At 61.8% G+C, this 57,671-nt stretch carries 42 protein-coding genes and 9 pseudogenes (2 of these 51 cut by a window edge); 32 read left to right on the forward strand and 19 right to left on the reverse strand.

The annotated features are described in order from the left end of the window. The 3 genes from AB8841_RS01220 to AB8841_RS01230 form a co-directional block, all read right to left on the reverse strand. Positions 1–928: the 5' portion of an ABC transporter ATP-binding protein gene (locus AB8841_RS01220; RefSeq protein WP_370434066.1), read on the reverse strand. Its footprint begins 149 nt before the window's first position; the window shows 928 of its 1,077 coding nt (coding positions 1–928); its start codon is at positions 926–928; its stop codon lies beyond the left edge, outside the window. A 257-nt stretch (positions 929–1,185) separates the two neighbouring features. Then, a complete protein-coding gene (locus AB8841_RS01225; protein WP_370434067.1) occupies positions 1,186–2,253 on the reverse strand; it encodes an ABC transporter substrate-binding protein in 1,068 nt (355 codons plus the stop codon). 58 nt (positions 2,254–2,311) lie between these two features. Then, positions 2,312–3,085, reverse strand: coding sequence for an enoyl-CoA hydratase/isomerase family protein (locus tag AB8841_RS01230; protein WP_370434068.1), 774 nt, complete (start codon positions 3,083–3,085; stop codon positions 2,312–2,314). A gap of 44 nt (positions 3,086–3,129) precedes the next feature. Between AB8841_RS01230 and AB8841_RS01235 the strand changes: the two genes are divergently transcribed. The 11 genes from AB8841_RS01235 to AB8841_RS01285 all read left to right on the forward strand — a co-directional run bounded on the left by AB8841_RS01235 (position 3,130) and on the right by AB8841_RS01285 (position 20,134). After that, a complete protein-coding gene (locus AB8841_RS01235; protein ID WP_370434069.1) occupies positions 3,130–4,026 on the forward strand; it encodes an IclR family transcriptional regulator in 897 nt (298 codons plus the stop codon). A gap of 133 nt (positions 4,027–4,159) precedes the next feature. Beyond that, entirely contained in the window at positions 4,160–4,489 is a 330-nt protein-coding gene (locus tag AB8841_RS01240) for a (2Fe-2S)-binding protein (protein ID WP_370434070.1), read from the forward strand. Further along, positions 4,482–5,849 carry an FAD-dependent oxidoreductase gene (locus AB8841_RS01245; RefSeq protein WP_370434071.1) on the forward strand — a complete coding sequence of 456 codons (1,368 nt, stop codon included), beginning with the start codon at positions 4,482–4,484 and terminating at the stop codon, positions 5,847–5,849. Before AB8841_RS01240 ends, AB8841_RS01245 begins: the two co-directional genes overlap by 8 nt. Then, positions 5,846–7,027, forward strand: a complete 1,182-nt coding sequence (locus tag AB8841_RS01250) for an NAD(P)/FAD-dependent oxidoreductase (RefSeq protein ID WP_370434072.1) — start codon at positions 5,846–5,848, stop codon at positions 7,025–7,027. Before AB8841_RS01245 ends, AB8841_RS01250 begins: the two co-directional genes overlap by 4 nt. A 5-nt stretch (positions 7,028–7,032) precedes the next feature. Next, positions 7,033–7,998, forward strand: a complete 966-nt coding sequence (locus AB8841_RS01255) for an ornithine cyclodeaminase family protein (protein ID WP_370434073.1) — start codon at positions 7,033–7,035, stop codon at positions 7,996–7,998. Between the two features lie 12 nt (positions 7,999–8,010). Next, on the forward strand, positions 8,011–9,243 hold the full coding sequence (locus AB8841_RS01260) for an NAD(P)/FAD-dependent oxidoreductase (protein WP_370434074.1): 1,233 nt from the start codon (positions 8,011–8,013) through the stop codon (positions 9,241–9,243). Positions 9,244–10,554: 1,311 nt separating this feature from the next. Next, the gene (locus AB8841_RS01265; RefSeq protein WP_370434075.1) at positions 10,555–12,984 is read left to right on the forward strand and encodes a penicillin acylase family protein; all 2,430 of its coding nucleotides are present in this window, start codon (positions 10,555–10,557) and stop codon (positions 12,982–12,984) included. 109 nt (positions 12,985–13,093) lie between these two features. Beyond that, positions 13,094–14,461 (forward strand): DUF6351 family protein, encoded by a 1,368-nt coding sequence (locus AB8841_RS01270; protein WP_370434076.1) that lies wholly within the window; start codon positions 13,094–13,096, stop codon positions 14,459–14,461. Between the two features lie 660 nt (positions 14,462–15,121). After that, complete coding sequence (locus AB8841_RS01275) at positions 15,122–16,354, forward strand: efflux RND transporter periplasmic adaptor subunit (RefSeq protein ID WP_370434077.1); 1,233 nt, start codon at positions 15,122–15,124, stop codon at positions 16,352–16,354. Positions 16,355–16,384: 30 nt separating this feature from the next. Beyond that, on the forward strand, positions 16,385–19,591 hold the full coding sequence (locus AB8841_RS01280; RefSeq protein WP_370434078.1) for an efflux RND transporter permease subunit: 3,207 nt from the start codon (positions 16,385–16,387) through the stop codon (positions 19,589–19,591). A gap of 72 nt (positions 19,592–19,663) precedes the next feature. Continuing rightward, a complete protein-coding gene (locus AB8841_RS01285; RefSeq protein ID WP_370434079.1) occupies positions 19,664–20,134 on the forward strand; it encodes a hypothetical protein in 471 nt (156 codons plus the stop codon). A gap of 22 nt (positions 20,135–20,156) precedes the next feature. On the opposite strand, the gene AB8841_RS01290 is transcribed toward AB8841_RS01285, so the two are convergent. Next, positions 20,157–20,747, reverse strand: a complete 591-nt coding sequence (locus AB8841_RS01290) for a TetR/AcrR family transcriptional regulator (protein WP_370434080.1) — start codon at positions 20,745–20,747, stop codon at positions 20,157–20,159. Positions 20,748–21,321: 574 nt separating this feature from the next. On the opposite strand from AB8841_RS01290, the pseudogene AB8841_RS01295 reads away from it, so the two are divergent. Next, a pseudogene (locus AB8841_RS01295) lies at positions 21,322–22,761 on the forward strand (IS1182 family transposase). Between the two features lie 467 nt (positions 22,762–23,228). On the opposite strand, the gene AB8841_RS01300 reads toward AB8841_RS01295, so the two are convergent. Beyond that, positions 23,229–23,909 (reverse strand): GntR family transcriptional regulator, encoded by a 681-nt coding sequence (locus AB8841_RS01300; protein ID WP_370434081.1) that lies wholly within the window; start codon positions 23,907–23,909, stop codon positions 23,229–23,231. A gap of 192 nt (positions 23,910–24,101) precedes the next feature. Between AB8841_RS01300 and AB8841_RS01305 the strand changes: the two genes are divergently transcribed. From AB8841_RS01305 to AB8841_RS01355, 11 genes and pseudogenes are all read left to right on the forward strand, one after another. Then, the gene (locus AB8841_RS01305) at positions 24,102–25,232 is read left to right on the forward strand and encodes a sugar ABC transporter substrate-binding protein (protein WP_370434082.1); all 1,131 of its coding nucleotides are present in this window, start codon (positions 24,102–24,104) and stop codon (positions 25,230–25,232) included. 88 nt (positions 25,233–25,320) lie between these two features. Then, the gene (locus AB8841_RS01310; protein ID WP_370434083.1) at positions 25,321–26,874 is read left to right on the forward strand and encodes a sugar ABC transporter ATP-binding protein; all 1,554 of its coding nucleotides are present in this window, start codon (positions 25,321–25,323) and stop codon (positions 26,872–26,874) included. Further along, positions 26,871–28,958: an ABC transporter permease gene (locus AB8841_RS01315; protein WP_370434084.1), complete on the forward strand. Its 2,088-nt coding sequence runs from the start codon at positions 26,871–26,873 to the stop codon at positions 28,956–28,958. The genes AB8841_RS01310 and AB8841_RS01315 overlap by 4 nt, the downstream gene beginning before the upstream one ends. A gap of 14 nt (positions 28,959–28,972) precedes the next feature. Continuing rightward, positions 28,973–29,764: an SDR family oxidoreductase gene (locus AB8841_RS01320; protein ID WP_370434085.1), complete on the forward strand. Its 792-nt coding sequence runs from the start codon at positions 28,973–28,975 to the stop codon at positions 29,762–29,764. A 37-nt stretch (positions 29,765–29,801) separates the two neighbouring features. After that, the gene (locus AB8841_RS01325; protein WP_370434086.1) at positions 29,802–30,749 is read left to right on the forward strand and encodes a 3-hydroxyacyl-CoA dehydrogenase; all 948 of its coding nucleotides are present in this window, start codon (positions 29,802–29,804) and stop codon (positions 30,747–30,749) included. A gap of 30 nt (positions 30,750–30,779) precedes the next feature. Continuing rightward, complete coding sequence (locus AB8841_RS01330; RefSeq protein WP_370434087.1) at positions 30,780–31,712, forward strand: 3-keto-5-aminohexanoate cleavage protein; 933 nt, start codon at positions 30,780–30,782, stop codon at positions 31,710–31,712. Positions 31,713–31,737: 25 nt separating this feature from the next. Further along, a complete protein-coding gene (locus AB8841_RS01335) occupies positions 31,738–32,616 on the forward strand; it encodes an SMP-30/gluconolactonase/LRE family protein (RefSeq protein WP_370434088.1) in 879 nt (292 codons plus the stop codon). 54 nt (positions 32,617–32,670) lie between these two features. Further along, positions 32,671–33,546 carry an SMP-30/gluconolactonase/LRE family protein gene (locus tag AB8841_RS01340; RefSeq protein WP_370434089.1) on the forward strand — a complete coding sequence of 292 codons (876 nt, stop codon included), beginning with the start codon at positions 32,671–32,673 and terminating at the stop codon, positions 33,544–33,546. Between the two features lie 61 nt (positions 33,547–33,607). Continuing rightward, positions 33,608–34,363, forward strand: a complete 756-nt coding sequence (locus AB8841_RS01345; RefSeq protein WP_370434090.1) for an IS6 family transposase — start codon at positions 33,608–33,610, stop codon at positions 34,361–34,363. 310 nt (positions 34,364–34,673) lie between these two features. Then, positions 34,674–35,616, forward strand: a pseudogene (locus AB8841_RS01350) (IS630 family transposase). Between the two features lie 124 nt (positions 35,617–35,740). Further along, positions 35,741–36,571 carry an IS5 family transposase gene (locus AB8841_RS01355; RefSeq protein WP_370434091.1) on the forward strand — a complete coding sequence of 277 codons (831 nt, stop codon included), beginning with the start codon at positions 35,741–35,743 and terminating at the stop codon, positions 36,569–36,571. 149 nt (positions 36,572–36,720) lie between these two features. Here the strand turns inward: AB8841_RS01355 and AB8841_RS01360 are convergent, their stop codons facing one another. The 5 genes and pseudogenes from AB8841_RS01360 to AB8841_RS01380 all read right to left on the reverse strand — a co-directional run bounded on the left by AB8841_RS01360 (position 36,721) and on the right by AB8841_RS01380 (position 41,140). Continuing rightward, positions 36,721–37,476, reverse strand: a complete 756-nt coding sequence (locus AB8841_RS01360; RefSeq protein ID WP_370434092.1) for a 50S ribosomal protein L11 methyltransferase — start codon at positions 37,474–37,476, stop codon at positions 36,721–36,723. 444 nt (positions 37,477–37,920) lie between these two features. Then, positions 37,921–38,034, reverse strand: a pseudogene (locus AB8841_RS01365) (IS5/IS1182 family transposase); the annotation flags it as partial. 54 nt (positions 38,035–38,088) lie between these two features. Continuing rightward, positions 38,089–38,787 (reverse strand): IS6 family transposase, encoded by a 699-nt coding sequence (locus AB8841_RS01370; protein WP_370434093.1) that lies wholly within the window; start codon positions 38,785–38,787, stop codon positions 38,089–38,091. Positions 38,788–38,855: 68 nt separating this feature from the next. Continuing rightward, positions 38,856–39,404 (reverse strand): annotated as a pseudogene (locus tag AB8841_RS01375) (IS6 family transposase); the annotation flags it as partial. A gap of 458 nt (positions 39,405–39,862) precedes the next feature. Continuing rightward, positions 39,863–41,140 carry an App1 family protein gene (locus AB8841_RS01380; protein WP_370434094.1) on the reverse strand — a complete coding sequence of 426 codons (1,278 nt, stop codon included), beginning with the start codon at positions 41,138–41,140 and terminating at the stop codon, positions 39,863–39,865. Positions 41,141–41,793: 653 nt separating this feature from the next. Here AB8841_RS01380 and AB8841_RS01385 point away from each other — a divergent pair. Next, entirely contained in the window at positions 41,794–43,101 is a 1,308-nt protein-coding gene (locus AB8841_RS01385; RefSeq protein WP_370434095.1) for a family 1 glycosylhydrolase, read from the forward strand. 538 nt (positions 43,102–43,639) lie between these two features. Beyond that, complete coding sequence (locus AB8841_RS01390) at positions 43,640–43,810, forward strand: hypothetical protein (RefSeq protein ID WP_370434096.1); 171 nt, start codon at positions 43,640–43,642, stop codon at positions 43,808–43,810. A gap of 112 nt (positions 43,811–43,922) precedes the next feature. Here AB8841_RS01390 and AB8841_RS01395 read toward each other — a convergent pair whose 3' ends face one another. Beyond that, positions 43,923–44,240, reverse strand: coding sequence for a hypothetical protein (locus tag AB8841_RS01395; RefSeq protein ID WP_370434097.1), 318 nt, complete (start codon positions 44,238–44,240; stop codon positions 43,923–43,925). 596 nt (positions 44,241–44,836) lie between these two features. Then, positions 44,837–45,079: pseudogene (locus AB8841_RS01400) on the reverse strand (integrase core domain-containing protein); the annotation flags it as partial. A gap of 276 nt (positions 45,080–45,355) precedes the next feature. On the opposite strand from AB8841_RS01400, the gene AB8841_RS01405 reads away from it, so the two are divergent. Continuing rightward, complete coding sequence (locus tag AB8841_RS01405) at positions 45,356–46,576, forward strand: IS110 family transposase (RefSeq protein WP_370435500.1); 1,221 nt, start codon at positions 45,356–45,358, stop codon at positions 46,574–46,576. Positions 46,577–46,671: 95 nt separating this feature from the next. Here AB8841_RS01405 and AB8841_RS01410 read toward each other — a convergent pair. Then, positions 46,672–47,374: pseudogene (locus AB8841_RS01410) on the reverse strand (DDE-type integrase/transposase/recombinase); the annotation flags it as partial. 49 nt (positions 47,375–47,423) lie between these two features. Beyond that, the gene (locus tag AB8841_RS01415) at positions 47,424–47,999 is read right to left on the reverse strand and encodes an IS6 family transposase (RefSeq protein ID WP_370434098.1); all 576 of its coding nucleotides are present in this window, start codon (positions 47,997–47,999) and stop codon (positions 47,424–47,426) included. 165 nt (positions 48,000–48,164) lie between these two features. Here AB8841_RS01415 and AB8841_RS01420 point away from each other — a divergent pair, with 165 nt between their 5' ends. Beyond that, a complete protein-coding gene (locus tag AB8841_RS01420; protein ID WP_370434099.1) occupies positions 48,165–48,347 on the forward strand; it encodes a hypothetical protein in 183 nt (60 codons plus the stop codon). A 168-nt stretch (positions 48,348–48,515) separates the two neighbouring features. Here AB8841_RS01420 and AB8841_RS01425 read toward each other — a convergent pair whose 3' ends face one another. After that, complete coding sequence (locus AB8841_RS01425; protein ID WP_370434100.1) at positions 48,516–50,426, reverse strand: potassium transporter Kup; 1,911 nt, start codon at positions 50,424–50,426, stop codon at positions 48,516–48,518. Positions 50,427–50,918: 492 nt separating this feature from the next. On the opposite strand from AB8841_RS01425, the pseudogene AB8841_RS01430 reads away from it, so the two are divergent. Beyond that, positions 50,919–51,222: pseudogene (locus tag AB8841_RS01430) on the forward strand (CorA family divalent cation transporter); the annotation flags it as partial. Positions 51,223–51,274: 52 nt separating this feature from the next. Next, on the forward strand, positions 51,275–51,976 hold the full coding sequence (locus AB8841_RS01435) for an IS6 family transposase (RefSeq protein WP_370434101.1): 702 nt from the start codon (positions 51,275–51,277) through the stop codon (positions 51,974–51,976). Positions 51,977–52,190: 214 nt separating this feature from the next. On the opposite strand, the gene AB8841_RS01440 is transcribed toward AB8841_RS01435, so the two are convergent. Beyond that, entirely contained in the window at positions 52,191–52,394 is a 204-nt protein-coding gene (locus AB8841_RS01440; protein ID WP_370434102.1) for a hypothetical protein, read from the reverse strand. Between the two features lie 297 nt (positions 52,395–52,691). On the opposite strand from AB8841_RS01440, the gene AB8841_RS01445 reads away from it, so the two are divergent. Together AB8841_RS01445 and AB8841_RS01450 are read left to right on the forward strand one after the other, a co-directional pair. Continuing rightward, entirely contained in the window at positions 52,692–52,967 is a 276-nt protein-coding gene (locus AB8841_RS01445; RefSeq protein ID WP_370434103.1) for a type II toxin-antitoxin system RelB/DinJ family antitoxin, read from the forward strand. Positions 52,968–52,985: 18 nt separating this feature from the next. Then, the gene (locus AB8841_RS01450) at positions 52,986–53,297 is read left to right on the forward strand and encodes a type II toxin-antitoxin system YafQ family toxin (RefSeq protein ID WP_370434104.1); all 312 of its coding nucleotides are present in this window, start codon (positions 52,986–52,988) and stop codon (positions 53,295–53,297) included. Positions 53,298–53,560: 263 nt separating this feature from the next. On the opposite strand, the gene AB8841_RS01455 is transcribed toward AB8841_RS01450, so the two are convergent. After that, positions 53,561–54,982: an IS1182 family transposase gene (locus tag AB8841_RS01455; protein WP_370434105.1), complete on the reverse strand. Its 1,422-nt coding sequence runs from the start codon at positions 54,980–54,982 to the stop codon at positions 53,561–53,563. Between the two features lie 210 nt (positions 54,983–55,192). Between AB8841_RS01455 and AB8841_RS01460 the strand changes: the two are divergent. Continuing rightward, positions 55,193–55,759: pseudogene (locus tag AB8841_RS01460) on the forward strand (IS6 family transposase); the annotation flags it as partial. 57 nt (positions 55,760–55,816) lie between these two features. Here AB8841_RS01460 and AB8841_RS01465 read toward each other — a convergent pair. Both AB8841_RS01465 and AB8841_RS01470 read right to left on the reverse strand, forming a co-directional pair. After that, a pseudogene (locus AB8841_RS01465) lies at positions 55,817–56,605 on the reverse strand (transposase); the annotation flags it as partial. A 196-nt stretch (positions 56,606–56,801) separates the two neighbouring features. Further along, on the reverse strand, positions 56,802–57,671 hold the 3' portion of the coding sequence (locus AB8841_RS01470) for a LysR family transcriptional regulator (protein WP_370434106.1). The gene runs 54 nt beyond the window's last position; only the last 870 of its 924 coding nucleotides appear in the window; the start codon falls outside the window, past its right edge — the gene reads right to left on this strand; it ends in the stop codon at positions 56,802–56,804.

Here is a 57,671-nt window from a genome sequence, read left to right on the forward strand (position 1 = left end):
CCGCATCGGAGACTCGGCCGGTGACGGTGTTGCCTTTGTCGCTACCGAGGCTGATCTGCTCAGGACGGATCACGATGGCGGCTTCTGCGCCGGTGTATGATGCGCCTGCGGGCAACTGGAACTTTCCATGTCGTGTTGCGAGGCGGGTCTCTCCGTTCGAGCTATCGACCTGCCCGCGGAAGATATTCGAAATTCCGATGAAGTCTGCGGCAAAGGCTGTCGCCGGGCGCGCATAGATCTCGTGGGGCGAACCAAGCTGCTCGATCCGGGCATGATTCATCAGGCAGATGCGGTCGGAGAGGGCGAGCGCCTCCTCCTGGTCGTGAGTCACGTAGATGATAGTGGCGCCCGTCTCTCGATGCAGCTGTTTGATCTCGATCTGCATGTGCTCGCGTAGCTTCTTGTCGAGGGCGCCCAGCGGCTCGTCCATGAGGATGATCGACGGCTGGTACACGAAGGAGCGCGCAAGTGCGACGCGCTGTTGCTGTCCGCCGGAAAGCTCACGCGGGAAACGTGCGGCGAGATGGTCGAGCTGCACCATCGTCAACACGTCCTTGACCCGCTGCTTGATATCGGCTGCGGACATAGCTCGCATCCGCAGGGGAAATTCGATGTTCTCGGCAACGGTCAGGTGAGGGAAGAGCGCGTAGTGCTGGAACACTAGGCCGATATCGCGCTGGTGAACGGGAGTCTGCGTCTGGTCGCGGCCATCGATGAGAATTCGCCCCGAGGTCGGCTCGACGAGGCCGCAGATCATCTGCAGCAGCGTCGTCTTGCCCGAACCTGATGGTCCGAGCAACGTCAGGAACTCTCCCGTCGGAACGGTCAGATATGTCGGCTCCAGGGCCGTCACGGCGCCATATTGCTTTGACAGACCTTCAATGATCAGCTTCGGCGCAGTCGCGCCATTCTTCGCTACTGTGCTCATCGTAGCGCTTTCCTTCCCTAATCTCGAAATCGTGCGCGGGTACGGTGTTGAATGGACCCACGACGTCCGCCAATTCAAAAATGCAACAGATACCGGCTTGTGCAGAGCCCACGTGCGCCGTTGGCACCGGCTCGCAACGGAGCCGTCGGGCGTCAGCAAAGGCTCACGCGCGTCCGGTTCTCAAATTCCAATCCGGTCCTGCCGAAGGTGCCGCCGCCTCTCATGTTCTCCACGGATTGAAGCGACGGCACTTGCCATTAGGTCAGGAGCCAGCTGTTGAAACGCTCGGTCACAGCAGCGCGGTTCTCACTCCACCAACTCTCGTTGGCGACCCGCATCTTCTTGAGGTTCTCGGGCGATGTCGGCAGAATCTTCGCCCGATCCGCCGAGATGCTCTTATAGGCATCGAGATTGGTCGGGCCATAGGCCAGGACTTCCGTGTAGGCGGCCTGCCGATCAGGCGCGGAGCAGAACTTGATGAACTGCTTCGCGGCATCCGCCCGCGGGCAGCCCTTCGGAATCGCCCAGCCTTCAATCGAGTAGAGCCCCTGATCCCAGACGATCGTCGCCGGTGCGCCACCGTCGATCGCCGATTGCAGGCGTGCGTTCCACCCGCTGATGATATCAACCTCCCCGCTCTGCAGGAGCTGTGTCGATTGCGCGCCTCCGGTCCACCAAACAGCGATGTTCTGCTTGATCTTGTCCAGGCTCTTGAACGCTCGGTCGACATCGAGAGGGTAAAGCTGATCAATGCTCACGCCGTCAGCCATCAGAGCCTGCTCAAGCGAGTCGATGGGATTCTTGCGCAGGGAGCGGCGGCCAGGGAACTTCTCCACGTTCCAAAAATCGGCCCAGCTCTTCGGTCCATTGCCCTTGAACTGATCGTTCCGGTAGGCGAAGACGGTGGAATATACGTCCGTACCCATCCAGTAATCGGTGATGGCTTCAGGCATCAGGCCGGGAGCGGCATCGCGGGTGAAGCCGATAGGCTCGAGAAGGTTCTGCTTCACCAGGATGTCCCGCGCCGAGAGCGTCAGCGTGCAAACGTCCCAGGTGTAGGACTTCGTCTCGACGATGGCCTTGAACTGGGCGGTAGGCTCAGCCTCGCGGGCCACGTTGACGACCTTGATCCCGGTCGCCTTCTCGAACGGATCGTAGAAGGCCTTGCGAAAGGCCGGGCCGAAGGGGCCACCGGGATCGGCGACGGTGATCGTCGTTGCCGCAAGGGCCCGGCCGGTGAGGCCCGGCATTCCGAGGGCCAGGGCCGCGCCACCTGCGGTCTTGAGCAGGTGTCTCCGATTGATGATCAGATTGGTATTGCTCATGTGCATCCTCCAGTTTCGCAGGTCCTTGACCTGCATTCCCTCGTGGTGTGGCGGGGCTTTAGCCCTTCTTTGCCGCTGCCTTGCGAGCCAAGAATTGTTCCATCATCCGTGCCGGTTCGCCGGATGCGTATGCCTCGCGCTGGATGCGAATGCCGGCTGAAAGGCAGTCGAGGAAACCTTCCTCCGTCATTTCGCGGAAACGCTGTCGGTCCAAGCGCATCGCGACCGGTGGCTTGCTCGCGAGGTGTTCTGCAAGGGCGAGCGATTCACTCATCACCTTTTCCTGCGGCACCAAGCGGTTGATGACGCCGATGCGGTAGCACTCGTCCGCATCCATCATGCGCCCGGTCAGCGTGAGATCAATGGTTCTTGCGAGACCGATGTGCTCCCGCATGATCCAGGGACCGGTGGTGCTGGCGATTCCGGAATTGATCTCCGGCTGACCCATGGTTACGCCGGGATGGCCGACGCGGAGGTCGCAGAGGAGGGCCACCTGGAAGGCCGAGCCCGCGGCGACGCCGTTCAGCGCCGCGACAATTGGTTTCGAGAGCGAACGGATGCGGTCATAGAGGCGTCTCCACTCGCCCATCCATTGCTCAGCACGGTCGGGGTTGAAGGTCTTCGTTTCGTTGAGGTCCTGACCGGCGCCGAAGGCACGGTCGCCTGCACCGGTGAGAATGATCGCGCGAACCTCCGCATCCTCCTCCATGGTCGTCAGGGTGGCGGTCAACTCCTCCCGCATGGCCGAATTCCAGGCGTTCAAAATCTGGGGGCGATTCAAGGTGATGATTCCGACGGCACCCCGCCGCTCCCTCAAGATAAACTCAGCCATAGCCCGGAACCTCCTGAAGTTTTATTGCAATGCAATAGTTGTTATTGTATGTTCCGCTCAACTTAGTGCTATTGTCAACTCCTATTGAGATTTTTATCGAGACCGTTCAGATGAGAGGGAGTTCGAGGATGGCGATCAGCAAAACGAAGGCGGCCGACGAAGAAGAGCCGGCAAAGCGCGGCCGTGCCACGGATCCCCTGATGGTGATGTCTGTGGAAAAGGCTTTTCGTGTACTGTCCGTCTTCGATCACCACAGCACGAACCTGAGCCTTTCTCAGATTGCCGCGGCAACCGAGATGGATGTGAGCGCGGCGCAACGCTTCACGCACACGCTGACCAAGCTGGGCTATCTGCGCAAGGACCTCGATACGAAGCGGTTCGAGCTGACAGCCAAGACACTGCAACTTGGTTACTATTACCTGCGCAGCAATCGCCTCGTAGAGCGGGCAATGCCCTATCTGTTGCATCTGTCCAAGGAGACGGAGGAGACGGTCAACATGACCGTGCTCGATGATACGGAGATCATCTTCATCTCCCGATTCATGAGTCGGCACATGCTGAATACGAACGTGATCATTGGCTCTCGCATGCCGGCCTATTGCACCGCTCCAGGCATGGCGATCCTGTCGCGCCTGCCGGAGGATGAGGCCGTTGCGATTCTCGAACGCTCCGACCGAAAGGCATACACGCCGTCAACGACGTGGAAGCTCGACGATCTCGTGAAGAAGCTGCGCGTTTCGCGGGAGCAGGGATACGCCACCGCTTTCGATGAGTTTTATCGGGGCGACGCGTCCATCGCCGCAGCGGTTGTCGCAGCAAACAATCGCCCGGAAGGCGCAATCAACATCGCTGTTCCGCTCTCGCGCTTCTCGCCCGAGGCAGTCGTGGAGCGCTTCGCCATGCATATCATCTCGGGAGCGCATTCCATCTCATCCACATGAGGTGAACTCCGTCTGGCTGATTTTCGAGCCGACTTGCCGACAAACCAACCGCCTTTTCCTTGACAGCCCTTTTCCGACAATCTTACCATTCCACAAAACTTATTGCATTGCGATAAATTCGTGGTGGGACGGAATGCCAAACGAGCCAAAGCAGAAGGTGCATCAAGGCCAGTTCGTAAGGGCTGTCTCCCGCCAAGGCGCAACGCTGCGTCTGACAATCGACGGAGAAATGGTCGAGGCGGTCGAAGGCGACAGCTTGCTTGCGGTTCTTCTGCTGAACGGAAGAGCTGTCCGACATCTCGAATTCGGTGGCGCACCGCGTGCCGGCTTCTGTCTCATGGGAGCCTGTCAGGATTGCTGGATCGCACTCGGAGACGGCGAGCGCGTGAGGGCCTGCACGACTCCCGCAGCCCACGGCATGGTCATATGGACCGATCTCCAGAAGGCCCAAGCCCATGCGTAATGTGGTGATCGTCGGCGGCGGTCCGGCAGGCATACGAGCGGCATCCGTTCTGGTCGGGGCAGGCCTGAAGCCCATTCTCGTGAACGAGACGAGGCAGGCAGGAGGCCAAGGCTATCGAGCGCCGGCGAAAAGCCTTGCTCTCGATATCAAGTCTCTGATGGGCTCCGAAGCGGGAAAGTACCAGCGCCTCCATTCGCTCTTCGCGTCTCTCCAAGAGCAGATAGATTATCGGCCTGGCACTCTCGTCTGGGGCGTGCATGATAAAGTGTTGCACACCTCGTGCGACGGAGTGGCGGGTACGATCCCCTATGACGCCCTGATCCTCGCAACCGGTGCCACGGATCGGACCATGCCTCTGCCGGGATGGACACTCCCCGGAGTCTTCACCTTGGGCGGCGCGCAAGTGATCCTGAAGGATCAGGGATGCCTGATCGGAAGCCGCATCGTTTTTCTCGGAAGTTCGCCGCTGCTGTTTCTGGCGGCGCTGCAATACCACAAGTCCGGCGCGTCGATTGCGGCGGTCGTGGACACGACACCGCTTTCCGCCAAACGAGCTGCCTTGCGCGATCTGGCAGCAAGTCCGCGCACGCTGGCGCGGGGCGTGATGTACCGTGCGGCGCTCCACATGGCCGGCATTGCCGTCATCGACGGTGCGACGCCGCGCGGAATCGACGGTAAGACCCATGTCGAGGGTGTGCGGATCACGGACGGCCGGGGCCGCGAAAGGCGCATCTCCTGCAATGCCGTCGCATATGGCTACGGCCTTAAGCCGGAGACCCAACTGGCTGAACTCGCCGGCGCCCGCTTCCAGTTCGATCCGGACTTCCGGCTCTGGCTGCCGGAAATGGACGCCGATGGTCGGGCCGGGGACAATCTCTATCTAGCCGGCGATGGAAGTAGGATCGGAGGAGCGGACGCCGCGGAGGCGAGCGGTGCGCTTGCGGCTCATGCGCTGCTTGCAGACATGGGCCTGCCACATCCGGCGTCCGAGTTGGAACCCCTCCGACGGGAAGTCGAGCGCCTGCGGAGATTTCAGCGAGGGCTCGCGAAGGCTTTCGCATGGCCGGTTGCCCAGGCCGCGGCCCTTCCCGACGAAACCATCGCTTGCCGATGCGAGGCGGTGACCGTGGGAGAAATCCGCGCCGCCTTGCATGCGCCCTTGGGTCCGCGGGAGGTCAACCGCGTCAAGGCGATCACACGTTGCGGCATGGGCCGGTGCCAGGGGCGCTTCTGCGGTCCGGCACTGCAGGAGATCGTGGCCGAAGCGTGCGGCACGCCAATTGCGGATGCCGGTCGGTTGCGTATGCAGGCGCCGGTAAAACCCATTCCCCTTCACGCAGCTGCGGAGATGGAGCCATGACGACAAAGGCGCGGGTTGTTGTTGTCGGTGGCGGACTTATCGGTACATGGACGACGCTTTTCCTCGCCAAGCGCGGATTGGATGCGATCCTGATCGAGAAAGGCATCGTCGGCGCCCAGTCCAGTGGCGTGAACTTCGGCAACTTGCGTTTGCAAGGACGCTATCCAGGGCAGTATCCGCTGTCCCTCAGGTCGCAGGCGCTCTGGGAGGACATCGAAGAACTCATCGGCGACAGGTGCGAATTCGAGAGAACCGGTCACCTCTATGTCGCGATGAACGAGGCCGAGCAGGAGAAGTTGGAGCAGCACGCACGCGTCGCCGAGAGCCATGGGCTCTCAATCGAGCGGATCGGACGCGATGAGCTTCGCCGCCGTTGGCCATGGTTGGGGGAGGGGCCTCAGGCAGCCACCTATTCGGCGCGCGATGCGACGGCCAATCCTCGTCTCGTATCAGTCGCTGTCGCCCGAGCCGCACAGCGCTTCGGCGCTGAAATCGTCGAGAATACGCGCGTGAAGGAGGTGCGCCGGAGAGGAGCCGGTTTCTCCGTGGAAGCCGATAGCGGACGCGTGGTGGATTGCGACGCGGTGGTGAACTCCGCAGGCGCCTGGGCTCTGAATATTGCGGAAGCCTTTGGCGAGACCGCACCTATGTTCGCAGCCGGGCCTCCGCAATTCGTGACCGAGCCTGTTCCTTATCAGGTCACGCCTTCCGTGCAGGCCGTCGACGGCTCCGTGATCTTTCGCCAAATTCCGCGTGGCAATGTGATTTTTGCGGGCTACCCGCGCACGGCGGCCGATCCGGTACTCAACCGCGCTCCCGTGCCGCCTGAGAAGACTCTCAATGGTATGCGCAACCTCATGAAGATCGCGCCGTTCCTGAAATCGGCGCAGGTCATTCGTGTTTGGTCCGGCATCGAAGGTTATTTACCCGACATGCTTCCGGTTATCGGCGAGAGCGAGACGACGCCTGGCTTGTTTCACGCCTTCGGATTCTGCGGTCATGGCTTTCAGGTAGGTCCCGGGGTGGCTGCGGTGCTGGTCGATCTCATCGTGAGTGGCAGGACTGCCACGCCGATCGATCTTTTCTCCATCAATCGCTTCAAGAATGCGGTTCAGGTCTCAGACAAGCTGGCGCGTGAGTTCGACGGGCCGATTGCTGCAGGCAGCCGGGCAAGGTAAAGGCAATGGGTACGCTGCTTTATCTCTCAAGCGAAGACATTGCCGGACTCGACCTAAAGCCCCGGGCCGCACGTGAAGCAATTGCACGTGCCTTTCGCCTGCATGCTGAGGGTAGGGCCCACGTTCAACCGAAGCTCACCGTGCAGGTCGGCCCGGGGCACTTCTTTCAATCACTCTGCGCCGCCATGCCCGACCCTCCCTTCGCGGCGACGAAATGGGTGGGCGTTGCCGCCGCCAACAGTGCGCGCGGTCTGCCGAACGTCAATGGCCTGATCGTGGTGAGCGATTTCACGACGGGAGTTCCGGTAGCGGTTCTCGACGGAACGAGTCTCACGGTGCTGCGCACGGCTGCCATGTCGGCGCTGGCTGCTTCCTATCTCGCACGCCCAGACAGTTCCACCATCGGCTTCATCGGATGCGGCGCCCAAGCCTATGGGCATCTCGCCAGCCTTCGGGATGTACTGCCTGGACTTCGCACGGTTGTGTGCAACTCGCGTGGACGCTCATCCGCTGAAAAGCTCGCGGTCTATGCTCGTGAAAGCGGCCTCGGCGCCAAGGTCGTGGATTCGTCGGACGAAGTTCTTGCCTGTGACGTGGTCGTCTCGACGGTTCCCGCGCAGCCCGGTCTCGAGCCGTTCCTCGACGCCTCGCTCCTGAGGCCCGGCTGTTTCGTCGCTGCGGTCGATCTGGGCCGTCCCTGGCACGGCGAGGGGCTGCGCTCTCTCGATATTCTCGCCACAGACGATCATGGTCAGGCAGCGGACCCGTCGAACCGTGCCAAGCTCCGCTACCCGGGTCCTTTCGATGCTGACCTAGCATCCCTCGTGGCTAGGACTGCTCCCGGCCGCACGGATGAGAAGCAACGCGCCATGTTCCTATTCCCCGGCTTCGCTCTCGGCGACCTCGCCATCGCGGCCGAGGTGATCGCCGAAGCCGGCCGGACCGGTTGCGGACTACGTCTTCCACTGTGAGGGAGAAGAGCCTTGGCTAACATCGCCATCGTCGGAGCAGGCGTCATCGGAGTTTCATGCGCAGCCTTTCTCCAGCGGGACGGACACTCCGTTACGATCTACGATCCTTTGCCACCCGGAGAAGGATGCTCTTTCGGCAATGCAGGAAGCATTGGCCCGGGCTCCGTGGTGCCGCTGTCCACACCGGGCATCGTGCGGCAGGCCGCCTCATGGATTGCCGATCCCGATAGTCCCTTGTGGATCGACTGGCGCTATCTACCGCGTGCCATGCCTTGGCTCGCCAGGTTCATCGCGGCGGGAGCCAGCCCGCGCATCAACGGCATTGCAAAGGCGCTTCGCGCGCTCCATGCCGATAGCTTCACACACTACCGAACGCTTTTAGGTGACGATGCCGGAAGCCTGCTCAATGTGTCCGGTCAGCTCTACCTCTATGAGAGTGATGCAGCTTTCGCCAAGGATGCTCTCGGTCGAGAGCTCAGGGCTTCGCTAGGAATTCGGTCGGAGACTTTGAATCCCGACGAAATCCGCCAGTTGGAGCCTTCGCTGAAACCTCGGTTTGCGAAGGCGGTCTACCTTCCCGATTCCAGCCACTGCAGCAATCCACATCGCCTCGTAGCAACCATTGCCGAAGATATCTCTCGGAACGGAGGACGCTTCGTTCGAGCGTCGGTCAAGGACTTCGAGCAGGATGCCGGACAGGTCCGCGCTATCGTAACGGATGCCGGACGCATGGCGTGCGATATGGTGGTCATCGCGGCCGGCGCGTGGTCTCGGCGGTTGACAGGCCGGCTCGGTCTCAGGATCCCGCTTGAAAGCCTGCGCGGCTACCATGTGATGCTGCCCATGCCGGAGACGGCTCCAAAGCGCCCACTCTATCCACTGGCCGCAAAGATCATGATGACGCCGATGGAGCATGGTCTTCGGATTGCGGGGACGGCGGAGATCGCTGGTCTCGACGCACCGATGAACGAGCGGCGTGCCGCCGCCCTCGCAAAGCTTGCGAAACGCTATTTCCCAGATATGACCAGCGACCCCATCTCCGTTTGGATGGGACACCGCCCCGCGACACCTGACTCCCTGCCGGTTATCGGTCCGTCATCTCAGTACAGGAACGTCATGCTTGCTTTCGGCCATGGTCAGACAGGATTGATTGGCGGCGCAACAACAGGCCTTCTGGTCTCTGACTTAGTTGCAAGCAGGAAACCAACAATCGATCCTTACCCTTACCGGGCAAGCCGCTTCTAAGGACGTCTGATCTGAGCGTAGACCTAATCGGTAACCCGGTCGCCTGTGTGGACGGGCCGCACAGGCCGATGCGCGCTCGGGGCCTTATACCAAGTCCTGCTGATCATCATTGGTGCGCCCACTTGTGCAAGCCGATGGACATGATGGTCCGGCTGAACGATCAGTTTGTTCCAAGCCCCACAGCGGTGGGCGATCTTGTTCTTCTGGCCGATGCGCGCCTCGTCAGCAGACCGGATCTCTACGGGCTAGAGCATCGGACGTGAAAAGTGGAATCCACTTTTGGGATCGAATCCGATGCTCCCTTCTTGGAGCGAGCGCATCGTTCTTGCGAAAAACCGGATCCACTTTTCGCTAGCGCGGCCCGCCGGGTCCGCACGATGCGCTAGCCATCGGCCTCGTTGGTCGCGACCTCCTCCAGACGCGTGGGGAAATCCTTAAAGCAGCCACGACCGCTTCGCCCTTGGCATGCACGACCGCTTCGCTCTTGGCATGATGGCGTGGCCGGGCTGAGGGCTTGCGGAAGCTCAGAGCCCACAGCTCACGGCTGAGCGGCTGCTTGGAGATCCGGATACAGTGCTCCGCCCAGAGCCCCTGCATTAGGTCGGCGTGACACCAGCGCACCACCCCGTGGTCGGCTCGCGATCCAGCCTGTCTCCATCATCTCGCTCAGGCGATGACGATGCTCGCCGTTCAGGATCGAAAGCTGTCCCGGCGCTTTGCCGTCCAGTGGCCCATCAGGGCTGATGTGGCTACAGCATCGGACGTGAAATCGAACGCACATCCGATGCTGTAAGTCACCGTTTTCGAGCACCGGACGCAAAACCGGTTCCCGCTTTTGCGTCCGGTGCTCTAGCGTCGGATCAGGAGCGGAATCCGAAGGGCACCAATCACCGGACCTTCAAAGACAACGCTCGTCCCTGTTTGACCCCGAGGAGAGACTCCATGACCTGAGAAGCTGGCGCGCCACTCGGCAGGTGAGGTACTGTACCCCTGGTACGACCTGACGACCTTTGTACTGCTACGCGCCGTGCCGGGTGTTGGCTGCCTGCTGTCTACCGTTACCCCGTCGAGCCTCGCAGATCCTTCAATGCATGCCGCCCTGTCATTGAGGACGGGAGCACCATAGCGCGCGCAAAAATAGCGCGGGGGATCTGAGCGACAAGATTCGATCGCTCGATGCCTGCCCTGCCGGGAATGCAATTGTCCGATGCCCGGAATCTCGCCGAGCATCGGGTTCGTTCGATTCCCGAACGCCACTCCAATCCTGGAGAATAATGGGAACGATCGCTTTCGCTCAGGGAAGGAAACTCAATGAGAGCTCTGATCAGAACCGCACACTTGGTGCCTTACGTGAGTGCTCTGCTCGCCAGCACGACGCTCTCTGCTTTTGCAGACATGTCGAGCGCCGTTCGAACGACTTCGCAGCAAGTGAAGGGGCTGCAGGCTCCTGCGGAAGTGATCGTCGATCATTGGGGCATTCCGCACATCTACACAGCCAGCCAGCATGACGCCTTTTTCATGCAGGGATATAACGCCGCGCGCGACCGGCTTTGGCAGATCGACCTCTGGCGCAAGCGCGGCCTCGGTCTGCTCGCAAAGGACTTCGGTCCCGATTACGCGGATCAGGACCGCGCTGCGCGCATGTTTCTCTACCGCGGCGACATGGACAAGGAATGGGCCTCCTACGGACCCAATGCCAAGACCTACACCGAGGCTTTCGTCGAAGGCGTCAATGCTTTCGTGCAGGAGGTCCGCGACGGCACCCGGTCTGCGCCTGCGGAGTTCAAGATCGCCGGAACGCAACCCGACCTGTGGAAGCCGGAGGATGTGGTTCGCATCCGCAGCCATGGCCTGACGCGCAACGTGGTCTCGGAGGTCAGGCGTGCGCAGGTTGCGTGCGCGGCCGGTCTCGATGCCGACCGCCTGCGCACCAAGTTCGAGCCCGACTGGCAAACCTCGATTCCCGCCGGCCTCGACCCGTGCTCGATCCCGAAGGACGTCCTGAAGGATTACGAGCTCGGTACCCAGGATGTCACGTTCTCGGCGTCGCGGAAGAAGGCATCCTTGGACACGCATGAGGAATTCCTCAATGAGGCCATGGCCAATGTCGACCGGATCGGTTCGAATAACTGGGTTGTCTCGGGCTCGCGGACGGCTACGGGACGGCCGATCCTGGCGAACGATCCCCACCGTGCCCATGGCGTGCCGTCCCTGCGCTACATCGTGCACCTGAATGCGCCCGGCATGTCGGTGATCGGCGCGGGCGAGCCGGCCCTGCCGGGCATCTCCATCGGGCATAACGGCAAGATCGCCTTCGGCCTGACGATCTTCGCGATCGACCAGGAAGATCTCTACGCCTACGAGCTCAACCCGAACAATGTCAACCAGTACAAGTTTCGCGACGGCTGGGAGGACATGAAGGTCGTGCGCGAGACGATCGATGTCAAAGGTGAGCAGCCCCGCATTGTCGATCTGCTCTTCACCCGCCACGGGCCCGTCTTGGCAAAGGACGATGCGAAGCAGCGGGCCTTCGCCATGCGCTCGGTCTGGTTCGACCCCGGCACATCGGCCTATTTCGGCTCGTCGGACTACATGACAGCCCAGAACTGGAACGACTTTCTGGAGGCAATGAACCGCTGGGGCGCTCCGTCGGAGAACCAGGTCTATGCGGATACGGATGGAAACATCGGCTGGATTCCCGGCGGTCTAACCCCGAAGCGCGTGAGCTATGATGGCCTGATGCCCGTGCCCGGCGACGGGCGCTATGAATGGGATGGATTCATCCCCATGTCCGACCTGCCGAAGGAATACAATCCTTCCAATGGCTTCTTCGCAACCGCCAATCAGAATAACCTTCCGCCCGACTACCCTGTGAACGAGCGCAGGATCGGCTTCGATCAATGGGCCGATCCGGCTCGCTTCCAGCGCATCACGGAAGTACTGCGGGCAAAGCCGAAGTTCACCCTGGCTGACGCCATGGACCTGCAGAACGACGATGTCAGCATGCTGGGCCGCAGGCTGATCGCCCTGCTCAAGCCCGTGCGATCGGAGGACCCGAAAGAGAGGTCCGCCCTCGAGTTGATGCAGAACTGGAATGCGATGGAAACGGCCGACAGTGCCGGGGCCGCGCTCTTTGAAGTCTGGACCAGCAAGCATCTCGGCCGGGCGACGATTGCCGCAACGACGCCTGAACCGGCCCGCGCCATCATCGGCAATGGTAGCCTCTCGGCCATTGTCGCTTATCTGGAGAAGCCCGACCAAGCTCTCGGCGCCGATCAGGCTGCCGCACGGGACAAGGTCCTGCTCCAGAGCCTCTCGGCCGCAGCCGAGGAGGTCGGCAAGTTGCTGGGCGAGGACATGGCGCAGTGGAAATGGGGCAACCTGCATCAGGCCGAGTTCAACCACGCCTTGAAGCCGCTTGCGGATAAAGCCACCCAAGCCCAGATGACCGTCGGGCCACTCGCAATGGGGGGCGGCAATAACGTGCCGCATGCAGCGGGCTACAGCACGTCGACCTTCAAGGTGACATCTGGAGCATCGTTCCGGATGGTTCTGGACGTCGGCAACTGGGACAACAGCCGTGCGATCAACACGCCAGGCCAATCGGGCAATCCGTATAGCCCGCACTATCGTGATCTCGCGCCCCTCTGGGCGACGGGCGACTACGTCCCGCTTCTTTACTCCCGGGAGGCCGTGGAAAAGGCTGCAAGCGAGCACCTTCAGCTCTCGCCGAAGGATTGATGAGGCTGGTCAGATTGTCTGATGCAAGGACGGACCGGCTTCGGAGCCGGTCCTTTCACACGTGCAACCTACGAGCCTAATGCTACGACTTTTCAGAGGAATTCATCACATGATTGCGAAAAATTGCTGCAAGTTGGTCGCAATAGGCTTCACCGGCCTGCTGACGGCTTCCGTGGTGTACGGCGCTGAGATTCAGCGTGAAGAGGGGACGCTTCCATCCCATTTCCCGTATCTGATCAACGTCCCCGAGAACTGGAATGGCATCGTGATCAACGATCTCGATGCCGTCGCCAACAAGGATGGAAAGCTGGCTGCCTATCTGCTGGACCATGGCTATGCATATACCGGAACGGGACGCCATCCCGAGCGCATGACGCGCCATGATCCCCTGACCGAACTTGAGGCCCAGGTGGCCGTAATCAAGAGGTTCAAGGAGAAGTTCGGGCAACCCAAATACACGATCCAGTACGGCTGCTCCGGTGGGGGATACGTGACCCTCGCCATGGCCGAAAAACATCCCGACGTGATCAACGGCGCCATTTCGTTCAATGCTCGCGGCACGGGCGGTATGGCGGTCGCGAATACTTGGCTCGATCTGCCTTACACGCTGAAGGCTCTGTTGGCTCCCGGATCCGACCTCATGGTGGCTCCGATTCCCAACTCCGCCCTGCCTGCGGCGATGGACGCCTGGAAGCCGGTGATGGAAAAGGCGCAACAGACGCCCGAAGGACGTGCCCGGATTGCGCTCGCAGTGGCCGTCTCGCAGTGGCCAACGTGGGGCGCTATCGGCAACCCGCCTAAGGAGAAGCCAAAGGATGACCTGGCTTCGCTGCAAGCCGCCATGTTCAGGTCGGCCAGCGATGGGCTGGCTAATTCCATCAACCGGCGGCAGCTCTACGACAATCCGGCAGGTCTCGCCTCCTGGAACACGGGCATCGACTATGCCAAGTTCTACGAGGCCGGCGCGGACCCGGAGCAGAAGGAGATCGTGTCCAGGCTCTACAAGGAAGTCGGTCTCGGTGAGGAGGCCATCGCCGCAGACCTCGCGAAGATCAATGATCAGCCGCGTATCAAGGGCTCGCCGGAAGGCGTAAAATACTGGCTTGAACCCGGCCGATTCATCGAAGGCAAGATCGGCGTGCCGCTGCTTCATGCCCACGGGCTGGGAGACGCGCTGCTGCCGCCCCATCTGTTGGCCGGCTACGCAGTCGCCGTCGAGAAGCAGGGCAAGGGCGACCTCTACCGGACAGCCTTCGTCGATGCTGCCGGCCATTGCGAAACGTCGACCTCCGAGGCCATGGCGGCAATCGACGCGATGGTCAACCGCCTCGACACGGGCAAATGGGGTGATACGAGCTCCGAAGCGCTGAACGCGGCGGCGAGAAAGCTGAATCTCGAACAACCGCGCTACGTGACTTACACCTTCAAGACGCCCTTCAATCGTGCCTTCTATTCGGATAGCCAGCGTCCCTTCTGAGGACCTCGACGCCATTCGAAATCCTGTCGAAATCTTGCGCCGCCGGTACGCCGCCGGCAGAGCTTTCGTTCTGGCACGTGGCCCGCACGATGGGTCGCCAATGCCGAACGCCGCGGCAGTCCAATCATCGGAACAGACGGCCATGGGGTCTAAGTGGTCTCACTTTCGTTAAGCAACATATCGGGCGCTAGGCAGGGAACGGCCGCTTTTGGCACTTCTCGGACCTTATGCTTCAGTCCGCTTTTAGGCTCTTTCCGGACCATAGAGAAAGGTAAGTGCACCTTAGGCGCGCTCTGCACTAGTCATAATAATCGTCGGTGAACCAAGCCCTGTTTAGAAGGATGAGGGTCTCTTCGCGTGCTGAGCAGGGTGTGATGAACGGTCTCCTAGCGCACACTGCTGAACCTTGGAGTGCCGGCGCTACGAATCATGGAATTTCCTATTAGGCGGGTTGCCTTCGTTACTGGGTGTCAAAGAGTGCAGATAGTGAGGCAGCGTGTGCGCCAGCGCACATCGGTGTCGCTGCGGCAGGACCTTCAGCGCTCTTTTGCATACCAATCGATATAAAAATATCCAGGTCGTCTCTTTCAAAGTGTACCAGTCGGTATTATACCGATCAGTACGAATCCCGCATGCTTCGGATGCTGGATGAACCTCTGAGTGAGCGACTTCACCATGATAAGTGTTTCCACAACCCGACTCCTGACCTCCCTCGGCACGGTAAGCGTGATCCTGGGCGGCGTCGCACTCTGGTCTATGCTCGGCAGCACGGCTACCCAGGGCAGTGACACAGGGCCGACGCCGCCCGCCACGCCCGCGACCGTCGCCGCCATCGACAGTCGCGATGTTTCGTTGTGGGAGGAGTTCTCGGGCCGCCTTGAGGCAATCGAGCGGGTCGACCTGCGTCCCCGGATTCCCGGCGCCATTGAGTCGATCCATTTTCGCGAGGGATCGCTGGTCAGGAAAGGCGACCTGCTCTTCACCATCGATCCTGCGCCTTACCTTGCAGAGGTCGAGAAAGCAGAGGCCCAGCTCAGCGCGGCCGAGGCCAATCTTGTCTTCGCCCGCGCTGAGCTGGAGCGTGGCCAGAGAATGACCGCCAACCAGACCATCGCCCAACGGGACCTCGACACACGATTGAACAATGTCCGTGAGGCTGAGGCCAACGTGAGTGCCGCCAATGCCGTCGCCAAGGCTGTACGCCTCAACCTGTCCTACACCGAGGTGCGCGCACCGATCTCGGGGCGGGTGGGGAAGATCGAGGTGACCGCAGGCAACCTCGTCAATGGCGGATCCAGCGCGCCGGTTCTGACGACAATCGTTTCGACCAACCCGATCTACGTCAACTTCGATGCGGATGAGCGGGCTGTACAGCGGGCTCTCGAGACGCTGCCGACCGGAGGCGACCGGCGCGATCATCTCGCCCGTATCCCTGTCGAGATGCGCGTAGGCCCAGACACCGAGATCGTACGTGGCAAGCTGCAGCTCATCGATCATACGGTTAATAGCGCCAGCGGTACGGTTCGCGTGCGTGCGGTGTTCGAAAACAACAGCGACCGCCTGATGCCGGGCCAGTTCGCGCGCATCCGACTGGGCCAGGCCAAGACGACGCCCGCGCTGGTCGTGCCCGAAAAGGCCATTGGAGTCGACCAAGACAAGAAGTACGTGCTTGTCGTCGATCCGGCCTCCAAGGCGAATTACCGCGAGATCAAACTCGGAGCTGCAGTGGACGGGGGGCGGATTGTCACCAGCGGCCTCAACCCAGGCGAACGGATCGTCATCGAAGGCCTTCAAAAGGTCCGCCCGGGCACCCTGATCGCTCCGCAAACCGAAGGGCCCGAGACATCGGCCGCACTCCAGACGCGGAGCTCCCCCGCTTCCGCGGCGAATTGATCGCAATCCAAGGGCTCAAGGGCCAGTGCCATGAACATCTCCCGTTTCTTTATCAACCGCCCGATCTTTGCCGGGGTTCTATCCGTGCTCATCTTCGTGGTCGGGCTGCTCGCATTGCGGGTTCTGCCGGTCTCGGAATATCCCGAGGTTGTGCCGCCCCAGGTGGTCGTCCGCGCGCAATATCCGGGCGCGAATCCGAAGGTCATCTCCGAGACCGTGGCGGCCCCGATCGAGGAGGCCGTCAACGGGGTCGAGGACATGCTCTACATGAGCAGCCAAGCGACCACCGACGGCGTGCTGACGCTTACCGTGACCTTCGCCCTCGGTACCGATCCCGACAAGGCGCAGCAGCTCGTGCAGAACCGGGTCTCGCAGGCTGAGCCTCGATTGCCCGAGGAAGTGCGGCGTCTGGGCGTGACGACCGTCAAGAGTTCGCCAGACCTGATGATGGTGGTTCACCTGCTCTCGCCCGACAGCCGCTACGACGTCACTTATCTGCGCAACTACGCGGCACTCAACGTCAAGGACCGGCTTGCCCGGATCCAGGGCGTAGGTCAGGTCCAGTTGTTCGGATCGGGCGAATATTCGATGCGCGTCTGGCTCGACCCTCAGAAGATCGCCGAGCACGGCCTCTCCGCAAGCGATGTGGTCAACGAGATCCGCGCCCAGAACGTACAGGCGGCCGCAGGCGTCGTCGGCGCTTCGCCTGGCCTGCCGGGAGTCGATCATCAATTGTCGATCAACGCGCAGGGGCGTCTCCAGGATGAGGAGCAGTTCGGCGAGATCATCGTCAAGACCGGGAAGAACGGGGAGATCACCCGCCTGCGCGACGTCGCCCGCCTTGAACTGGGCGCGGCCGACTACGCCCTGAGGTCTCTTCTGAACAACAAGCCGGCAGTCGCCATTCCGATCCTCCAGGCACCGGGGTCGAACGCCATCGAGATCGCCGACAAGGTTCGCGCCGAGATGGCAGACATCAAGGCTAACATGCCCGAAGGCATCGACTTCCAGATCGTCTACGACACGACGCAGTTCGTGCGCGCCTCGATCGACGCAGTGGTCGATACGCTGCTTGAGGCCGTGCTTCTGGTGGTGCTCGTGGTGATCCTGTTCCTGCAGACCTGGCGGGCGTCCATCATTCCTCTTGCGGCGGTTCCGGTCTCGATCGTCGGCACGTTCGCTGTGCTGCAGGTCCTGGGCTTCTCCATCAATGCCCTGAGCCTGTTCGGGTTGGTGCTGGCCATCGGCATCGTGGTCGACGACGCCATTGTGGTCGTCGAGAACGTGGAGCGGAACATCGAGAAGGGGTTGAGCCCTCGTCAGGCGACCTACCAGGCTATGCGGGAGGTCTCCGGACCGATCATTGCCATCGCATTGGTGCTGGTGGCAGTCTTCATCCCGCTTGCGTTCATCAGCGGCCTGACAGGGCAGTTCTACAAGCAGTTCGCCGTCACCATCGCCATCTCAACGGTGATCTCGGCGATCAATTCGCTAACCCTGTCGCCTGCCTTAGCGGCCCTTCTCCTTCGCGATCACCATGCGCCGAAGGACCGGCTGACCCGGATGATGGACGCGCTGTTCGGCTGGCTGTTCCGCCGCTTCAACGCGGCGTTCCATCGGGGAGCGGATGCCTATGGCACTGGCGTGAGGCGGGCGATCGCGACGAAGACCCTGATGCTCTTCGTGTATGTCGCTTTGCTGGGAGCGACGGGCATCCTGTTCAAGACGGTCCCCGGCGGCTTCGTTCCAGGGCAGGACAAGCAGTATCTGGTCGGCTTCGCTCAACTGCCGGATGCTGCGACCCTCGACCGGACCGAGAACGTCATCAGGCAGATGACCGACATCGCTCTGAAGCAACCAGGCGTCGAGCACGCTGTTGCGTTCCCGGGCCTGTCGATCAACGGCTTCACCAACAGCTCGAATGCCGGCATTGTGTTTCTGACCCTTGCACCCTTCGAGGATCGTCGGGATCCGAGCCTGAGTGCCGGAGCGATCGCAGGTCAGCTGAACCAGAAGTTCGCTGCCATCACAGAGGCTGTGACTGCCATCTTTCCTCCTCCGCCGGTGCAGGGGCTGGGCACGATCGGTGGATTCAAGCTGCAGATCGAGGACCAGGCCGGCCTCGGCTACGAAGCGCTCGACCGGGCCACGAAGGACTTCCTGGCCAAGGCCTCGACGGCGCCCGAGCTTGCGGGATTGTTCTCGAGCTATTCGATCAATGTCCCTCAGCTCTACGCGGATATTGATCGGGCCAAGGTGCGCCAGCTCGGCGTTGCGATCTCGGATGTGTTCAGCACTCTTCAGATCTATCTCGGTTCAGTCTACGTGAACGACTTCAACAAATTTGGGCGGACCTACTCGGTGCGGGTTCAGGCGGATGCTCCGTTCCGGGCCCGCGCGGACGATATAGGCTTCCTGAAGGTGCGTTCGAGTTCGGGCGAGATGGTTCCGCTGACGGCCCTGTTGAACATCCGGTCGAGCGTAGGGCCGGAGCGCGCGATGCGATACAACGGCTTCCTCTCAGCCGACGTCAACGGACAGGCGGCTCCGGGGTATTCGTCGGGTCAGGCTCAGGCAGCCATCGAACAGATCGTGGCCGAGACCCTGCCAAAAGGTTTCAGGGCCGAGTGGACCGAGTTGACCTATCAGGAGATCCTGGCCGGCAATTCCGGCATTCTGGTCTTCCCCATTGCCATTCTGCTCGTCTTCCTGGTCCTCGCGGCGCAGTACGAGAGCCTGATGCTTCCGGTGGCGATCATCCTGATCGTGCCGCTGGCGTTGCTTGCGGCCTTGGCCGGCGTGTGGCTGACGGCGGGCGACAACAATGTATTCACCCAGATCGGGCTCATCGTCCTGGTCGGCCTGTCGGCCAAGAACGCGATCCTGATTGTGGAGTTCGCCCGTGAACTCGAGTTCGAGGGGCGCACCCCTGTTGAAGCGGCAATTGAGGCCAGCCGCCTGCGCCTGCGGCCGATCCTGATGACCTCACTCGCCTTCATCATGGGCGTCGTGCCGTTGGTGGTTTCGACCGGAGCGGGAGCCGAGATGCGGGCTGCCATGGGTGTGGCGGTGTTCGCCGGCATGATCGGCGTGACGGCATTCGGTCTGTTCTTCACACCGGTCTTCTACGCCCTCGTCCGCCGATTGACGGGGAACCGCCGCCTTCAGCATCACTCTGAGCCGGCAGTCTCGGATTCGGACACAAAGGCGCTCCCCGTGGAGGAATTGGTGAACTGAACGAGGGCGAGGGACGCTGTCTCAGGCGGCGTCCCTCGATGCCTTCTGCCAAAGCAAAATTGGGCACGTTCTATGGATCGGTCTTGGAGAAACCTTCGACTTGTTGTCGTTTCCGTATTGTCTCTCGCCACAAGCATACTTTCGGAAGATGTGAGGGCAGAGGAGGATTACCGGATCACGAACGAGGTTGTTCTAAGCGACGTGCGTGTCTCGCCGGCGAAGACGGGCGGCCAGACGCAGATTACGTTCTTGCTGGAAAACCGGAGTGCGGAGCGGGTTTCGTTCGGAGGGATAACGATTGCCGATGCCCGGCAGTCCTCGATTGTCGCCTCTCTCGGCAACGGGGGCACGACAATCCTGGACTCGATTCCGGTCGCTCCGGGGGAGGTCCTTTCAGTGGATGGAGAGGCACTCTGGATCGAGGTCGACGGGCTGGCCAAGAACCTTCAGCCTGGTGGAGCGATCGAGGCGACTGTGAACTTTGGAGCCGTCGTTATTCCGATCACCCTAACGGTCGCTGACGTCAACAAACCATCAAATTGAGGAATAGGGAGCGATCCAGCCTTCAGCGCGAGACAGTTGGCCAACTTCGCATAGAGACGTCGACCACACGGTGGAGCTCCTCGCGGGAGGCCCCCGATGCGGCTCTGACCGCCATCCCGAGGCCGATCGACACGACATAGCGGGCCCAGTCGGCGGGATCCTCATCGCCGGGAAAATCGCCCTCGGAGCGGGCAGTCTCCAGCCGGTCACGCAGATTATTCTCATTGACCATCCGACGGGCGATGAGCTCCTCGCGGATGGGCTCGCTCGCCTCGCTGCAGGCGACGGCCCCATTCACGCCGAGACAGCCGGGAGGGCTCATGGGGTCGGTCAGGACGTCGACATAGCCGCGCAGAAGCCGCTCGACCGCCTCCCGAGCCGTCGACGCCTGAAGGGCTTCGTGCGCGAAGCACAGGTGCTGGCGTTCATAGAGATCGAGGGTCCGGCGGAAGAGATCCTCCTTGTTGCCGAACGCGGCATAGAGACTGGGGCGAGTGATGCCCATGGCCTCCGTCAGGTCGGAGATGGAGGTGCCCTCGTAGCCTCGACGGCGAAACACCTGAAGCGCGATGTGTAATGCCTCGTCAGGATCGAATTCGCGATGGCGGCCCATGGTTCTCTCACCCTGCTGCCGGAACGGCGGTTAGATCACGGACGTTACGGCTGCATAATATACCAATCAGTATAGTAAACATTTCTTCGGAGATTTCAAGATCTTATCCGGGTAAGTTTTAAGGGTTCTGTCAAGCATGGCGACTGTTTTCCGGTCGCCGTGACCTTCGCTGCCTAAAGTCAGGTTGAGGGCTGCACGAGTGCTGCGCGAGAGGTCGGGCATTTCCCCGCAACGGCCTATGCGGATATCGTCGGCCATTGTGGGGCGCACAGAATCGCCGGCCAAAGGCCACCACGTCGAGATCAACCTGCTTGAGCGGGCGAAATGGTGAATCGCGAGGACTTGGGCGGAATCTCTCCTCCTGGAAGGCAGCGATGAATTGAATTCGCTTGAGGGTCTCGAAGGTTAGCCACTGGCACTCCTGAGACGTACCCCGTTGGTCCGCTTCGATACTCAAGTGCCGACGTTCGTTAAGCGGCCGGAACGTGAATTTTTGACCCCGGTTGTGTAAAAACGCTGGCGGCGGGACAAGGCACACGGTGGTAGGACAGCCCAGCCTTGTTTGGGAGATCCGATGAGACGCTTTGTTGAAGGCGTGGATCGCAGCCAGACCACCCTGTTTCCCGAAAGCCTGGACGACTGGGTTGATGAGAACAACCCAGTCCGCGTCATCGACGCTTTTGTCGAGGCGCTCGATCTGAGGGCGCTTGGCTTTGCCGGCGTCGTACCCGACGCCACAGGACGCCCGTCATACCATCCCGCTATCCTGCTCAAGCTCTACATCTACGGCTACCTCAACCGGGTGCAGTCGAGCCGGCGCTTGGAACGCGAGGCCAGTCGCAATGTCGAGCTGATGTGGCTGACCGGCCGCCTGATGCCGGATCACAAGACCATTGCCAACTTCCGCAAGGACAATGGCCGCGCCATCCGTCAGGTCTGTGCCCAGTTCGTCACCCTCTGCCGTAAGCTGGGACTTCTGAACGCCGCCAGCGTGGCCATCGACGGCTCCAAGTTCAAGGCGGTCAACAATCGCGATAAGAACTTCACGCGGGCGAAGGTCGAGCGCCGCCGGGCTCAGATCGATGAGAGCGTTGGGCGCTATCTTCGGCAACTCGACACGGCGGATCGGCATGAACCGACAGAGGCCCTGGCGGCCAGGACCACCCGGCTCAAAGAGAAGATTGCCAGGCTCGAGCAGGAGATGCAGCGTCTGGCCGAGGTGGAGGCGCAGGTGCTGGCCTCTCCCGACCAGCAGATCTCACTGACGGATCCGGATGCCCGCTCGATGGCGACCGGCGGGCGCGGCTCCGGAGTGGTGGGCTACAATGTGCAGGTGGCGGTCGAGACTGAGCACCATCTCATCGTGGCGCATGAGGTGACCAACGATGGCTGCGACCGTGCTCAGCTTTCCGCGATGAGCAAGGAAGCCAAGGCTGTTCTGGAGGTGGAGACGCTCGAAGCGGTCGCTGATCGCGGCTACTGGGACAGTGAGGAGATCCTGGCCTGCGACCAGGCGGGAGTGACCGTCACCTTGCCGAAGCCGATGACCTCCGGCTCGAAAGCGGATGGCCGGTTTGGCAAGCAGGACTTCGTCTATCTGCCCGACGAGGACGCCTACCGCTGCCCGGCCGGCGAGACGCTCAGGTACTACTACAGCAACGTCGAGCGGGGGCTGACGCTGCGGCGCTACTGAACCACCGCCTGTCACACCTGCCCGATCAAGAGCCGCTGCACGACAGCGAAAGAGCGCCGGATTGTGTGCTGGGAGCACGAGGATGTGTTGGAGGCGGTGCAGCGCCGGCTGGATCTGAACCCAGGGGCCATGCGCCAGCGGCGCGAGGTGGTCGAGCATCCGTTCGGCACGATCAAGCTGCGCATGGGTGCGACGCACTTCCTGCTGAAGCGACTGCCGAAGGTGAGGGGCGAGTTGGCGCTGCATGTGGTCGCCTACAATCTCACCCGAGTGCTGAACATCCTGGGCATCCAGCCGTTGATGACCGCCCTCAGAGCATAGGAGGCGGGCTTTGCTCGTGCCACCACGCCTCTGAGGCGTCCAAGGCTCGCCTCAGAGGCGATGGGAGCCCCAGACCGCCGATGATCAACCAAGTCGTGCTTACTAATGATGTTGAAGGGCTTTGGAGCGTGGAAAGCCGCTACCCGACCTCTGCCAAAGCGTTTTGACACGACCAAGACCCATTCCTGACCCTGCTCCAAGGAGGGGGACAGCAGGTCCGCCCCCGAACAAGCCCCGTTGCCGTTCGGTAACATGCCTCGACAAAACCTTAGTCAGCCGCATTCCAACCTGGAAACCTAGGCTTTTTCTCTTAATGTCTAGCCCGGTCGAAGGCGTTGCTGATTTGCCTGCAGGCCACCGGCAGGAGGTCAAATGCGCTAGCTTTCCCCAACTACTGTGGAACCGTTCCGTCGTCCGGAGCCAGGATCCGCGAGAAGGGGGCGGCGCCTGCCCATCGTTGCAAAATATTACTTGAGCATCCTCTCGAGCACCTCGGCAGCATTCCCGATATCGCTTCGGATTCCCCGCTCAAGTGCTTTGGGGTCACCTACCCTCAATGCCTGCAGGATCTGTTTATGTGCGGCATTCGCAACGCCATAGTTTCCCGCCTCGTGAAGCAGGTTGAAAAACGGGCTGATCCGGAGCCAGAGCGTTTCGATGAGGCCCAGAAGCACTTCAGAGCCGGAGGCTGAGTAGATCTTGAAGTGGAACTCCCGGTTTCCGTGCAGATACCGCTTCACGTCGCCGTCGGCGATGGCGCCGTCCATCAGGATCACCAGGTGATCGAGCCGGGCGATATCGTCCGATGTCAAACAAGCGAGAGCCCAGACGGCCGCCAGAGTTTCTACCTCGAGCCGTACGCGCCGCAAGTCGGTCAGGAGGTCCAGCGACAGTTTCGGAATCCCGATTGAACGTCCGCTGATCACCGTGAGGGCTTTGGCTGTCGTGAGCCGCTGAAGAGCCTCCCGCACCGGCATTGCGCTCACCCCGAACGCATCGGCCAAGCCTTGGATCGTCACAAGTTGGCCAGGAGCAATCTCTCCGTCGAGGATGAGGTCGCAGACACGCCGGTAAATCTCGTCCTGGAGCGTCCCGCGTTTGACGGGCATCACCGGCAGGGTCAATGGTTTTGCGCCAGGGTCGCTCATTCCTACTCCCTAAGTGGAACTCGGCTACCCCATAGTCGCGAGGGGGACCACGTCGAGTTGGAATAGCTTGCCACATTTTGGATCAATGATCTATGATCAAAAGGAACGGGCCCGAAAGCTAAGGAGGTCCGGCACACGAGGTAACCCGCGGCAATGCCGGGCACCGGGATCGCCGTTCCAGAGGAGGGAGACATGACGCATTTCCCTATCAAGGCTTCGATGGCGGTCTGTTTGGCGATGCTTGGGCTTGTAACCGCAACGTCCGACCGCGCGATCGCGGCGGAGAAGAAAAAGATCTTCCTGTCGATGAGCTACATCGGCAACGACTGGCAGGCCGAGGCCGCGAACATGGTCAAGGCCATGGCGGCCCACAAGGACTTCGTCGACAAGGTCGACCTCCAGGTACAGGTCGCAGGCCCGAATGCGCAGCGCCAGATCCAGCAAATCAATGCGATGGTCCAGCAGGGCGCTCAGGCGATTATCGTCTATCCGATCTCTCCAACCGCCCTGAACTCCGCCGTGAAGAACGCCTGCGAGAAAGGCGTGATGATCATTGCCTACGACGCCGAAATCACGGAACCCTGCGCCTACAATGTCGCAATCGACCAGGAGGAGGCCGGGCGCGTGACGGCCGAATGGCTCGCGAAAAAGCTGAACGGTAAGGGCAACATCCTTATGGTAACCGGCGTGCCGGGTACTTCGGTCGACACCCTGCGCACGAAGGCCGCCAAGGAGGTACTGGCCAAGTATCCGGACATCAAGGTCGTGGCCGAGGCGGTCGGCATGTGGAGCCAGGCGGTGGCCCGGACGGAACTCTCCAAGATCCTTGCCACGCGGAACTGGGACCAGATCGATGGCCTATGGATGCAGGTCGGGTGCTATACCGCCAACACGATGCAGATCGAAGCCGGAAAGAAGCCCGACCAGCTGAAGCCCTGCGCCGGCGAAGGGTCCAATGGCGGTCGCATTCAGATGCTGCCCGCAAACTCCGATGTGGAGGGCGCTAACGGCACCTATGCGCCAATGGGTGCGCCGCGGATCTCATACGCTTCGCCCCCTTATGCGGGCGGCTATGCCCTGAAGCTTGCCTTGCAAAAGCTCGAGGGCAAGGAGATTCCCAAGAAGATCACGCTCCCCCTGCCGCTCGTGACCAACGAGACGATCAAGTACTGCAAGGAAGGCAGCTGGGCGGAGATGAGCCAAGGCTGCAATGCCTTCCCACCGGCCCTGGTGCCCAATCCAGGCTGGTTCGCCTCGATCTACTCGCCGGAAACGCCTGAGATCGGATTGCAGGCCGCCCTCGTGGGCCAGCCGGAACCTTAACCGACGCCCGGCCGATCAGCAGCCGGCGGTGCGCTCCGGGCGCACCGCCCTTCATTCTGGACGAGCGCCCCGTTGCCACAGGTGCATCATGTCTGAGACCGCTCCGATGCCGGCGGTCCGCCCGGCAATTTCCATCGAGCACATCCGGAAGGCCTACGGCGCCACGGTGGCGGTCGACGATGTTTCCTTCACGATCGCGGAGGGCAGCGTCCATGCCCTTCTCGGCGAGAATGGAGCCGGCAAATCGACCCTTGTGAAACTGCTGTCGGGGCTCGTTCTCCCGGATACGGGAGAGTTCCGGATCTTCGGTGAGACGATCCGCCTGGCAACACCGCGCGCGGCCCACCGCCATGGCATCCAGACCGCCTTTCAGGAGATGACCCTCGTCGACGACCTCACCGTTCTCGACAACATGCTTCTGCCGTACGGACCCGTCGGGCCGTCCGGGATGATCCGCCGACGGAGGGCGCACGAACTCGTCGCGGCCCATTTCGAAGCCCTGGGCCTCACCGCCATTCATCTCGACGAGGAGGTGGGGCAACTCGACCTCGCCGTCCAACAGAAGATCGAGATCGCACGCGCCATCTTCCGCAGGCCGCGCGTTCTGCTTCTCGATGAGCCGACGTCCACCCTTTCCGGACGTGACGTGGACTGGCTCGGCAATATCATCGCCGATCTTCGACGCAAGGGCGTCACCATCGTGTTCATTTCTCACCGGCTGCGCGAGGTACGCGCCTTTTGCGATACCATGACGGTGCTCCGCAACGGACGTCACATCGCAACCGGATCCATCTCTTCGTTCGATGACGGCGAAGTGATCCGCATGATCGCCGGACGCTCACTCTCGCATGCCTTCCCGCCGCGGCCCGCACGAACGCAGCGCTTCGGCCCGGAGGTTCTCGGGGCCGATCAACTTGCCACGACCGGCAAGCTGCGGCAGGCCTCGTTCAGCCTTCGCTCCGGTGAGATTCTGGGCGTTGCCGGCCTGCAGGGCATGGGACAGCTCGATTTCTTCCTGGCCTGCTTCGGCATGGCCGATCTGTCCGGTGGCACCCTGCGCGTGGATGCTAAGCCGATCGTTCTCACGTCGCCCGCCGATGCGGTGAAGGCCAATATCGGTATCAGCCTCGTGCCCGAAGATCGCAAGACGGAGGCCCTGTTTCTCAAGCTCACCGGCAAGCACAATGCCTCTCTGCCGGTGATAGACCGCTTCGTCCACGGCGTACTGATCGATCGCAAAGCCGAGACCGAGGCAGTGTCGCGTGTCTTCCAACAGGTCGAGGTGGATGGCCGGGCTCTGTGGACGCGCGTGAGCGCCTTCTCGGGAGGCAACCAGCAGAAGATCGCGATCGCCAAGTGGCTTATCGCCGAGAGCCGCGTCCTGCTGCTGTTCGATCCCACACGCGGAATCGACGTCGGCACCAAGAACGAACTGTATCGTCTCATTCGGGCCTATGCCGATGCCGGCGGGGCGGTGCTGTTCCACTCGACGGAGATCCCCGAACTCGTCCACCTCTCGGACCGGGTCATCGTCTTCTACGGTGGCCGGGTGGCGGCCGAGATTGCGGGGGACCACCTCACCGAAGAGGAAATCCTACGCGCTGCGCTCGGCACAGAGCATCAACCGGAGAAGGCGGCGTGAGCTCGGTATCCGAAACGTCACGGTTCCCTCTGGCTTCATCGGCCGCCTCGCTGAGCATGCCGCGGCGCATCGTTCGGTCCCGCGGGCTACTGATCGCGATTGCCGTATTCCTTCTGCTGCTGGCAGCCGTATCCAGTATCGGGTCCGTGAGCCTGTCCTACTACGATCTCTCCCAAATGGCCACGAGCGGCGCGACTCTTGCGCTCGCCGCCATCGGCCAGACGATCGTGATCCTGTCGGGCGGGTTCGATCTGTCTGCAGGCGCGGTGATCTCCCTCGTCAACGCGGTTCTGGCGTCGTTCTTTCAGGATGCGACCACTTCGCCCTCGCTCATCATCGCGGTCGGCGTCGGAATCGGCCTGATCTCGGGGGCATTCAACGGCTTCTTCGTTGCCGTGCTGCAAATGCAGCCGATCGTGGTCACCCTCTCGACCATGTTCATCGTCCAGGGCATCACGCTCCTGATCATGGAGAAGCCAGGTGGCATGGTTTCTCCGGGCCTGAGCGATTTCCTGATGGGGGATGCCGTTCCGAACGCCTTGCCGAAACCGATCCTGCTCATTCTGATCGTGCTGGCGCTTTGGACATGGCTGAAGCGCACTCGTTTCGGGACGGCCATCTACGCAATCGGCAGCGACTTGGACTCGGCTCGCGCGGCCGGCGTATCGACGCGCTTCGTCCAGTTTGCGGTCTACGTCATCGGCGGCGGGTGCTATGGGCTCGCGGGAACCTTCATCAGCGCCCAGACCGGATCGGGCGATCCGCTTGTCGGCAATCCGATGCTCCTGCAGATGTTTGCTGCCGTCGTTGTGGGCGGGACCGTACTCGGGGGCGGACGGGGCGGTCCGCTCGGGACCGTGTTCGGCGCGTACATCCTGATGATGGTCGTCAACATCCTCCTGGTCCTCAATGTCTCGGCCTATTATTCGACTGTTGCCGAGGGGATGATCCTGATCCTAGCCGTGCTCGCCGGATCCCTCGGCCGCACGTCGCGACTGAGCAAGCATATCCGGCTCCTTATCCTCCGGATCCAGGCCCGCCGGCGGAACCTGTTGCCCGAACAGCGCAGCCATCGGCCACAGTTCCTGCGCCTTCCTGACGCCGGATTCACGGCAGAGCGGACACCAGCGGAGATGCCGGGGGTCCTCGTTCGCAACCGCGAGACCCTGCGTTTCGCGCTTCCGGCTTACATCTGCTTCGTCGTCGTGGTCCTGGTGACGCAGTTCACCCTCGGCCACGCGCTGACAAGTTGGTCCTACTTCAATTCGCTGATCGTTCTCTCGTCCTTCCTGACCGTGATGGCCCTCGGGCAGGGGGCCGTGATCCTCACCGGCGGGCTCGACCTGTCGCTGCCCTGGACCATCGGCTTATGCGGCATCCTCCTTGCCGGGCTCGTGAAGGGATCCGATGCGGCTCTCATTTACGCCCTGCCGGCGGTCCTGGCGATCGGGCTCGTGGTCGGCTTCATCAACGGCACCGGCATCGTCTTTCTCGGGATCTCTCCGATCGTGATGACGCTGGCCGTCAACGGGATCCTGCAGGGCGCGGCGCTGGTCTATTCCAATGGGACGCCGGCCGGCTTCTCGTCTCCTCTGCTTCGCCGCCTCATGACGGACCGGGAGTTCCTCGTCACTCCGGTGGTGCTCTTCGTGCTCCTGTTCGTCGTGATCGCCGTGATGCTCCTGGGACGAACCGTCTTCGGACGCCGGATCTATGCCGTCGGCAACGGCGAACGCGTGGCCGCCCTGTCGGGAGTGCCCGTGGGGCGGACATTGATCGGCGTCTACATGCTGTCCGGCCTGTGCTCCGCCATTGTCGGCGTCCTGCTGACGGGGTTTTCCGGTCAGGCCAGCCTCGGCATGGGAGACGAATACCTTCTGCCTTCCATCGCTGTCGTGGTCATCGGCGGTGCGCTCATCACCGGCGGCCGGGGCCATTACCTCGGCATGTTCGGCGGCGTGCTCCTGTTGACGAGTCTGCAGACTCTTCTGGCCGGAACAACCCTTCCGTATGCCACCCGAGCCATCCTCTTCGGCTTGGTCGTTCTCGCCGCCGTGATGGCGTTGCGTGAACGGCGGCCCTGACACCGGAGTGCCCCATGCCGCAAGCTCCCGACACCTTCGCGATCCAGCCCGGGCTCCGGGTTCTCGTCACGGCGGGTGCATCCGGCATCGGCCGCGCGATCAGCGAGCTCCTGATCGTCCACGGAGCCAGAGTGCACATTTGCGATGTGTCCGACACCTTTCTGGAGGACTTCAGGGCGGCGCATCCCCAAGCCGGGGCAACCACAGCCGACGTCTCGTCAGAAGCCGATGTCGAGCACCTGTTCGCCGATCTCAAAGCCGCTCTCGGCGGCCTCGATGCCCTGATCAATAACGCCGGCATCGCCGGGCCGACGGGAGGCGTCGAGCAGATCGCGCCCGCCGAGTGGCGCCACACGCTCGACGTCTGCCTCACCGGGCAGTTCCTGTGCGCGCACCATGCCGTGCCCCTGATCAGAGCCGCCGGAGGAGGAGCGATCATCAATCTGTCCTCGGCGGCTGGACGGTTCGGCTACGCGTTCCGCACGCCTTACTCGGCCGCCAAGTGGGGCGTGATCGGATTCACCCAGAGCCTTGCCAAGGAGCTCGGACCCGCGAACATCCGCGTCAATGCGATCCTTCCCGGCATCGTCGAAGGGCCGCGCATGGAGGGTGTCATCGAGGCCCGCGCGAAGCAGACCGGCGTCGGCTATGCCGAGATGGAGAAGACCTACCTCGAGCGCATCTCGCTGCGCCGGATGGTCACGACTGGCGACGTGGCCTCCACGGTAGCCTTCCTCCTTTCGGCCGCGGGGCGGAACATCTCGGGTCAATCGCTTGGAGTCGACGGCAACGTCGAGAGCCTCTGATGCGTGGAGAGAGGCTAGACCATCGAGGGAGCTTACCATGAGCAGAGTCGCCGTCATCGGGTCGGGGTTCATCGGGCGGGCGTGGGCCATCAGCTATGCCCGCGCCGGCCACGACGTTGTCTTGTGGGACGAGGAACGGGACGCACCCGGCAGGGCTTTGGCCTATATCGAGACGATCCTGCCCGACCTGGAGGCGAACGATCTTCTGGAGGGGGCGTCCGCGACCGATGTGCGGGCGCGCATGCAATCCGCGACAACCCTGGAGGAGGCTGTCGCGGGCGCGGTGCACGTACAGGAGAACACGCCGGAGGACGTCGAGATCAAGCGCAACGTCTTCGGCTGCCTCGACGCGGCAGCAGGCCCCGACACTGTGTTGGCGAGTTCGACATCGGCGATCTTGCCTTCGGCCTTCACGATGGATCTGAAGGGGCGCGCGCGCTGCCTCGTCGTGCATCCGATCAATCCGCCCTATCTGATCCCGGCTGCAGAACTTGTCCCCGCGCCCTGGACGGATCCGGCCGTGGTGGAGCGCACAGCAGCGTTTCTGCGCACCGCCGGCCATTCGCCGATCGTGATGAAGCGCGAAATCGACGGCTTCGTCATGAACCGCATGCAAGGGGCGCTGCTGGAGGAGGCTTTCCGGCTCGTCGCCGAGGGCTATGCCAGCGTCGAAGACATCGACATCGGCCTGCGCGAAGGCCTCGCGCTCCGCTGGTCGTTCATCGGGCCGTTCGAAACGATCGACCTCAATGCGCCAGGGGGCATCCGCGATTATGCCGAGCGATATCAGCAGATCTACGCCCGCATCTTCCCGAGTGCTCAATGGCGTGCCGATTGGACGGGTCCGGTCATGGAAGACATCGAGGCGGAGCGGCGTCGCCAGCTGCCGGCCGACAGGCTGGCCGAGCGGCAGAACTGGCGCGATCGCAGGCTGATCGCATTGGCGGCCCACAAGCGTCGCGCCGACAGAGAGATCGGGCGCTGAACCCGGAAACAGCAGAGGAGGCGAGACGCCATGGTGTCGAACAGGAAGGTCATCATCACATGCGCCGTGACCGGCGCGATACACACCCCTTCGATGTCGCCGCACCTGCCGGTTACGCCCGAGGAGATTGCCGACGCCGCCATCGGCGCGGCAGAGGCAGGGGCCGCCATCGTGCATCTGCACGCGCGGGACCCTCAGACCGGCAAGCCCGATCAGACCCCGGACGCATTCGCCCGCTTTCTGCCGCGCATCAAGCAGGCCACGAATGCCGTCATCAATCTCACGACGGGCGGGGCACCCTATATGACCGTGCAGGAACGTGTGAAGCCCGCCGAGGTCTTCAGGCCTGAAGTCGCCTCGCTCAATATGGGCTCGATGAACTTCGGCCTGTTCCCCATGCTGAACCGGTTCAAGACGTTCCAGCACGACTGGGAGGAGCAGGCTCTGGAAAATTCCAAGGATCTGATCTTCCGCAATACCTTCAAAGATATCGAGTTCGTCCTGCAGACCTTGAGCGACGGCGGTACGCGCTTCGAATTCGAATGCTACGATACCGGCCACCTCTATAACCTCGCTCACTTTCTTGAGCGCGGCCTCGTCCAGCCACCGCTCTTCGTGCAGACCGTGTTCGGCATCCTGGGAGGAATCGGGACGCATCCGGAGGACGTCATGCACATGAAGCGAGCCGCCGACCGGCTGTTCGGCGACCGATACACATGGTCGGTGCTGGGCGCCGGTCGCAGCCAGCTCCCGATCGCGGCGCAGGCGGCGGCCATGGGAGGCAACGTGCGCGTGGGGCTGGAGGATTCCCTTTGGGCCGGCCCGGGACGATTGGCTCAATCGAGCGCCGAACAAGTTCGGGCCGTCCGGCAGATCATCGAGGGCCTCGGCCTGTCCGTGGCCTCTCCCGACGAGGCCCGTGAGATCTTGCACCTTAAGGGAGCCGACAAGGTCGCCTTCTAGTCAGAGCGGGAATGGAACGCCGATCATGCTGCACATCGAGCTTCTCATCGACGCCCGCGCGGAACTCGGGGAGGGCCCCCTGTGGGACGTGGCCGAACAGCGACTCTATTGGATCGACAGCTTGGGCGCGAAGGTCCATTCCTGCGATGCCCAGGGCGGCTTGCCACGTTCCTGGGAGGTTCCGGAGCACATCGGTTCCCTTGCCCTGTGCGAGAGCGGCGGTGCCATCGTGGCGCTGCGCGACGGCTTCTACCGCCTGGATTTCGAGACCGGCGCCTGCCGCAAGCTCGCCGACCCCGATCCGGGCAAGCCTCGGATCCGCATGAACGACGGCAAGGTCGACCGCCAAGGCCGCTTCGTTGCGGGCTACATGGATTACGACGAGAGCGATCCGGTCTGTTCTGTCTTCCGGCTTGATCCGGATGGCTCTGTCGCAAGGATCGACGAGGGCATCGTGTGCTCGAACGGGCCATGCTGGAGCCCCGACGGACGCACGTTCTACTTCGCGGACACCTACACGAGGGGCATCTGGGCCTACGACTACGACCCGGCTACCGGAGCCGCGACGAGGCGGCGGATCTTCTGCTCATTTCCGGCCTGCGGGCTGAGAGGGCTTCCGGACGGCGCCACCGTGGATGCCGAGGGCTTCGTGTGGAGCGTTTCCGTCTATGAGGGCAAACTCGCCCGCTTTGCGCCCGATGGCAGGCTCGATCGCGTGGTCGGCCTCCCGGTCGAAAGCGCCACCAGCCTGACCTTCGGAGGGCCGGATCTCGACGTCGCCTACGTCACATCGATGGCCCGCTCCGTGAAGGGCGTTGCCCCGAAGGAACGCGAGGCAGGCGGATTGTTTGCCGTGCACGGGCTCGGGGTTCAGGGCCTGCCCGAACCGCGGTTCAGGGGCTGATCAGCGGAGAGGCCCCGGCGCCGGCGGGACAAGACGAGGGAGGAGAAGGGACACATGCGTATCGAGGTGCTGATCGACGTCAAGACGATCCTCGGCGAGGGACCCCTCTGGGACGTCGATGAAGAACGACTCTATTTCATCGACAGTTTCGGCTGCAGCGTGTTCCGCTGTACGGCAGACGGAGGTGAGGTGCGGGCCTGGGATGTGCCCGCCAAGATCGGGTCGATGGCCTTGCGGAAGCAGGGTGGTGCGGTCGTTTCACTGGCGAACGGCTTCCATTTCCTCGATTTCAAAACGGGCGAAACACAGCTGATCATCGACCCGGAGCCGGGCAAGCCCGGCAACCGCATCAACGATGGCAAGGTGGACAAGCGCGGGCGTTTCGTCGCGGGTTCCATGGACACCATGGAGGAAGGGCCGAATGGCGCCCTCTACCGTCTCGATCCGGATCTCTCTTTGCACATGCTCGACGACGGCATTGTCGTGTCCAACGGACCATGCTGGAGCCCGGATGGGCGGATCTTCTATTTCGCCGATACGTGGTCGGGCGAGATCTGGGCCTACGATTATGACCACGAGACCGGCGCCGTATCCAATCGGCGAACCTTCACCACCGTCGACACCTCACGTGGCGGCGCAGCCGATGGATCCACGGTCGACGAGGAGGGGTTCCTCTGGAATGCCCAGGTCTATGACGGCAAGGTCGTACGCTACACCCCGGATGGGACGATCGACCGGGTGATCGACATGCCGGTCAAGAAGGTGACCAGTGTGATGTTCGGCGGACCGAACCTCGACATTCTCTTCGTCACCTCCATGGCCAAGCCGCCGTTGCCGCGCTTCCCCGGGGACGGTGTTCAACGCGGCAGCCTTTTTGCAATTTATGACCTCGGCATCCGGGGCGTGCCAGAGCCGCGCTTCGCTGGATGACGCCATGGCGGGCACTGTCAGGTTAACCTGTGGGTGACGGGATGCTGGCATAGGCGAGGGCATGAAACCGACCCGCCATGCTCGAGATGCCCGTCACCGCTTCCCGGCTGAGGTGATCAGCCATGCCATTTGGCTTTACTTCCGGTTTCCGCTCAGCCTGCGCATGGGCGAGGAAATGCTGGCCGCCAGAGGCATCAAGGTCAGCCATGAGACGGTCCGGCAATGGGCATTGAAGTTCGGCCAGAGCTTTGCCACCCAAATTCGCCGGCGTCTTCCGGCAACTGCAGACAAATGGCACCTTGATGAGGTCGCGATCGGCATCGCGGGCAAGAAGCAATGGCTCTGGCGCGCAGTGGATCAGAACGGAGTTGTGCTCGATGTCCTGGTCCAGAGCCGTCGCGATGCGAAAGCGGCAAAGCGTTTGCTGCGCAAACCGCTGAAGCGGCAGTGCCGGTCACCGCGTGTGATGATCACGGACAAGCTACCCAGCTGTGGAGCAGCCAAGCGCGAAATCATGCCGGCTGTCGAACACCGTCAGCACAAGAGGCTCAACAATCGGGCGGAGAATTCTCACCAGTCGACCCGGCGACGCGAACGCATCATGAAGCGCTTCAAATCAGCCAGGCAGGCGCAGCGTTTCCTCTCGGTTCATGACCAGGTGGCAAACCTTTTCCTCCGTCCCGCAAACACCAATGCCGCTGATCATCGCCAGTCCCGCGCTCGGGCGTTCCAGGCCTGGACCGAGATAACCGGTGCCGCGACGGTTGCCTGGTCCAGCCTCGAACCAGGATCGGCGTATCCGTCGTCAATAACTTGACGGTGCCCGCGATAGCTGATCGGAAATTGTAGATACCAGCGGACCGCCTAGAGGATGATCTCCGCCTGAACTGCCGACCCTTGAACAGGTTCTTGTTATTTCGCTTCACACCAGCCCCTCGCAATACCCTCGTGTCGTAGCTTAGGCAGAGCAAGCTTCAACGCTGCAACAGAACCGGGTTATGTCAGTCCGGTTCAGTTCGAAAAGCCGGCCCGATAGCTGCGAGAGCCATTTCCGGCTATTTCGAGTCAGAGGGATTCCGCCCTGAGCTCTGATGTGGCTTGCTGGCTTCCAGACATGGAGGCCCGGCATGGCACGTGCTTACAGTCAGGATCTACGGGATCGGGTGATCAAGACGGCCCTGGGTGGCGTCTCGGTGCGGCAGGCCGCCGCCCGCTATGGCGTTGGCGCCTCAACGGCCATTCTGTGGGTGCGCCGCGCTCGATCCGGCGAGGTGGCGGCCCGCCGGCAGGGACAGCCCAGAGGCTCCAAGCTCGATGCGCATGCGGCCTTTCTGGTGGAGCTGATTGACGCCTCCTCGCATATCAGTCTTCACGAGATGCAGGCCCGCTTAAGGGAGGAGCGCGGCGTCTCGGCTGGCATCGGCACGCTCTGGCGCTTCTTCCACGCGCGGGCGATCACCGTCAAAAAAAACCGCGCACGCCTGCGAGCGCGACCGGCCTGACGTCAGAGCCGCGCGGGAGGCTTGGTTTGACGGGCAACTGGATCTCGATCCGGACCGGCTGGTGTTCATCGACGAGACCAGCGCCTCGACCAAGATGGCGCGCCTGTATGGCCGTTGCGCACGGGGGCAGCGTTTGCGGGTCGGCCTTCCGCACGGACACTGGAAGACCACCACCTTTGTGGCCGGCCTGCGCCTGAGCGGGTTCTCCGCCCCGATGGTGCTGGACGGGCCGATGACCGGCCCGTAGTTTGCAGCTTACGTCGAGCAGATCCTGGTGCCGACCCTCCGACCGGGCGACGTGGTGATTTTGGACAACCTGCCGCCCCACAGAAGTGCGGCCGTGCGAGAGCTTGTTGAGGCGACCGGCGCCAGGCTGATGCGCCTGCCGCCGTATTCGCCCGACTTCAACCCGATTGAGAATGCCTTTGCCAAGCTCAAGGCCCTGCTACGCAAGGCAGCCGCCCGGACGAAAGAAACACTCTGGCAGACCATCGGCGAGTTGCTGGACGAGTTCTCGCCCGAGGAATGTGCCAACTACTTCAGGGCCGCTGGATATGAACCGGAGTAAGCGGAAATGGCTCTAAGAGGCTGGTGAGCAATTTTATTGCTCAATCTAAGTACTTGATTCAACATAGGTTTGGAGCTGGCTGCTGCTGCGGATGCGGGCTGTGTGACGGTCTGGGAGCCCCGCCATGGATGCCTGTCTCTACGCCAGCGACCTCACCGATGCCGAATGGGCGTTGCTCGAGCCCCTCGTTCCCCGCAGCCATCCGGCCGGACGACCGCAGACCTATCCGTTACGGCGCATCGTCGATGCGATCTTTTACCTGCTACGCACTGGCGCACAATGGCGGCTGCTGCCGCACGAGTATCCGCCGCGTGGTGCCGTCTTCTACCACTATGCGCAGTGGCGCGAGGATGGCACCTGGGAGCACGTGACCCAGGTTCTGCGGGAGAGGTATCGCCGCGCGATCGGGCGGGCTGCTCAGCCGACAGCAGCGATCATCGACAGCCAATCAGTTAAAACCACTGAGATGGGCGGCCCACGGGGGTACGATGGCGGCAAAAAGGTCAAGGGCCGCAAGCGTCATTTGCTGGTCGACACGCAAGGCACGCTGCTGAAGACCAAAGTCCATCCGGCCGACATCCATGACCGCGCCGGAGCTGAGATGCTGTTGGCAGGTCTGCAGCAACTCTTTCCAGCCATCGAGCGGATGTGGGCTGACACGGCTTATCGCGGATTGAAGGACTGGCTGCGCCGAGCACTCGGCTGGAAGCTGTCGATCCCGCAACACTGGTGGAGCGGCGGCGTCTGGACACGGATTGATGCAGAGCCGCCGACGCGGCCGAGTGGCTTTCAGGTGCTCGCACGAAGGTGGGTGGTTGAGCGAACACTGGCGTGGCTTACCACCAGTCGACGGCTCGCCAAGGACTACGAACGCCTGATCGAGACCGGCGAAATGCTGCTCTATCTCGCCATGAGCCGCATCCTGCTGCGCCGGCTCACGCGAAAGGAAAGATAATTGCTCACCAGCCTCTAAGTCGCTCTCCACTAATCCGAAGCAAATCCAGCATTCACCTTAGCCGTAAGAGTGGTTGCTTATAGTAGCTGGATTGGGCTTGGATTTGATGGCTCAATGCACGCACTGTCAAGGCTTGGTGCATTGGCAAACTACCGGCTTTCAAATTCCGACACGCGCAGCTCATACAAAAGGAAGGCCTCGATCAGAATCGAAGCCCTGGCGACGAGACGAGCGTGAAAGCCTGCCCTCTCGATCGCGGCGCTCATCAAGGTCAGGTCAGAATCCGACGACAGGAGGATATAGAAGGAGCCACCTGGCGCAATTCTTGCACGTGCCTGCTCAAAAACCGGCAGGATATCCCGATACCCGGGGCCGGCGTGCCAAGCCCGGTCGGCTATGTCACGAGGCTCGTCTGGGAACGAGGGCGGACTGAACAGAATGATATCGAACCGCCGGTACTCCGGAACCGCCGCGAACAAATCAGAGCATACGGCTTCCACACGGTCCCCGAGGCCGTTCGCCGGTGCGTTCTCGGTCACGGATTGTACGGCCTTCGGATTGACGTCGATAGCCAAGACGCTAACTGCGCCAGCTCGGGCAGCCGCGAGTGCCAGAACTCCGGATCCCGTACCTACATCCGCAATGTGCTTGCCGGAGAGATCAAGCCGACCGATAAAGGTTGCAAAGAACTTACTCGATAGAAACCAGCGCGGGTGGAACACGGTCGGATAGACAATAAGGCGAAAGCCAGCTGCGCGCACGGTCCTCGTCCTGCGCCACTCGAACACGAAACGGTAGGCAAGGAGATGAATGGCGCGGCGGAGAAACCGCCGTGCGAAACCTTGCTCGGCACCCGGGCGGTTGGACTCACTCACGAGCGAAAGAGTGTCGATCAGCTTATCCACTGCTGTCCATCAATTGCCGTTGCGCCATAGCAGAAAACAGCCGAAAGTCCAGGAAGTTCATCTTCTCTCGGGTGATGTCACGGTAATTATTAACCCGAGGCCTGTGGCTTAAGAGTGGCGGCATGACCAAGCCCGTCAGCCACAAGCGCCACCGGTTCCCACCGCGGATCATCGCTCCTGCCGTCTGGTTATATTCAGATTTCCACTGAGCTTGCGATGGTTCCGATGCTGCTGGTGAATGGGTTGGAGCGTTTAAGGCGGGGTCGGTGTTCAAGCTGCGGGCTTGGATCCAGACCCGGGGCGTGCCATGGCATTCCACCCGGCTTTGAGAGGAGATGCCCCAGCTTCGACCGCAACCGTTGCCCCGAGCGGCCTTTCTCCGTGGCAATAACCGTGTTGCACAGATCTGCTGGGAACCGCACTCAGCCCACTCGATGGCTTTCGTTAAGCAGTGCGGACGGACTTCGGGCGTCCAAGCTCGAGCATGCGGTTCAAGACCGTGACGGCGATGGCGACTTCTGTCCTACGACGCCGGGCCATCCGCGAGCGTAGGGCGGGTTCTGTCGCAAATCCGGAACAGAGACGAGAAAGGATCGCGCGTTTGTGGCGAGTTCATGCGGCGAGCCGCTCGAACTGCTCTGCAAGCGATAGATTTGAATTGCAGGTGTACTTCGCCTGTCCTTTCCGCATCATGTGAACCATTTCAATCCCGCCCAAGATCACACGAGCGCTGTTGATGGACTTGAACCCGAGCGTCGTCCGGATCCGTCGCTTGATCGCCCGATGATCCTGCTCGATCCGATTGTTTAAGTAGGCACTTTGCCGGATGCGAATGGGCTTCACATCACGCCGCGCTCTAACCTGGAGCCGATCGGCAGTATCGCAGGAGAGGATCGCTTCTCGGTTCGTCTGGCTGCCGTCGATCACGATCCGCTCCGGACGGCCATGTCGCTTCAGCGCCTTGCGCAGGAACCGCTTGGCAGCAGCCAGATTACGCCGCTCGCTGAACCAGAACTCGACCGTATCGCCGTTGCTGTCGATGGCCCGGTAGAGATATTTCCACTGCCCGCGGACTTTGATGTAAGTTTCGTCGATATGCCATTTCCGGCCAACGGGTCGCTTGCGGCGATTGAATTGCTCGAGCAGGAGCGGAGCATAGTGGACAGTCCAGCGATGAATGGTTGTGTGGTCAACGGAGATGCCGCGCTCGTTCATCATCTCCTCAAGATTCCGCAGGCTGAGATTGTAGGCCAGATACCAGCGGACGCACAGCAGGATCACCGAACAATCGAAATGGCGGCCTTTGAACATTATGTACCTCCGGAACGTGCCGAAGGCGTAGACCGAACTGCGTTACTGAAGGGTTTGCAACAGATCCACCGAAAGCCCTGCATCATCCGTTCCCGCTTTCGCAACGGGAGATGGGAGTTCTCAGCCCTGTTGTTGAGGCCCTTGTGGGACCGGTGCTCCACCCTTGGCAGGACCTGCCGCCTGGCGGCGGCATACGAGGGCAGCTTGTCAGTAATGATGCGCCTGGGTGCGATGCCTTGTTTCTTCATCAGCCGGGTCAGCAAACGCTTGGCCGCCTTTGTGTCGCGTCGACTCTGGAGGATTTCATCGAGCACATATCCATCCTGATCAACCGCCCTTCAGAGCCAATGTTTCTTGCCAGAGATCGTGACCACGACCTCATCCAAGTGCCAGATGTCGCGGCGGCTTGGCGTCTTGCACCTGAGACGGCGAGCGTACGCCGGCCCAAACTTCAGCGCCCATCGGCGGATGGTCTTATACGAAACGGCGATGCCGCGCTCAAGCAGCAACTCCTCGACCAAGCGCAGGCTCAGAGGAAATCTGAAGTACAACCAGACCGCATGGGCGATGATCTGGGACGGAAACCGGTGGCGCTTGTAGCTGATGGAGTTGATCATGCCGCGGCTCTTAAGCCAAATGCCGCTGACCAAAAGTTATCGTGACATCACCGACAGGATCAGGCCGTTCGGGATGAGCTTGGCCAGCTGTCGATTTGCACTTTAGAATCGGACTGGCAGCCGCTGAGAGATCACTGACTTAGCTGAGGCTGGAGTGCAGAAGACGACATTTCATTCGAGACCGCTTGCATTTCCTATGAGACTGGACGCTTCCTCAGTCTCACAGGAAGGACACCATTAGCGTTCAAATCGCCCAGTCCCATCATGAAGTGCAAATCGAGAGCTGTGTCTGCATCCGTGCATAGCACTGGGCAGATCTCATCCGGATTGCCGTATTGGCCGCGCGAGCGAGCCTTCCTTGAGGCTGACCAAGTTGTTGTGCTCTCACCTCTGTCCGGACTTTATCCGGGATCATGCTTCTCCGCCGGTAGAGGGCACGCCTTGTGGCCAGTTCACAGTCACGGCTGCTTTGGCGGCTCATGCGTTTTCGGTTCGATGATGATGCTCGGAGGGGTGGGCTTAGAGCCGGTCTCGATCAGATGCTGCAGGTCACCCTGTGACACGGCGTCCGCCGTTTGCGACGGCGTGGCCCGCTGGAGCCCATAGGTGTTCGTCTGCGGCTGAGCCTCGGGGGCAGCAGCTTTCTCACTCCTGACGTCCGATAGGGTCTCCGGCGCAACAAGGCCAAGTCTTGCGGCGTGCTCGACCATCGCCACGCTGTTGGCTGCGAGCACCAAGCTGCTTCCTGCGCCCGCCACGACCTTGGCGAGCTCTTCGATCTGCCTGATCATCTTTGGGTCTCGGGAAACATTCCGAATGTAGACCACCAGCACCCGCCCGGGATGCTCCTCGACAATCTGGCGGTAGATCTCGGGATCGTGCTGCCCACTATCGCCGATGAGAATGAAAGGCAGCTCACTGTAGAGCGCCAGCATGTTGTGGATCAGCTCGCGCTTGTGATTTTCGGCCTTTCGCGGCAGCGGGCTTGTCCAGGAGATGCCCCATTCCCGCAGAAACAGGACCGGGCCGACCGGAATCCCGTGCAGGCTAAAGAATTCCTCCAACACCTCGTAAATGCCCCAGGGCGCTCGCGAGACATAGAGCATGGGATTTTGCTGATCGCCGGAGGTGCCGACGTGCAGGGCCCGGTACAAGGCGGCGACACCGGGAAACGCGACCCGGCTTGGCGCGTCCTCAACGAACAGGCGCCAGAGCATCGCGAGCTTGTTGGCCACGCCGGTTTGCATGATGGTGTCATCAATGTCGCTGATGACCACATACCGGCAGCTGGCCGGTGGAATGAAGATCTTCGCTTGCGCCTGGGCGGATTGCGGCTGAGCCAAAGCCAGATCCATGAGGTGCCACGAACGGTCGGATGGTGGCGGCAGGGGAGGGGACAGGTGCACCCGGAAGTAGCCATCACGGTCCGTGGTGAAGGAGCCTTCGGCACCAGAGAAGCGGGCCGTCACCGCGGCATCCGAGACTGCGCGGCGGGCGATGCGCTGACCGATGTCGCGTAAGTTGGCGAGGAGGTCGCCTCGTCCGGGTCCGGGGGCTGATCGCGATTGCCGGAACACCCGGCCGATCAAAAAGACCTCGTGGCGAGATCCATAGCCTCGGTAGGGCTGGATAACCACGCCACCCTCGCCCTGCGCCTCGTGCACGGGCCGGGCCACAACGCCCAGGATGCGGGTGAGGGCTGCCAGCCACCTCTTGGCCGTTCCGCTGAGGCTCATGACGTTCGCTCGCACCTTTGTCCTGCCAGGCAAGGCTTAGGAAGGGCAGGCGCCATCGTCGAGACTTTGGACTGATGAAGGGCACGGTCCAGAACGCTGATGAGATTGTAGATGGTGTCTCGAATGCTGGTGCTGTTGGCCATCGGGCATCCTCCTCCGCGGTCAAGGACGCTTGAGGAATACCGAGCCGGGCAGGAGGGTTCCCGTACCGATCCGGCTGCGCATCCTATTGCAGCTTCCGGCATCGTTCCGCTGCGTAGTTGCACGTGAAATCCATGCAACGAAGCTCGTCAGGATGGATCCCTTCTCGACCGTCGCTGTCTTAGGTCTATCCTGCTGCCATAACCCACAAGCACCGATCTTGCCCGATCCTATACGGCCAAGGCTATCGAGCCCGTCAGACGGCAGTGTTCCACGCCAGCTGCTAGAGCCTTTTCCATGAACTTCGGTTCACGGAAAAGGCATTTGTTGTTTGAGAAAGACGCCTTTTCTTCGCAAAACCGGCATCCACTTTTGCGGAAAAGGCTCTAGGTGTAAGCTCTCAATCAACCCGGATCCAAGATCCGATCGGGTTAGCGCTAAGGGCTCCAAAGCCCCTGTACTGCCGGGCTGCCGCAAGACGGTGGAGCGCTTTGCTCGCGAGGCCCACGCCCATGACAGCTCCTCTTTTCATGTTCGCCACCGGGATCGAAAACAGCTATCCCACAATCGGTGATCGCCGGCTGCGCGTCGACGAGATGGACAAGTGCGGCCATTACCAGCACTGGCGAACCGATTTCGACCTGCTTGAAGACCTGAACATCCACACCCTGCGCTACGGCCCACCGATCCATAAGATTTGGCTTGGGCAGGGACATTACGATTTGGAGTTTTGCGATCTCACCTTCGGCGAGCTGCGCCAGCGCAATATCATCCCGATCGTCGACCTCTGCCATTTCGGTGTGCCCGACTGGATCGGCGACTTTCAGAACCCGGATTTTCCCGATCTTTTTGCCGAGTACGCCCGCGCGTTCGCCGAGCGCTTTCCCTGGATCCAGCTCTACACCCCAGTAAACGAGATGTTCATCTGCGCCACGTTCTCGGCGGCCTTTGGCTGGTGGAACGAGCAGCTCAAAGGGGACCAGGCGTTCGTGACCGCCCTCAAGCACATCGTCAAAGCCAACGTCCTCGCCATGGCGGCAATCCTTGAGGTGCGGGCTGACGCGATTTTCATCCAGAGCGAGTCCTCGGAGTACTTCCATGCTGAAAGCCCGGCCGCCATCAAGCCAGCCGAGTTCTACAATGCACGCCGCTTCCTGTCGCTCGATCTCAACTATGGCCGGCAGGTCGAGTCCGACATGTTCATGTACCTGATGGACAATGGCATGAGCCGGGAGGAATACACCTTCTTCATGGGCCAGAACCTGAAGCGGCACTGCATCATGGGCAACGACTACTACATCACCAACGAGCACATGGTCGGCTCCGACGGGCAGGCGTGGGCCTCAGGGGAGGTCTTCGGCTATGCCGAGATCACGCGCCAGTACCACGACCGTTACAGTCTGCCCGTGATGCACACCGAGACGAACCTGATGGAAGGGGCGGCCGGAGACGAAGCGGTCAGGTGGTTGTGGAAGGAGTGGGTGAACGTGTTTCGGGTGCGCAACAACGGTGTGCCGATCGTCGGGTTCACCTGGTACTCGCTGACCGATCAGGTGGATTGGGACACGGCTCTGCGGGAGAACAACGGCACCGTCAACCCGCTCGGCCTTTACGATCTTGATCGGAATATCCGTGCCGTCGGGCGTGCGTATAAGAAGCTGGTCGAGGACTGGTGCGAGATCCTTCCGGCCCAGAGCGTGTGCCTGCGCGCTCCTGTGGTGCGGCCGCAGGATTATCATGAGCCGATGGCTCAGCGCCAGAGAGAGGCCGCCCGCAAAATCTGCGGGACAACGCCGACCGAGCCGTCGGTGGGGACCTGAGCCTGAAGGCTCAGGGCGCACGGGCTTGCGGCTCCGGTCTGATCATGGGTCAAGCTGATGCCCCGACGTCGTTTGACATCAAAAAGCCTGCTGCGCGTCTTATCCTCTCAGCATGAGCAAAGCTCCGAAACATCCGAGCCAGCGTGACGATCTCAAGCGGTGGGATGATGAGGGTGGTGCGCCTCGCTCAGCTCATCCTTCCGGCCGACCGCCATCCACGCCCGAGCAACGGCCAGAGTCCGCTCTGTATTACCTCAATATTCGAACCGAGGGTGGCCTCGTCGAAGATCCCGAAGGGGACAAGTATCCTGACCTCCAGGCGGCGAGAGAGGCCGCTGTCGCCCAAGCTCGCGACTTGATCACGGAAGGCGACCAGAAAGGCGAGGACCGGCGAAACTGGTGCGTCGAGGTCATGGACCGCGCCAATCGACAGGTGCTGACAGTGGCGTTCTCGGACGTTCTCGCCTCCAAGGCACCCAATGAGCCGGGACAACGTTAGCGCTGTAGGACGACTGTAGCCTAAGAAAGCGAGCCACTCATGAGCATAAGCCATACCAGCCTCGCCCAGAGGGTCGTGAACTCGGTCTGGAAAGCTGTGAAGATGCTGGAAGATCGCCCCGCACCGCCCCCGAAGGTGAAGCTCAACGGGCGGCGCGGCTACGGCGATCGCGACATTCCATCTTCGGATCGAAACCCTGACGGCGAGTGACTCAACATCCAGGCTCACGCCGCCCAAGCCAAAATTTATGCCGCATGGGATGGGCCATCGTCTCGCTGTTACACTGAGGCAGCGTTGACTGACTTCGAAGACGGCTTTGAACTCACGTCCGGGTCGGCTCGGGTGTAAATGGCGAGCGCTCTATCAGGAGGACTTGGGCTGTCACTCCAACAGAGTGCAAACCATCCAGAACGCTCCGCAACGGCTCGGATGCTTGCGCCCAGCGAGCCTCCTCCACTGTGCGAAACTCCAGCATGGTGATCGTGTTCGGACTTGCCCCATCAGCAGTGCGATAGGCCATGAACGACACTGCCCCTGGGATGTGCAGAAGCTGGGTGATCCAGCCTTTGACCCGCTGGTTGTAATCATTCCAGCGATGCGCGTCGGTCGGACGATCATACTGAAGCATGACATACGCCATAGGCCACCTCCGGGGAGCGTATCTGGAAGGTTCCATCTATCTCCTGCTTCAGGGCTCCCTCAGTATCCAGACTTGATCGCGAGCACGTAGATCGCGACAACCGCAGCCATCAGGAGCAATGCGATCAAAGTTTGAGAGAGCACTACATGAAACCCAGGATCACGGCCCCGCAGAACAGGACTGCCAGAGCCGCCGCAAAGAGCGCTTCATGGCCATAGGAAAGATAGGATCGCATTCTTTGAGCCATGGCATCCTCCCAATTTGTTGAAGTATACTCTCTCCTCACCGGCAGGGATATGTTTGTTCTTGGCGATAGCGAGGCTGAGAACAGACATCCGTTTGCCCTAAGCAGTAAGCCTAAATAGGACGTCGGCTCGGATGACTTGCCATCCCGGTTCCGTTGCAAATCCTACTGTAGGTCAAACGACGGCCGAACGTGATCTCAGTTTAGGCAGCAGTGCTGAAGAGAGCAGCAACCAAATCACGCTGAGCCTTCATGCTGTTTGCTGGTGCGATCGCGACTTGTCTCTTGCGGATTATCGCCATAGCCTCATAGCCAGCGATTGTCTGGGAGGCCGTCTGGAGGTTTTTGAAGCCTAGATGTTCAGTCCCGGCATTTGATGGACCGGATCAAGTTTGAAGCGTTTGGGCTCCTTGAGCCAGGTTTTGCAGATGAACTCGTAGGGTGTGAGCCCTTTCAGGGTCTTGAGCCGTCGGGCGAAGTTGTAGGCGCTCACAAAGTCAGCCAGATGCTGCCGGAGCTGGTCATGGCTGTCGTAGTAGTAGCGTTTGACCGTCGCATCCTTGAGGGTGCGGTTCATCCGCTCGACCTGACCGTTATCGGGCATGATGTTTGCGGTGCCTTATGCGTCCATCTGCTTTCTTCGGAAAGCGGTGCTATGGTGAGCCCATCTGGGACGCGGGGCACCGGGAGCACGAAGGTGCGGGCAGGCCGCCAATAGACGTTGGGCTGAGAGCCCGAGCTCGTTACATGGCCGCCCCCTTGCGACTTGCCCGGATGCGCTGCGAGCGCGGATCAGTAGGTGTCGTGTTGCCCGCCAGCTCCCGTTTTGGACGAGCACAGCTCGGAGGGAGCCGGCATGCGCATCATCGGACTGGATATCCATCGCGCCTTCGCCGAGGCGGTCGCCTGGCAGGAGGGCAAGCTCAAGCGGATCGGGCGCATCGACATGCGCCGCGACCAGCTGACCGCCTTCGCAGCCTCGCTGTTGAGCACTGACGTGGTCGTGGTGGAGGCGACCGGCAACGCAGCAGCCGTGGCGGCGGTGATCAGCCCGCATGTGAAGCGGGTCGTCGTTGCCAATCCCATGCAGGTAAGGGTGATCGCCCATGCCAAGATCAAGACCGACACCATTGATGCCGGCGTCCTGGCCCAGCTCTATGCCAGTGGGTTCCTGCCGGAGGTCTGGTTTGCTGACGAGGCGACCCAGGCATTGCGGCGGCAGGTCACACGGCGCAATCAGGTCGTGCGCCAGCGCTCCCGGCTCAAGAATATCATCCAATCGATCCTGCATGCTCATCTGATCCCCGCGTGTCCCGCGGCTGATCTGTGTGGCCCTAAAGGACGGGCCTGGCTATCGGAACGGGTCCTGCCGGACGATGAGCGCTTTGCCATTGAGCGCCATCTGCGGGAATTCGACCGGTTGGCGGACGATCTACGGGTCATCGAGCGCGACCTCGCGCGCTCCGCTCTGGCTAACGAGAGCGTCGCGCGCCTGATGACCATCCCGGGCGTCGACATGGTGGTGGCGCTCGCGCTGACGGCAGCCATCGGCGATATCCAGCGCTTCGAGGCACCCGAGAAGCTGGTCAGCTATCTCGGGCTGAACCCGAGTGTGCGCCAGTCCGGTCCTGGGCCAGCCCATCACGGCCGGATCACCAAGCAGGGACGCGGGCATGCCCGCGGCATGCTGGTCGAGGCCGCCTGGGCCGCGGCGCGAGCCCCTGGTCCCCTGCGGGCGTTCTTCCTCCGGGTGAGCAGCCGGCGCGGCCAGCATGTGGCGGCGGTGGCAACAGCCCGCAAGCTGGCTGTCCTCATCTGGCATTTGCTGCACAAGGGTGAGAGCTACCTGTGGGCCCGCCCGGCGCTGCATGCCAAGAAGATGCGTGAGCTCGAACTCAAGGCCGGATACCCGGTCACCCGTGGCCAGAAAGGAGCGGCCCACGCCTACAATCTCAAGAGCCATCGTGATCAGGAACGCCGCTGGGTCGAGCAGGCCGAGGCGGCCTACACGCGGTTTGTGGCCGGCTGGAATCCTCGTGGTCCGAGATCCGGAAAGGTGCGCACGGGCGCTCTAAAGGAGGAGCGACGATAAAGGCTGCGCGGCAGGGTTTGCACCTCAAGCCCTGCTCTTTGCCACAGAGTCACCCGTGCGCGAGAGGAGAATACACCAGTTGAGGCAAAAAAGCTCTTGTCGATCACATCAGTGGTCCAGGGATGCCTCGGCTTGGTCAGGCGATGGTCCACATCGTTTTGGGCACAGGCATACTCAAAGGCATGGGCCCGGAAGAGCTCGCCGCGTTTCATCGCTTTCTTGATCAGCGGGACAGCAGAAGCTGTGTTGCTGGGAGTGGTGAAGTGAATGCCATGGTCGGTCAGGACCGTGTGCACCTTGTACGGCACCGCCTTGATCAGCGAGCGCAGGAAGTCGCCGGCGATCGCGGTCGTCACCTTCTCGTTCAGTTCCACGAAGGCAAACTTGCTGGTGCGATCAATCGCAACGAGCAGATAAAGCCGTCCCTCCTCAGTGCGCACTTCAGCGATGTCGATATGGAAGTAGCCGATGGGGTAGGCCTTGAACGTCTTCCTGGCGGGCTTGTCGCCGGTCACCTCGGGCAAGCGGCTGATGCCATGCCGCTGCAGGCAACGATGGAGCGATGACCGCGTCAGGTGCGGGATTGTGGCTTGCAGGGCATAGAGACAGTCATCCAGCGGCAGGAGCGTGTGCCGGCGGAAGGCGATCTGCGGTGGTGTCCCGCTTCCTCCATTTGGCGACCGTCTTGGGGTTGATGCCATGGCGTTCGGCCAGGGCTCTCAGGCTCGCTTGACTATTTTGTATTGCTCGACGGATCGCCTCTGTCGTTGTGGCGCTCCCATGGAGAACTTGGCCCATAGCGCGTCCCTCCATCCTGAGGATAATATCGCACCATCAAACCCCGGGATCAAACATCTAGTCCTGGCCTAACCAACCGCTTGATGCGCCGGTGATCCTGCTCGACGATATTGTTCAGGAATTTCACCTGTCGGAGTTTGGCAAACCGCCAGAGCTCTTCCTCTCGTTTCATAGCTTTTGCGGCAATGGGATAGGCGGCATTCTTGTCAACCGTGATGGTCCGCGGATTGACCGTATGCGCCTGGCCCAATGCCTTTCGGAAGAAGCGCCGGGCCGCAGCCGCATCCCGCCTGGGCGAAAGCAGAAGGTCGATCGTCTGCCCGGCCGCATCGACGGCGCGGTAGAGATACTCCCACTCGCCCTTCACGCGACTATATGTTTCGTCCACGCGCCAGGATCCATTTGTCGTCCGCAGATACGGACGGATGCGCTTGTCGAGCTCAGGCGCATATGCCTGAATCCGGCGAAAGAGGGTCGTGTAGTCTACCTTGATGCCACGGTCGGCGAGCATGCATTCGAGATCACGACAGCAGATCGGGAACCGCAGATACCAGCGCACCGCCCACAGGATGATCTCGGCCGTGAATTGCCGCCCCTTGAACGGGTTCTTGTTATCTTGCTTCACCCTCTCCCCTTCCAGCACCCCCTTGTCGTAGCTCAGGTGGGGGAGCGCTCAAAGCTGCAACAGATCCGCCCGTGGCCGCCCCGCACACCATGACCGGGCACTGACAAGCGTGGGCCGGGGCCTATCTGTCAGGATAGGCTCAAATCCGTCTCGTCAGGATGCCACGTGTCACTGGCTGTTTTCAGGGACCGTCTCTGGGATCTCGCCATCGCCTTCGGCGGCGTGTCCGTCGTCGCCCGGGTGATGGCCCGGCAGGCCTGGAAGCGCTTTGAGGTCTCGCTGAGGACCGACATCGCCCACGACACAGATGACGTACCCGACCTGCACGAATGGGATTTCAGGTACTAGGACAGGATCGGGCTTCCGACAGCGGAATTCTCGATCCTTTGCTCCGGCGTGTGGCTCATGTCCAGGCTGATCGACCTGTGATCGGTCTCGCATAACTGGCTTGGGCATCCCTGAGACTGGGGTGGCTGCTCTGATCGGGACCCTCTTTCGCTACGACCATGCCCCCGGTCAGATCGTGATCCGTGAACCCACCTCGACCGCACGGTCCTCTGGGATGCAGAATTGGTCCGTGATGTCGCTCGCGGAGCGGGCCAGCGGGATGAAGATGTAGTCCTGCCAGAGCGGCAGTCCCGAGGTGGGCGAGGCTTGCAAGGCCCGCCGCGACAGGAAGAACGACGCGTTGTCGAGATCGAACCCGGCCACCCGGAGCGCCTTCGGGAGATTGGGGCTCTCCATGAAGCCGAACCGCACCGTCACCCGCGAGAACCGGTCCGAGAGCTTTTCCACGGTGACGCGGCCCTCGTCCGGACGACGTGGGATCTCCTCGGTCACCACGGTCAGGATGATATTGTGCTCATGCAATACCTTGTTGTGCTTCATGTTGTGCAGCAGGGCGGCGGGCACGTCCTGGGCGTTCCCGGTCGGGAAGATCGCCGTGCCAGGCACCCGCGGCACCGAGCCGCTCTCGGCCATGCGCATGAATTCGGACAAGGGCGGGCGGCCGCGGTGCGAGATCTCGGCCAGCAGGCGCGTGCCCTTGCGCCAGGTTCGCATCAGGATGAACAGCCCCGTCCCGACCAGCAGCGGGAACCAGCCGCCGTGCGGAATCTTGAGCGCGTTCGCGCCGAGAAACACGAGCTCGATGGCCAGGAAGGGCGCGATCACCAGTGCGGCCACGGCCGGGGACCAGCGCCAGAACTTCCAGGCCACGATGAACAGCAGGCTTGAGGTGATCACCATGTCCCCAGTCACGGCAAGGCCATAAGCCGCCGCCAGGGCGCTCGACGTCTCGAACAGGACGACGATCAGGATGACCGCCACGAGCAGGAGCCAGTTGATGGTGGGAACGTAGATCTGGCCCTTCTCGGTCTCGGAAGTGCGCATCACCCGGAAGCGGGGCAGCACGCCGAGGTTCATCGCCTGCTCCGAGATCGAGAACGCGCCCGTGATCACCGCCTGACTGGCGATGATGGTGGCCACCGTGGCGAGGATCACCATCGGCAGCAGCGCCCACGAGGGATAGAGCAGAAAGAACGGATTCTCCAGGTGCTCGGGGTGGGCCAGCAGCATCGCACCCTGGCCGAGATAGTTGAGGGCGAGCGCCGGCAGGACCAAGCCGAGCCACGCGGTGCGGATTGGGGAACGGCCGAAGTGGCCCATGTCGGCATAGAGCGCCTCCGCCCCGGTCACGGACAGGAACACCGCGCCCAGGGCAAGGAGACCGGCGGTGCCGTGGTTGGCCACGAAGCCGAGGCCATGCACCGGGTTGATTGCAGCGAGGATGCCCAGATCGTCCCGGAGGTGCATCAGGCCGCCCAGGGCCATGACGAGGAACCAGAAGGCGGTTATCGGGCCGAACCAGGCGGCCACGCTGGCGGTGCCGAAGCGCTGGACGGCGAACAGAGCGATCAGGATCGCGAGACTGAGCGGCACCACGTAAGGATCGAAGGCCGGCGTGACCAGCTTGAGGCCCTCGACGGCCGAGAGGACGGAGATCGCCGGGGTGATGATAGTGTCGCCGTAGAACAGCGAGGCGCCGACCATGCCGAGGACGATGGTGATCCCGGTGCTGCGCCCGAGGGCGCGCTGCGCCAGGGTCACGAGCGAGAGGGTGCCGCCCTCGCCGTTGTTGTCGGCCCGCAGGACAAAGACCACGTACTTGACGGTCACAATGATGATCAGTGTCCACAGGATGAGGGAGACCACCCCCAGCACCATCTCGCGGGTGAGGGCGCCCGAGCCCGCATGCCCGGTGGCGGCGGCGAGGCTTTCCTTGAGCGCATAGAGCGGGCTGGTGCCGATGTCGCCGTAGACCACCCCGATCGAGCCAAGGGTCAGGGCCCAAAAGGAGGTCGGGGTCGCCTGGCCATGCTCGGCAGCACCGACACCCACCCGTTCGCTGATCCCGGTTGCGGCCATGAACCCTTCCACCTCTTCAGCGGAGAACAGACCCCCCTCGGCTCAACGTGGCTGCACGGCGGAGGGTTTCCCTCCTGGAAGGCGGTGTGTTGCGAATACCGAAAAGCGATCGAACGCGGCTGCGATGGCGGGACAGGTCACTCCGCGTCGGGTGGATCGGCGGGAACCGGCAGCCAATGGGAGGGCTCCAGCACGACGCTGGTATCGATGTAGGCCAGCCATTTCCCCGGAACCAGACGCCCGTATGCCAGCCACCCTGATCGGGGCAATAGAGGAGAAGAGCCTGGTCGTCCTTCTGCGGTGCAGTGGAGATCAGTTGTGGGGTCAAGCTTGCCTCCGCTGGCGCTGAGCCTCCTGTGCGACATGCAGAAGCGCAAGGCAAGGCCCGTATCCGCCTGGCAGGGGATTGTCCCCGGCGGAGCGCTTGGAGGCTGCGCCTCGGGCCGGTCCCGACCTCTGGCACCGGACGATCCTGCTGTGCGTTGGTTGACCATGGTGGATGCTCTCAGGCTCGTTCCCGTGCAGTCCGGCGACCCTTCCGGCGTGGTCGCCTCGGCCGCCTATGCGGGGGCGGCGGATAGCCGACGTGCCGATCGAGGACGTCGGCGAATGGTCGCGCAAGCCCGGGCACGTGGTCTGGATCGGCTTGCACGAGCCCGGCTCGGACGTCCTCCGCCAGCTCCAGGTGGAGTTCGGCCTGCATGAGTTGGCCATCGAGGATGCCCTCAAGGCGCACCAGTGGCCCAAGCTCGAACAATACGGCGAGGCACTCTTCGTGGTCGCCAGGACGGCCCAGGGGCATGTCACATTAACCCAAGGATGGCGAGAGGCCATGTAGACGGGCCGGCATGACCCAGCCTGTCAGCTACAAACGCCATCGCTTCCCACCCGAGATCATCGCCCATGCGGTCTGGTTATACTTCCGGTTCCCGCTGAGCCTGCGACGGGTCGAAGAGATGCTCCTGGAGCGCGGCATCGTCGTCTCCTATGAGACTGTGCGTCGCTGGGCTCTGAAGTTTGGGCCAGGCTATGCTCGGCGCCTCAAACGCAAGAGGCCGAGCCGGCGCGGCATCTGGCATCTCGACGAGGTCGTGATCACCATTGCTGGCCAGAAGCACTGGCTATGGCGTGCCGTCGATCAGGATGGCTACGTGCTGGATGAGATCGTCCAGACGCGGCGCGACACCAAGGCTGCTAAGCGCTTGTTGAAGCGTCTATTGAAGAAGCAGGGCCGTCCGCCGCGGTGGATGATCACCGACAAACTCGGCTCCTACGCCGCCGCCCGCTGTCAGATCATACCGAGAACCGAGCACCGCTCGCACAAAGGCCTGAATAATCGTGCGGAGAATTCGCATCTGCCGCTGCGCCGGCGAGAACACGCGATGCAAGGCTTCCGATCACCGGGAGGGCTACAGAGGTTCACCTTTGTGCTTTCCGCCATCCGCAATCTCTTCGTTCCGCCCTGTTCCCGCCGTTCTGCCCTTGCCACCCACCTGCACCGCCTCAATGCCATGGCGGAATGGAAAGCCGCGGCGGGCCTCATCGCTTGAGCCAGTTAAGCAGTCGAGTTGCGCTCGATGCGTTCGGTGTCAGTTAACGTGACATCCCCGTCTCGGGCGAGATGACGGAGATCGGTTATACCCCGTTCCGCGCCTGGACCTTCACGCGTCGTCCTTGCTTCTCTCCCGTCCCAGAAGCCCGGTTCGTCCTCTTCGCTGAGTCAGGGAAAGCCTACGCAGTCCTGTGATTGCCTCGAGATCCCGGTCAGCCTCCCTTAAGCACCTTATCGGCTTTGGCATCGACCTTCTTCTCGTCAGCCTTTGACAGCTTTCCGGCCTTGACCTGCTGAGCGGCCCGCGCCTTCGCATTGCGCGCGTGAGCAGCGTCCTCGACGGGATACTTGTGCCCAGGGAGCGCGAACTTGCTGTCGGGCAACTTGTCTCGTTCCTTCGTGGTAAGTTTCGCCATTTGAGCCTCCTATGAGGAAGGAAACGGCAGCCTTTGGCAAAGGTTCATGCTCACGATGCAACAACCTCCCATGCCGCACCCCGTGGGCTTCCAAACGCCTCGAGGCGACACCCAGCACCCTACCAATCGGGACCAGCCCCACAATGAAAGCGTGAAGGGCTGATCCTCAGGGCGCCGTCCTCACCGACGGATGAGGGTGCAGATGGTTAGGAAGGAACTCGCTGGCCGGGGATGCGTTACGCCCTTGACTGTATCTCAATTGAGATACATATATGACCCACCAGCAAGGAGCGTGATATGGCTGCCACCAAAATGATCCATGTCCGGGTCGATGACGACATTCGGGAGGAGGCCTCCGCCGTTCTTGGGTCGCTCGGCCTTTCGCTCTCGGAGGCCGTTCGGGTGTTCCTCCATCGCGTTGCCGCGACCCACAGCTTCCCTCTCGAGCTCAAGGTGCCCAACGAGGAGACCCAAGCCGCGATCGCTGAGGCTCGTGCGATGCGGAAGGCCCGCAAGGCGCGGTTTGCTACCCCGGACGAGCTTTTCGACAGCCTCGGCGGAAGCAAGAAGTAAGCGCCGAGAGGGGGCATCTTGAAGAAATCGAGCGCCGACAAGCGGGCTCCGCTTCCGAGGGCATCGGACTACACGAAGCAATTTCATAAGGACTGGGACCGATACAACAAGGCCGGGAAGATGGACATGAACCGCGCCATCGAACTGATGACGTTGCTCATCCTGAAGAAGCCCCTCGGCGCGGAATGGGCCGACCACGAGCTTTCCGGAGCGTGGAAAGAGACGCGGGAGGCGCACATCGGGGGCGACTTCCTTCTCATGTACATCGCCGATGACGATTCCATCGAGTTTGTGCGGCTCGGAACGCACTCGGAGTTGTTCGGGCGATAGCGGCCGGCCTCCCTGGACGATCACGGAACCCACCCTCGCGGTGGGTTTTTCTTTTTCGGCGACCTTCCCCGGCACTTGCGCCGACCACCTTGTGCATACACCCTTCCACGACCTTTGAGAAAATCGCTTCGGCGGATGCGATGAGATCTGTTTACTCTCCTGGCTTTCGTGACGGCGGCAAGAGCGAGCAAGCCGCCATTCAGCGGACAATGGGTTCCATCAGGAGCGCAGCTTGGAGCTGAGCGCCTGACGCTCCGCTCCTATCAGGTTCTGATCTCTTCGAAGCGCGGGCGCCAGCGCAAACGGATCCATTGCTGAATGTTGTAGGTCAGCACCGCCCAGAGCGCTTCGGTGCCGACCTTGGCCAATCCACGCACATGGAAGCGCCGGAAATCGAGCTTCTCCTTCAGCCATGCGTTGACCAACTCCGCCACGCGTCCACGCTCGCGGAGCAAGCTCCGTGTTTCTGAACTTGCGTGACGGCTTCGGAAGGCGCTCACCACGGGGTTCTCATGTGTGACGACAATCGAGCGCCCATAGGTGCGATTGCCCGAGCAGCACTGCCGGCGGCTGGGACAGACCCGACAATCGGTCTTGCTGGCCTGGTAGCGCACCAGCCTTCGTCCCGGCCGGTCATGACCGTCGCGGGCCGTCAGATGCTTACCTTCCGGGCAAATGTACGTATCCGATGCTGGATCGTACTGAAACTTGTCGGGCAGAAAGGCATCCGTCACGCCAACGCGCGCAAACCGCTGCTGGACACGGCTATCGGTCTCAACCCACGGGCCGATCAGTTCGACATGCTTGGCGTGTGCCGCCAGGATGTTCTCGCGACTGGTATAGCCGGCATCCACCACCAACTGGTGAGGCGTTTGTCCCAGCCGCTCTTCGATCTGCTCAACGGCTGGAGCAAGATACTCGTAATCAGGGGCTGCCTGCCCGACAGCCAAGCCGATTGCGATGCCATGGGCTGCATCGGTGGAGATTTGAACGTTGTAGCTCAAGGCATAGTGACCATCGCCATGGCGCATGATCCGCGCCTCCGGATCAGTTGCGCTGACCCCGGTCTGCCGCTGCCTCGCGCGAGCATAGCCGGGGCGCTTGGCCTGAGTGATCTGCTGGACATTGATCAGCGCCTGCTCGAGCCGCTCAACCCGCTCCCGCCGGGCTCGCTCGCGAGCGGCGGTCTGCCGGGGCGTTTCCGCCTCACGGCGCGGATCTCCCATGGCCGCAACATGCTCCCGAGCCGCAGCCAGATGCTTCCGGATCTGCTCCTCTTGGTTGAACGAGCTTGGTCCGGCCTGCGCGGTGATCCTCGTGCCGTCGTGCATGACGGTCTTCAAGGTAATCAGCCCCTCCGCACTCAAGATCCCAAGAACCTGCGTGAAGACCTCGTCCAACGCGTCATGGTGGGCCAAGCGAAAGTCGGACAGGGTGTGATGATTGACGATAAGCAGCCCCGTCAGCCAGCGAAAGCCGGGATCGTACTCGCAACGTCGCTCGACCTCTCGCGCCGAACCGATGCCGCGGCTGTCGGCGTAGAGCCATAAGCTCACCAAAAGCTGAGGATCGTAGGCGGGGCGTCCAGCTCCACCCTCAAGCGAACCGATCCGGTCGACAAAGGCTGACAGATCAAGCCGGGTCGCCAACTCCCAGATTGCTCGAACCGGATGGTCTTCATCCACTCATCGCTCGACGTCGAGCATGGTCCAACACAACTGCCGGCGATCAACGTGCACCAGCCGAACGCGCTTCCGTCGCGATGGATCTGAGCAGGGTGATTGAGCCGCCTCACTTGAGGCGCGCGGATCGACAGGGTCCATCACTTGATCTCCCTGGGAAAGCTCCGGCTATTGTAGCACGTCGGGCCTCCCAGGGAGATTTTCTCACAGGTCGTTCACAGGTGGATTATCCGCTACTCGCCTGAACTTCTGAACCGCTTCAACTCACGCAAGCGAGCCGTCACTGCCAAGTGGCACGTTGACGAAACGTACATCAAAGTCCGAGCCGAATGGATGTATCTCTATCGAGCCATTGACAGCAATGGCGAAACCGTCGAGTTCTGGTTCAGCGAGCGGCGCAATCTGGCTGCTGCGAAGCGCTTCCTGCGCAAAGCATTCACGCGGCATGGCCGGCCCGAGCGGATTGTGATCGACGGCAGCCAGACCAACCGCGAGGCGATCCTGTTCTGCGATACGACAAACCGGCTGCAGGACCGATCACAACGGAAGCTCAAGCCGATCCAGATCCGGCAAAGTGCCTACCTGAACAACCGCATCGAGCAGGATCACCGCGCCATCAAGGGGCGGGTGCGGCCGATGCTGGGCCTCCAATCCATGCCCACTGCCCGTGTGATCCTCGGTGGGATCGAGATGATCCACATGATGCGTAAGCAGCAGGCAAAGTATGCCTGCAATCGGCAGCCGTCGCTGGCTGAGCAGTTTCACCTGCTCGCTGCATGAGCGTTGTACAAAATATCTGCTTTATCCCGTCCCTCTCCCAGATTTGCGACGGAACCCGACGATCAGGTGGCGCTGGATATCCACCGCGGCTTGCACGTTGTAGCCCACGATCCCTGTGCCGATGCCCCGGTTGGTCATGGCCCGCGCATCTGGATCGGTGAGCGAGATCTGCTGGTCCGGGGCTGCCAGCACCTGTTGCTCCAGCTCCCGGAACTGCTGCATCTGCTCTCTGAGGGCCACGATCTTGTCCTTGATCCGCCCGGCCTTCTCCTGCGCCCGTTCGCTCTCCTGTCGATCCGGCGTGTCGAGGGCAGAGAGGTAGTGTGCGATGCTGGCCTCCATCTGCTCGATGCGCTTGGCGAGTTTGGCCGGCGTGAAGTTCTTGTCGCGCGTGTTGACCGCCTTGAACTTGGAACCGTCGATGGCCACCACCGCCTGCGAGAACAGGGAGAGCTTGCGGCACAGCCCGACGAACTGGCGGCATACCGCCTGGAGGGCCAATCCGTTGTCCTTGCGGAAGCGGGCAATGGTCTTGTGATCGGGCTGGAGCTGGCCGGTGAGCCACATCAGCTCGAGATTGCGGCCGGTCTCCTGCTCGAGCCGGCGGCTGGATGGGATACGGTTGAGGGAGCCGTAGATGTAGAGCTTGAGCAGGGCCGCCGGATGGTAGGCCGGGCGGCCTGTGGCGTGCGGGATGACACTCTCGAACCCCAGAGCGCGCAGATCGAGTTCCTCGACAAAGACGTCGATCACCCGCACCGGATTGTCGTCGCTGATGTACTCGTCGAGGCAGACCGGGAACAAGGTGCCCTGGCTGCGCTCCTGGCCTTGGACAAACCGCTTCATCGCGATCCCTCCAGTCCATGTGACCCCATCAGACTACCAGATCTCGCGTTTTGACACACCCTCGACCCGTTTTGGACTTTCTGTGCCCATTATTGCAAGCACGGGGGCCCATACACATTCCTCAAACGAGCTGCTGAAGTAACCGGTGGACCCGCGAGCTCCTCGATAGGAGAGGGCTCCTGAAACGTCGTGGAGATCATTCCTCCGAAGCAATGCGCACGGTGCCGGATGCCTTTGCTACAACCTCGGTAACGAAGAGATCGACAAAGGCCTCTGCCGATTTCGACAGCGGCAGATCCGGCAGGGAGATGATCCCGTAATCGGATGTGCGGGCGGGGCGGAAAGGGCGCATCTCGATTTCAGGAGAGCGGAAGAAGCTTGCGATCAGCGCCGGAACGACCGCGACCCCGAGACCGGCAGCGGCGCAGGCGCAGGCGGCTTCGACGGAATGAACCTCGACGCGGCAATGATGGGGAGCCCTTGCTTCCCGAAGCTCGTATTCGAGCTCATGCCGCGCGGTCCTCTGGCGGCCCAGCAGGATGAGATCGTTGCGCGCCAGGTCCGCCAACCTGATCTGCTCCTTCGAGGCGAGCGGGTGTCCTTTGGGCATGACGCACGTCGTTTCGCCCCGAAGCACCGGGCGCACCTTGAAGCCCTGATCCTCGGTCGGAAGGCGCACGAATCCGAGATCGGCGCTGCGCGCCTGGATCATCTGCTCGATGGTGCCATAAGGGCCAGATAACGTCTCGACCACGCCTTTCGGGTGCACCGCAAAGTATTGCGAGATGACTTCAGGCAGGACGGTGGTGGTAATGCTGTGCGGAAAAGCGACCCGAAGCAGCCCGTCCCCGGTCGAACCCGTTTTGATGTCGGCAGCCTTCCGCTTGACGCGCGCGAGGACCTCCGTCAACTCCTCGATCTCGGGCACGAGGGCACGAGCCTCCGGCCTGGGAATGAGGCGTCCCTTGTCCCGGATGAAGAGCTCGAAGCCGATTTCAGCCTCGAGAGCCGCCAAATGCCTGCTGATGGCGGACTGGGAAATCCTTAAGTTCGTAGAGGCTCCCAC

Source organism: Microvirga sp. TS319, from assembly GCF_041276405.1.
Taxonomy (GTDB): Bacteria; Pseudomonadota; Alphaproteobacteria; order Rhizobiales; family Beijerinckiaceae; genus Microvirga.

Excerpts from the sequence above, each read along its gene's own strand:
- AB8841_RS01225 (WP_370434067.1), bottom strand. The coding sequence starts at position 2,253 with ATGAGCAATACCAATCTGATCATCAATCGGAGACACCTGCTCAAGACC.
- AB8841_RS01230 (WP_370434068.1), bottom strand. The coding sequence starts at position 3,085 with ATGGCTGAGTTTATCTTGAGGGAGCGGCGGGGTGCCGTCGGAATCATC.
- AB8841_RS01240 (WP_370434070.1), top strand. The coding sequence starts at position 4,160 with ATGCCAAACGAGCCAAAGCAGAAGGTGCATCAAGGCCAGTTCGTAAGG.
- AB8841_RS01245 (WP_370434071.1), top strand. The coding sequence starts at position 4,482 with ATGCGTAATGTGGTGATCGTCGGCGGCGGTCCGGCAGGCATACGAGCG.
- AB8841_RS01250 (WP_370434072.1), top strand. The coding sequence starts at position 5,846 with ATGACGACAAAGGCGCGGGTTGTTGTTGTCGGTGGCGGACTTATCGGT.
- AB8841_RS01255 (WP_370434073.1), top strand. The coding sequence starts at position 7,033 with ATGGGTACGCTGCTTTATCTCTCAAGCGAAGACATTGCCGGACTCGAC.
- AB8841_RS01265 (WP_370434075.1), top strand. The coding sequence starts at position 10,555 with ATGAGAGCTCTGATCAGAACCGCACACTTGGTGCCTTACGTGAGTGCT.
- AB8841_RS01270 (WP_370434076.1), top strand. The coding sequence starts at position 13,094 with ATGATTGCGAAAAATTGCTGCAAGTTGGTCGCAATAGGCTTCACCGGC.
- AB8841_RS01280 (WP_370434078.1), top strand. The coding sequence starts at position 16,385 with ATGAACATCTCCCGTTTCTTTATCAACCGCCCGATCTTTGCCGGGGTT.
- AB8841_RS01285 (WP_370434079.1), top strand. The coding sequence starts at position 19,664 with ATGGATCGGTCTTGGAGAAACCTTCGACTTGTTGTCGTTTCCGTATTG.
- AB8841_RS01290 (WP_370434080.1), bottom strand. The coding sequence starts at position 20,747 with ATGGGCCGCCATCGCGAATTCGATCCTGACGAGGCATTACACATCGCG.
- AB8841_RS01300 (WP_370434081.1), bottom strand. The coding sequence starts at position 23,909 with ATGAGCGACCCTGGCGCAAAACCATTGACCCTGCCGGTGATGCCCGTC.
- AB8841_RS01305 (WP_370434082.1), top strand. The coding sequence starts at position 24,102 with ATGACGCATTTCCCTATCAAGGCTTCGATGGCGGTCTGTTTGGCGATG.
- AB8841_RS01310 (WP_370434083.1), top strand. The coding sequence starts at position 25,321 with ATGTCTGAGACCGCTCCGATGCCGGCGGTCCGCCCGGCAATTTCCATC.
- AB8841_RS01320 (WP_370434085.1), top strand. The coding sequence starts at position 28,973 with ATGCCGCAAGCTCCCGACACCTTCGCGATCCAGCCCGGGCTCCGGGTT.
- AB8841_RS01325 (WP_370434086.1), top strand. The coding sequence starts at position 29,802 with ATGAGCAGAGTCGCCGTCATCGGGTCGGGGTTCATCGGGCGGGCGTGG.
- AB8841_RS01330 (WP_370434087.1), top strand. The coding sequence starts at position 30,780 with ATGGTGTCGAACAGGAAGGTCATCATCACATGCGCCGTGACCGGCGCG.
- AB8841_RS01335 (WP_370434088.1), top strand. The coding sequence starts at position 31,738 with ATGCTGCACATCGAGCTTCTCATCGACGCCCGCGCGGAACTCGGGGAG.
- AB8841_RS01340 (WP_370434089.1), top strand. The coding sequence starts at position 32,671 with ATGCGTATCGAGGTGCTGATCGACGTCAAGACGATCCTCGGCGAGGGA.
- AB8841_RS01345 (WP_370434090.1), top strand. The coding sequence starts at position 33,608 with ATGAAACCGACCCGCCATGCTCGAGATGCCCGTCACCGCTTCCCGGCT.
- AB8841_RS01355 (WP_370434091.1), top strand. The coding sequence starts at position 35,741 with ATGGATGCCTGTCTCTACGCCAGCGACCTCACCGATGCCGAATGGGCG.
- AB8841_RS01370 (WP_370434093.1), bottom strand. The coding sequence starts at position 38,787 with ATGTTCAAAGGCCGCCATTTCGATTGTTCGGTGATCCTGCTGTGCGTC.
- AB8841_RS01380 (WP_370434094.1), bottom strand. The coding sequence starts at position 41,140 with ATGAGCCTCAGCGGAACGGCCAAGAGGTGGCTGGCAGCCCTCACCCGC.
- AB8841_RS01385 (WP_370434095.1), top strand. The coding sequence starts at position 41,794 with ATGACAGCTCCTCTTTTCATGTTCGCCACCGGGATCGAAAACAGCTAT.
- AB8841_RS01390 (WP_370434096.1), top strand. The coding sequence starts at position 43,640 with ATGAGCATAAGCCATACCAGCCTCGCCCAGAGGGTCGTGAACTCGGTC.
- AB8841_RS01395 (WP_370434097.1), bottom strand. The coding sequence starts at position 44,240 with ATGGCGTATGTCATGCTTCAGTATGATCGTCCGACCGACGCGCATCGC.
- AB8841_RS01425 (WP_370434100.1), bottom strand. The coding sequence starts at position 50,426 with ATGGCCGCAACCGGGATCAGCGAACGGGTGGGTGTCGGTGCTGCCGAG.
- AB8841_RS01435 (WP_370434101.1), top strand. The coding sequence starts at position 51,275 with ATGACCCAGCCTGTCAGCTACAAACGCCATCGCTTCCCACCCGAGATC.
- AB8841_RS01440 (WP_370434102.1), bottom strand. The coding sequence starts at position 52,394 with ATGGCGAAACTTACCACGAAGGAACGAGACAAGTTGCCCGACAGCAAG.
- AB8841_RS01445 (WP_370434103.1), top strand. The coding sequence starts at position 52,692 with ATGGCTGCCACCAAAATGATCCATGTCCGGGTCGATGACGACATTCGG.